The 57,671-nt window shown below is 42.1% G+C and carries 56 protein-coding genes and 1 pseudogene (1 of these 57 running past the window's edge); 30 read left to right on the plus strand and 27 right to left on the minus strand.

All coding sequences use genetic code 11. The features are described from left to right. Nucleotides 1–27: 27 nt before the first annotated feature. A complete protein-coding gene (rpsJ, locus tag FTT92_RS13940; protein ID WP_000070912.1) occupies nt 28–339 on the minus strand; it encodes a 30S ribosomal protein S10 in 312 nt (103 codons plus the stop codon). 268 nt (nt 340–607) lie between these two features. Continuing rightward, nucleotides 608–1,345, minus strand: coding sequence for a type 1 glutamine amidotransferase (locus FTT92_RS13945; RefSeq protein WP_180172390.1), 738 nt, complete (start codon nt 1,343–1,345; stop codon nt 608–610). A 157-nt stretch (nt 1,346–1,502) separates the two neighbouring features. Between FTT92_RS13945 and FTT92_RS13950 the strand changes: the two genes are divergently transcribed. The 7 genes from FTT92_RS13950 to FTT92_RS13980 all read left to right on the plus strand — a co-directional run bounded on the left by FTT92_RS13950 (nt 1,503) and on the right by FTT92_RS13980 (nt 8,887). Beyond that, nucleotides 1,503–2,705, plus strand: coding sequence for a PLP-dependent transferase (locus FTT92_RS13950; RefSeq protein WP_180172391.1), 1,203 nt, complete (start codon nt 1,503–1,505; stop codon nt 2,703–2,705). Between the two features lie 14 nt (nt 2,706–2,719). After that, nucleotides 2,720–4,303, plus strand: coding sequence for a helicase HerA-like domain-containing protein (locus tag FTT92_RS13955; protein WP_180172392.1), 1,584 nt, complete (start codon nt 2,720–2,722; stop codon nt 4,301–4,303). Nucleotides 4,304–4,453: 150 nt separating this feature from the next. Next, nucleotides 4,454–5,662, plus strand: coding sequence for an NO-inducible flavohemoprotein (gene hmpA / locus FTT92_RS13960; protein ID WP_078192460.1), 1,209 nt, complete (start codon nt 4,454–4,456; stop codon nt 5,660–5,662). 86 nt (nt 5,663–5,748) lie between these two features. Beyond that, nucleotides 5,749–6,192 carry an Rrf2 family transcriptional regulator gene (locus FTT92_RS13965; RefSeq protein WP_078192461.1) on the plus strand — a complete coding sequence of 148 codons (444 nt, stop codon included), beginning with the start codon at nt 5,749–5,751 and terminating at the stop codon, nt 6,190–6,192. Between the two features lie 85 nt (nt 6,193–6,277). Next, nucleotides 6,278–7,138 carry a ribosome biogenesis GTP-binding protein YihA/YsxC gene (yihA, locus tag FTT92_RS13970; protein WP_180103010.1) on the plus strand — a complete coding sequence of 287 codons (861 nt, stop codon included), beginning with the start codon at nt 6,278–6,280 and terminating at the stop codon, nt 7,136–7,138. A 157-nt stretch (nt 7,139–7,295) separates the two neighbouring features. Beyond that, entirely contained in the window at nt 7,296–8,240 is a 945-nt protein-coding gene (locus tag FTT92_RS13975; RefSeq protein WP_180021608.1) for a metal-dependent hydrolase, read from the plus strand. Between the two features lie 221 nt (nt 8,241–8,461). After that, a complete protein-coding gene (locus FTT92_RS13980) occupies nt 8,462–8,887 on the plus strand; it encodes a VOC family protein (protein ID WP_180172393.1) in 426 nt (141 codons plus the stop codon). Here FTT92_RS13980 and FTT92_RS13985 read toward each other — a convergent pair. After that, nucleotides 8,884–10,143 (minus strand): dicarboxylate/amino acid:cation symporter, encoded by a 1,260-nt coding sequence (locus FTT92_RS13985; RefSeq protein ID WP_171525930.1) that lies wholly within the window; start codon nt 10,141–10,143, stop codon nt 8,884–8,886. The two genes, FTT92_RS13980 and FTT92_RS13985, sit on opposite strands and share 4 nt — an antisense overlap. Nucleotides 10,144–10,392: 249 nt before the next feature. Next, nucleotides 10,393–11,265, minus strand: a complete 873-nt coding sequence (locus FTT92_RS13990; protein ID WP_180026061.1) for an acyl-CoA thioesterase II — start codon at nt 11,263–11,265, stop codon at nt 10,393–10,395. A gap of 287 nt (nt 11,266–11,552) precedes the next feature. On the opposite strand from FTT92_RS13990, the gene plsB reads away from it, so the two are divergent. Continuing rightward, nucleotides 11,553–14,126: a glycerol-3-phosphate 1-O-acyltransferase PlsB gene (gene plsB, locus FTT92_RS13995; RefSeq protein WP_180172394.1), complete on the plus strand. Its 2,574-nt coding sequence runs from the start codon at nt 11,553–11,555 to the stop codon at nt 14,124–14,126. Nucleotides 14,127–14,213: 87 nt separating this feature from the next. Here the strand turns inward: plsB and FTT92_RS14000 are convergent. Both FTT92_RS14000 and FTT92_RS14005 read right to left on the minus strand, forming a co-directional pair. Next, a pseudogene (locus FTT92_RS14000) lies at nt 14,214–14,808 on the minus strand (methyltransferase domain-containing protein). A 151-nt stretch (nt 14,809–14,959) separates the two neighbouring features. Continuing rightward, nucleotides 14,960–15,739, minus strand: coding sequence for an NAD-dependent epimerase/dehydratase family protein (locus FTT92_RS14005; protein ID WP_180106906.1), 780 nt, complete (start codon nt 15,737–15,739; stop codon nt 14,960–14,962). A gap of 59 nt (nt 15,740–15,798) precedes the next feature. Between FTT92_RS14005 and recG the strand changes: the two genes are divergently transcribed. Together recG and FTT92_RS14015 are read left to right on the plus strand one after the other, a co-directional pair. Then, nucleotides 15,799–17,844 (plus strand): ATP-dependent DNA helicase RecG, encoded by a 2,046-nt coding sequence (gene recG, locus FTT92_RS14010; protein ID WP_180106904.1) that lies wholly within the window; start codon nt 15,799–15,801, stop codon nt 17,842–17,844. Between the two features lie 139 nt (nt 17,845–17,983). Next, nucleotides 17,984–18,616 carry a ComF family protein gene (locus tag FTT92_RS14015; protein WP_180172395.1) on the plus strand — a complete coding sequence of 211 codons (633 nt, stop codon included), beginning with the start codon at nt 17,984–17,986 and terminating at the stop codon, nt 18,614–18,616. A gap of 43 nt (nt 18,617–18,659) precedes the next feature. Here FTT92_RS14015 and FTT92_RS14020 read toward each other — a convergent pair whose 3' ends face one another. Together FTT92_RS14020 and FTT92_RS14025 are read right to left on the minus strand one after the other, a co-directional pair. After that, complete coding sequence (locus FTT92_RS14020; RefSeq protein WP_180172396.1) at nt 18,660–19,067, minus strand: NUDIX domain-containing protein; 408 nt, start codon at nt 19,065–19,067, stop codon at nt 18,660–18,662. Next, a complete protein-coding gene (locus FTT92_RS14025; protein ID WP_180172397.1) occupies nt 19,064–19,672 on the minus strand; it encodes a TIGR00730 family Rossman fold protein in 609 nt (202 codons plus the stop codon). The genes FTT92_RS14020 and FTT92_RS14025 overlap by 4 nt, the downstream gene beginning before the upstream one ends. Before the next feature lie 155 nt (nt 19,673–19,827). On the opposite strand from FTT92_RS14025, the gene FTT92_RS14030 reads away from it, so the two are divergent. Beyond that, a complete protein-coding gene (locus FTT92_RS14030) occupies nt 19,828–20,841 on the plus strand; it encodes a CorA family divalent cation transporter (RefSeq protein WP_078189297.1) in 1,014 nt (337 codons plus the stop codon). 75 nt (nt 20,842–20,916) lie between these two features. Here FTT92_RS14030 and FTT92_RS14035 read toward each other — a convergent pair whose 3' ends face one another. The 8 genes from FTT92_RS14035 to dxs form a co-directional block, all read right to left on the minus strand. Continuing rightward, entirely contained in the window at nt 20,917–21,177 is a 261-nt protein-coding gene (locus FTT92_RS14035; RefSeq protein WP_218951593.1) for a lipid asymmetry maintenance protein MlaB, read from the minus strand. A gap of 39 nt (nt 21,178–21,216) precedes the next feature. After that, the gene (locus FTT92_RS14040; RefSeq protein WP_180089554.1) at nt 21,217–21,852 is read right to left on the minus strand and encodes an ABC transporter substrate-binding protein; all 636 of its coding nucleotides are present in this window, start codon (nt 21,850–21,852) and stop codon (nt 21,217–21,219) included. A gap of 17 nt (nt 21,853–21,869) precedes the next feature. Continuing rightward, nucleotides 21,870–22,550 carry an outer membrane lipid asymmetry maintenance protein MlaD gene (locus FTT92_RS14045; RefSeq protein WP_180024337.1) on the minus strand — a complete coding sequence of 227 codons (681 nt, stop codon included), beginning with the start codon at nt 22,548–22,550 and terminating at the stop codon, nt 21,870–21,872. After that, on the minus strand, nt 22,550–23,329 hold the full coding sequence (mlaE, locus tag FTT92_RS14050) for a lipid asymmetry maintenance ABC transporter permease subunit MlaE (RefSeq protein WP_078189301.1): 780 nt from the start codon (nt 23,327–23,329) through the stop codon (nt 22,550–22,552). The genes FTT92_RS14045 and mlaE overlap by 1 nt, the downstream gene beginning before the upstream one ends. Continuing rightward, nucleotides 23,326–24,144, minus strand: coding sequence for an ABC transporter ATP-binding protein (locus FTT92_RS14055; protein WP_078192847.1), 819 nt, complete (start codon nt 24,142–24,144; stop codon nt 23,326–23,328). The genes mlaE and FTT92_RS14055 overlap by 4 nt, the downstream gene beginning before the upstream one ends. 407 nt (nt 24,145–24,551) lie before the next feature. Next, on the minus strand, nt 24,552–26,363 hold the full coding sequence (locus FTT92_RS14060; protein ID WP_078189302.1) for a DEAD/DEAH box helicase: 1,812 nt from the start codon (nt 26,361–26,363) through the stop codon (nt 24,552–24,554). Between the two features lie 456 nt (nt 26,364–26,819). Continuing rightward, nucleotides 26,820–27,650 carry an inositol monophosphatase family protein gene (locus FTT92_RS14065; protein WP_078189303.1) on the minus strand — a complete coding sequence of 277 codons (831 nt, stop codon included), beginning with the start codon at nt 27,648–27,650 and terminating at the stop codon, nt 26,820–26,822. Between the two features lie 112 nt (nt 27,651–27,762). Then, a complete protein-coding gene (gene dxs / locus FTT92_RS14070; protein WP_180172399.1) occupies nt 27,763–29,673 on the minus strand; it encodes a 1-deoxy-D-xylulose-5-phosphate synthase in 1,911 nt (636 codons plus the stop codon). A 311-nt stretch (nt 29,674–29,984) separates the two neighbouring features. Here dxs and ribA point away from each other — a divergent pair, with 311 nt between their 5' ends. Beyond that, a complete protein-coding gene (gene ribA, locus FTT92_RS14075) occupies nt 29,985–30,587 on the plus strand; it encodes a GTP cyclohydrolase II (RefSeq protein WP_168379100.1) in 603 nt (200 codons plus the stop codon). Between the two features lie 94 nt (nt 30,588–30,681). Here ribA and hemN read toward each other — a convergent pair whose 3' ends face one another. Then, entirely contained in the window at nt 30,682–32,055 is a 1,374-nt protein-coding gene (hemN, locus tag FTT92_RS14080; protein WP_180172400.1) for an oxygen-independent coproporphyrinogen III oxidase, read from the minus strand. Nucleotides 32,056–32,332: 277 nt separating this feature from the next. Here hemN and hemF point away from each other — a divergent pair, with 277 nt between their 5' ends. The 3 genes from hemF to aroE all read left to right on the plus strand — a co-directional run bounded on the left by hemF (nt 32,333) and on the right by aroE (nt 34,618). Continuing rightward, nucleotides 32,333–33,274, plus strand: a complete 942-nt coding sequence (gene hemF / locus FTT92_RS14085) for an oxygen-dependent coproporphyrinogen oxidase (RefSeq protein ID WP_180003423.1) — start codon at nt 32,333–32,335, stop codon at nt 33,272–33,274. A 231-nt stretch (nt 33,275–33,505) separates the two neighbouring features. Further along, on the plus strand, nt 33,506–33,727 hold the full coding sequence (locus FTT92_RS14090; protein WP_078189308.1) for a hypothetical protein: 222 nt from the start codon (nt 33,506–33,508) through the stop codon (nt 33,725–33,727). Between the two features lie 102 nt (nt 33,728–33,829). After that, nucleotides 33,830–34,618 (plus strand): shikimate dehydrogenase, encoded by a 789-nt coding sequence (gene aroE / locus FTT92_RS14095; protein WP_180172401.1) that lies wholly within the window; start codon nt 33,830–33,832, stop codon nt 34,616–34,618. Nucleotides 34,619–34,704: 86 nt separating this feature from the next. On the opposite strand, the gene FTT92_RS14100 is transcribed toward aroE, so the two are convergent. Continuing rightward, complete coding sequence (locus FTT92_RS14100; RefSeq protein ID WP_180172402.1) at nt 34,705–37,215, minus strand: hypothetical protein; 2,511 nt, start codon at nt 37,213–37,215, stop codon at nt 34,705–34,707. Between the two features lie 230 nt (nt 37,216–37,445). On the opposite strand from FTT92_RS14100, the gene FTT92_RS14105 reads away from it, so the two are divergent. Both FTT92_RS14105 and FTT92_RS14110 read left to right on the plus strand, forming a co-directional pair. Further along, nucleotides 37,446–39,269, plus strand: a complete 1,824-nt coding sequence (locus FTT92_RS14105) for an acyl-CoA dehydrogenase C-terminal domain-containing protein (protein WP_180106889.1) — start codon at nt 37,446–37,448, stop codon at nt 39,267–39,269. A 342-nt stretch (nt 39,270–39,611) separates the two neighbouring features. Then, nucleotides 39,612–39,914 (plus strand): hypothetical protein, encoded by a 303-nt coding sequence (locus FTT92_RS14110; protein ID WP_180172403.1) that lies wholly within the window; start codon nt 39,612–39,614, stop codon nt 39,912–39,914. A gap of 43 nt (nt 39,915–39,957) precedes the next feature. Here the strand turns inward: FTT92_RS14110 and FTT92_RS14115 are convergent, their stop codons facing one another. Together FTT92_RS14115 and hemW are read right to left on the minus strand one after the other, a co-directional pair. Further along, complete coding sequence (locus FTT92_RS14115) at nt 39,958–40,365, minus strand: hypothetical protein (protein WP_111884191.1); 408 nt, start codon at nt 40,363–40,365, stop codon at nt 39,958–39,960. Nucleotides 40,366–40,498: 133 nt separating this feature from the next. Continuing rightward, nucleotides 40,499–41,653 carry a radical SAM family heme chaperone HemW gene (gene hemW / locus FTT92_RS14120; RefSeq protein WP_180172404.1) on the minus strand — a complete coding sequence of 385 codons (1,155 nt, stop codon included), beginning with the start codon at nt 41,651–41,653 and terminating at the stop codon, nt 40,499–40,501. A gap of 124 nt (nt 41,654–41,777) precedes the next feature. Here hemW and FTT92_RS14125 point away from each other — a divergent pair, with 124 nt between their 5' ends. The 3 genes from FTT92_RS14125 (at nt 41,778) to FTT92_RS14135 (ending at nt 44,186) form a co-directional block, all read left to right on the plus strand. Then, nucleotides 41,778–42,236: a DMT family transporter gene (locus FTT92_RS14125; RefSeq protein WP_180084595.1), complete on the plus strand. Its 459-nt coding sequence runs from the start codon at nt 41,778–41,780 to the stop codon at nt 42,234–42,236. A 41-nt stretch (nt 42,237–42,277) separates the two neighbouring features. Continuing rightward, nucleotides 42,278–43,636, plus strand: a complete 1,359-nt coding sequence (locus FTT92_RS14130; RefSeq protein ID WP_373684122.1) for an MATE family efflux transporter — start codon at nt 42,278–42,280, stop codon at nt 43,634–43,636. A 124-nt stretch (nt 43,637–43,760) separates the two neighbouring features. Continuing rightward, nucleotides 43,761–44,186, plus strand: a complete 426-nt coding sequence (locus FTT92_RS14135) for a hypothetical protein (protein ID WP_180172405.1) — start codon at nt 43,761–43,763, stop codon at nt 44,184–44,186. Nucleotides 44,187–44,548: 362 nt separating this feature from the next. On the opposite strand, the gene FTT92_RS14140 is transcribed toward FTT92_RS14135, so the two are convergent. Beyond that, nucleotides 44,549–44,761, minus strand: a complete 213-nt coding sequence (locus FTT92_RS14140; RefSeq protein ID WP_180172406.1) for a DUF1737 domain-containing protein — start codon at nt 44,759–44,761, stop codon at nt 44,549–44,551. A 201-nt stretch (nt 44,762–44,962) separates the two neighbouring features. Here FTT92_RS14140 and FTT92_RS14145 point away from each other — a divergent pair, with 201 nt between their 5' ends. Next, nucleotides 44,963–46,261, plus strand: coding sequence for an AarF/ABC1/UbiB kinase family protein (locus tag FTT92_RS14145; RefSeq protein ID WP_180172407.1), 1,299 nt, complete (start codon nt 44,963–44,965; stop codon nt 46,259–46,261). A 107-nt stretch (nt 46,262–46,368) separates the two neighbouring features. Then, nucleotides 46,369–46,623 carry a type B 50S ribosomal protein L31 gene (locus FTT92_RS14150; RefSeq protein WP_078189321.1) on the plus strand — a complete coding sequence of 85 codons (255 nt, stop codon included), beginning with the start codon at nt 46,369–46,371 and terminating at the stop codon, nt 46,621–46,623. 120 nt (nt 46,624–46,743) lie between these two features. On the opposite strand, the gene crcB is transcribed toward FTT92_RS14150, so the two are convergent. Next, complete coding sequence (gene crcB / locus FTT92_RS14155) at nt 46,744–47,127, minus strand: fluoride efflux transporter CrcB (protein ID WP_180126876.1); 384 nt, start codon at nt 47,125–47,127, stop codon at nt 46,744–46,746. Between the two features lie 169 nt (nt 47,128–47,296). Here crcB and FTT92_RS14160 point away from each other — a divergent pair, with 169 nt between their 5' ends. Further along, nucleotides 47,297–47,629: a HopJ type III effector protein gene (locus FTT92_RS14160; RefSeq protein WP_078189323.1), complete on the plus strand. Its 333-nt coding sequence runs from the start codon at nt 47,297–47,299 to the stop codon at nt 47,627–47,629. 89 nt (nt 47,630–47,718) lie between these two features. Here FTT92_RS14160 and FTT92_RS14165 read toward each other — a convergent pair whose 3' ends face one another. Beyond that, nucleotides 47,719–48,153 carry a protease inhibitor I42 family protein gene (locus FTT92_RS14165; RefSeq protein ID WP_257231737.1) on the minus strand — a complete coding sequence of 145 codons (435 nt, stop codon included), beginning with the start codon at nt 48,151–48,153 and terminating at the stop codon, nt 47,719–47,721. Nucleotides 48,154–48,217: 64 nt separating this feature from the next. Further along, entirely contained in the window at nt 48,218–48,778 is a 561-nt protein-coding gene (locus tag FTT92_RS14170) for a hypothetical protein (protein WP_078189325.1), read from the minus strand. A 303-nt stretch (nt 48,779–49,081) separates the two neighbouring features. Between FTT92_RS14170 and FTT92_RS14175 the strand changes: the two genes are divergently transcribed. Further along, nucleotides 49,082–49,708 carry a class I SAM-dependent methyltransferase gene (locus FTT92_RS14175; RefSeq protein WP_180172408.1) on the plus strand — a complete coding sequence of 209 codons (627 nt, stop codon included), beginning with the start codon at nt 49,082–49,084 and terminating at the stop codon, nt 49,706–49,708. Nucleotides 49,709–49,755: 47 nt separating this feature from the next. Here FTT92_RS14175 and FTT92_RS14180 read toward each other — a convergent pair whose 3' ends face one another. Further along, nucleotides 49,756–50,349 carry a hypothetical protein gene (locus FTT92_RS14180; RefSeq protein ID WP_180133453.1) on the minus strand — a complete coding sequence of 198 codons (594 nt, stop codon included), beginning with the start codon at nt 50,347–50,349 and terminating at the stop codon, nt 49,756–49,758. A 55-nt stretch (nt 50,350–50,404) separates the two neighbouring features. Further along, a complete protein-coding gene (locus FTT92_RS14185; RefSeq protein WP_078192492.1) occupies nt 50,405–50,875 on the minus strand; it encodes a Holliday junction resolvase-like protein in 471 nt (156 codons plus the stop codon). Between the two features lie 132 nt (nt 50,876–51,007). Here FTT92_RS14185 and FTT92_RS14190 point away from each other — a divergent pair, with 132 nt between their 5' ends. The 6 genes from FTT92_RS14190 (at nt 51,008) to FTT92_RS14215 (ending at nt 56,891) form a co-directional block, all read left to right on the plus strand. Further along, on the plus strand, nt 51,008–51,652 hold the full coding sequence (locus tag FTT92_RS14190; protein ID WP_078192493.1) for a ParA family protein: 645 nt from the start codon (nt 51,008–51,010) through the stop codon (nt 51,650–51,652). Between the two features lie 150 nt (nt 51,653–51,802). Then, on the plus strand, nt 51,803–52,924 hold the full coding sequence (locus FTT92_RS14195; protein ID WP_162689724.1) for an AI-2E family transporter: 1,122 nt from the start codon (nt 51,803–51,805) through the stop codon (nt 52,922–52,924). A gap of 116 nt (nt 52,925–53,040) precedes the next feature. Next, nucleotides 53,041–53,589 (plus strand): superoxide dismutase family protein, encoded by a 549-nt coding sequence (gene sodC, locus FTT92_RS14200; RefSeq protein WP_111884180.1) that lies wholly within the window; start codon nt 53,041–53,043, stop codon nt 53,587–53,589. A 124-nt stretch (nt 53,590–53,713) separates the two neighbouring features. Beyond that, nucleotides 53,714–55,864, plus strand: a complete 2,151-nt coding sequence (gene yccS, locus FTT92_RS14205; RefSeq protein ID WP_373684123.1) for a YccS family putative transporter — start codon at nt 53,714–53,716, stop codon at nt 55,862–55,864. Nucleotides 55,865–55,879: 15 nt separating this feature from the next. Then, entirely contained in the window at nt 55,880–56,449 is a 570-nt protein-coding gene (locus tag FTT92_RS14210; RefSeq protein WP_180172409.1) for a hypothetical protein, read from the plus strand. Nucleotides 56,450–56,591: 142 nt separating this feature from the next. Continuing rightward, nucleotides 56,592–56,891 (plus strand): DUF3817 domain-containing protein, encoded by a 300-nt coding sequence (locus FTT92_RS14215; protein ID WP_078189335.1) that lies wholly within the window; start codon nt 56,592–56,594, stop codon nt 56,889–56,891. A 79-nt stretch (nt 56,892–56,970) separates the two neighbouring features. Here FTT92_RS14215 and FTT92_RS14220 read toward each other — a convergent pair whose 3' ends face one another. Beyond that, nucleotides 56,971–57,671: the 3' portion of an MFS transporter gene (locus tag FTT92_RS14220; protein WP_180172410.1), read on the minus strand. 529 nt of this gene lie beyond the right edge of the window; only the last 701 of its 1,230 coding nucleotides appear in the window; the start codon falls outside the window, past its right edge; its stop codon occupies nt 56,971–56,973.

A 57,671-nucleotide genomic window follows, 5' to 3' on the forward strand; every position in this document is an offset into this window, starting at 1 on the left:
ACTTAGAGCGTTAATTAACCGAAAGCCTTAACCCAAAGCGATCTGAACATCAACACCAGCTGCAAGATCTAACTTCATCAATGCATCAACAGTTTTATCTGTAGGTTGAACGATGTCGATCAAACGTTTGTAAGTGCGGATCTCGTATTGGTCACGCGCATCTTTGTTAACGTGTGGTGATGTTAAAACGTTAAAACGTTCGATACGTGTAGGCATCGGGATTGGACCACAAACTTGTGCACCAGTACGTTTTGCTGTTTCTACGATTTCTTGAGCTGATTGATCAATTAGACGGTGATCAAAAGACTTAAGACGGATACGAATTCTCTGGTTAGACATACCAGTTAACTCCAAGCCAAATATATAAAGAATCACCCTTGACGCATCTCACCCCACTTTAAAAGAGGCAAGTGTCAAGAGCAGTGAAATATCACTAAGGTCACGATCGATGCCGTGACTGTCACGATGTTAACTACTTTATTCGTAGCTAACCCCCTTCATCAAAGGGTCGCCCATTATAGCTATTGTTTAATGCATAAGCAAATCCCTTTTGCTGTTTTTCTTATATTTTTCATTTTTTATGCAAGATCAATTGCTTAACTTTTAATCAATAGGCATTTTTTCTTAATACATACTCTATTGCTTGGTTTAGTATTTGATTTCCCTCAATAAATTTGTTTTTTCCGCTTTTCCGTAGATCATGTACTGGCTGTACATGTGTTCCTGAAAAAAATGCTACCTCTTCATCATTTTCCAAAAATAAATCGAGTACTTCAGGGGTAATTTCAGGATGAAATTGAAAGCCCAAAACATTTTGTCCAATTTGATACATTTGATTACGACATGCATCATTTTCCGCCAGTAATACCGCTCCTTTGGGAATTTCAAATGTTTCACTGTGCCACTGCATGACTTTAAACTCTTCAGGTAGTTTAAAACAGTCATGCGGTACGTTAGCGACCTTACGAATGGTCGTCCAACCCAATTCTTGTTGTGCATTTCGACTCACCGCACCACCCAAAGCATTAGCAATCAATTGTCCACCTAAACAAAGCCCGATTGCGGGTTTACCGAGGGCTAAATAGCGTCGTAGCCAACGCTTTTCTATTTTTAACCATGGGAAATTTGCCTCATCATTTACGCTCATGGTCCCACCCATGATGATGAGTAAATCGACATCTTCAACATGCGGCAAAGCCTCGAGATCTAAGGTTTGATCGACAGGTAATGCAAAGAATTCTGTGGCCGTAATTTTGGCCTGATGCTGTTTTAAAAATTCATAACAACTGCCGAACCCTTCGCCAGCAATATGCTGAAAATAATGTACTTTTAAATGCGACTTCATGCGCTAAACCTATTGTTGTTGCTCTGATATCGGTTTTGCAAGAATGAAGCCAACTTTGCTTTTCACTTAATTTTCTATACAAAGCATCGTAAATCCATGCGTTTTAGTCGTATTCTTTTGAACATTCATTATTATTTTGATCATTTCAGAGCGCCACGTGAAAAAGAATCCTCAAACCGAACTCATTCATGCACCAAGAAAGGCACCGCAATACATCAATAGTGTTCAACCTCCCCTGTTTCGTGCATCCACTATAATTTTCGAAAATACAGATGCGCTATTTAATCGCCATTGGACTGATGATTATGACTATAGCTATGGAACACATGGCACACCCACTACATTTACCCTAGGCGATCAGATTGCTCAGATTGAAGGTGGCTTGTATCACTTACTGGCACCTAGCGGTTTGTCTGCAATTAATTTGGTCAATTCATGTTTTTTAAGTCAAGGGGATGAAGTTTGGGTCGCAGATAATATCTATGGCCCAAATATGGAACATCTACGCAACCTAGAAACCCGCTATGGCATCGTGGTCAAGGTTTATAACCCTATTGATGTCGATTCATTTAGCCCTTCAGCGCAAGCCAAGCTTATCTGGTTAGAAGCGGCGGGTTCTGTCACTTTAGAGTTTCCAGATTTAGTCGGCTTGGTCAAAAAGGCCCAAGCACATAACATTCTCACTGCGCTGGACAATACGTGGGGCGCAGGACTTGCCTTTAATGCTTTTGATTTTAGTGCTGAGCACCTGGGTGTCGATATCAGTGTGCATGCCTTGACCAAATACCCAAGTGGCGGCGGGGATATTTTGATGGGTTCGGTAATTACACGAGATAAAAAGCTTCATCACAAACTGTTTCGTGCGCACGCCATTCAAGGCATTAGCATCTCTGGTGATGATGCCGCGCAAATACAACGCAGTCTGGCTTCTATGCGCCTGCGCTATGAACACCAGTCACAAAGTGCTTTAACTTTATTAAATTGGCTAAAACAGCAGCCAGCCTTTGTACAGGTTTTACATCCTGCTGATGAAGCTTCCGCAGGACATCAGTATTGGAAAGAAATTTGTACAGAACAAAACAGTGCCGGCTTGGTCAGCGTGATATTTAATGAAAAATATAGTTTGCAGGATGTACGCCGCTTTTGCGATGCGCTGAAACTATTTAAGCTCGGTTTTAGCTGGGGTGGTCCAGTCAGTTTAGCCATGCTATATAACTTAAAAGATATGCGTATACTCGAACATTCACACATTCAAGCTGGCTTACTTGTTCGCTTTTGTATAGGACTAGAACATCCTGCAGATTTAATACAAGATATAGAAAACGCACTACAACATTTAAATAAACAGCAACTCGAATAAATACAGGAACATCTATGGGTACACCAATAATTATTGGCAAAAAAACACAAGACACCACACAGGATGTGGTGCTTCATTCACAATTTGCAAACCGCCATGGTTTGATTGCTGGGGCCACAGGTACTGGTAAGACGGTGACGTTGAAGGTGTTGGCAGAAAGTTTTTCTCGGCTGGGTGTACCTGTATTTTTAGCTGATGCCAAAGGGGATGTTTCTAGCCTTGCCAAAGCAGGTGAAAGCAATCCTAAGTTTGACGAACGAATTAAAAGCTTAAATATCGAGAGCATTCCTTTTGCTGCCTCCCCTGTGGTGTTTTGGGATTTGTTTGGTGAACAAGGACATCCCATTCGCACCACCATTTCTGAAATTGGTCCACTGCTCCTTGCCCGAATTCTAAATTTAAACGACACGCAAGAAGGTGTGCTATCTGCGGTCTTTCGTATTGCCGATGATCAGGGCTTATTGCTCATCGACTTTAAAGACTTAAAAGCCATGATCAGCTACGTCAGTGAACATGCATCCGAATTTAAAAATGAATATGGCAATTTATCACCTGCAAGCTTAGGTGCAATTCAACGTAATTTGCTTGCATTGGCAGATCAAGGCGGTGACAAGTTCTTTGGTGAGCCTGCGCTCAATATCATGGATTTCATTCAAACGGATGCGCAAGGTCGTGGCAACATCAACCTGCTCGCAGCCGACAAGTTAATGAATACCCCTAAGCTCTATGCGACTTTCTTACTTTGGATGCTGTCAGAACTGTTTGAACAATTGCCCGAAGTTGGAGATATGGATAAACCCAAACTAGTGTTCTTCTTCGATGAAGCGCATTTATTGTTTGATAATGCCAGCCCTGCTTTACAAGAAAAAATTGAGCAAGTGGTTCGTCTGATTCGCTCTAAAGGCGTTGGGATTTACTTTGTAACGCAAAACCCACTTGACCTACCTGAGAGTGTTTTAGGACAACTGGGTAACCGCGTTCAGCATGCGCTACGTGCATTTACCCCAAAAGATCAGAAAGCAGTTAAAACGGCAGCAGATACTTTCCGAGCTAATCCTGCGTTTAAAGTCGATCAAGTAATTACGGAACTGGCTGTAGGTGAAGCATTAATTAGCTGTTTAGATGAACAAGGCACACCACAAATCGTTGAACGTGCTTGGGTGATGCCACCCTACTCATCATTTAGCCCAATTGCTGTAGAAGAACGCAAAGCACTCATGACAAATAGCGTTGTTGCAGGCGTGTATGACACCGAAGCAGACCGTGAAAGTGCCTATGAACTTTTACAAAATAAAGTGGCGGAGCGCCAACAACAAGCCGTCCAAGCGGAACAAGATAAAATACAAGCCAAAGAACAAGAAGCGTTAGCCAAACAACAAGCCAAAGAAGCAGATGTGCTCGCCAAACAGCAAGCGCGTGAACAAGAACTACTTGCACGCGAACAACAAAAAGAAGCTGAGCGTTCAGCCAAACAACGTGAAAAACTGATTCAAGACACGGTAGGAACTTTTGCAAAAAGTGCTGCACGCAGCTTGGGTGGGTCGACAGGTCAGAAAATCGTACGCGGTTTGCTAGGTTCCCTGTTTGGTAAAAAATAATTCGCCATTACGATTATCTATGCTGAATTTATGGGATATTTTAATATCCCATATTTTTTTTATGGTTTTTACTAAAACATGTATTGCGCGGATGTATTTAAAAATGTATTTTAAATACATCTTATAAATAACAGCCATGAGAGATCAGCTATGACTCCGCAGCAAATTGACCTAGTAAAAGCTACTGTTCCTGTTCTACGTGAAAATGGTGTCGCGCTGACTGGTTACTTCTATAATCGTATGTTGGGCAATAACCCTGACCTCAAAGAAACCTTTAACATGGGACATCAGCGCAGCGGTGCTCAGGCACAAGCTTTGGCGGGTGCTGTATTGGCTTATGCTGAAAATATTGAGGACCCATCTGTACTTTTACCAGTTGTAGAATTAATTGCGCATAAACATGTGAGTCTTAACATTCAAGCTCCAGACTATAATATTGTCGGCGAAAATTTGCTGCACTCGATCAGTGAAGTATTAAGCATTTCAATGGAAGATCCACTGATTGCAGCTTGGGCAGCAGCATATGGACAATTGGCAGACTTGTTTATCAGCACTGAAAAAGCGATTTATGAGCAACATCAGCAAACTAAAGGCAGTTGGTTAGGTTGGCGTAATTTCAAAATCGCGAAAAAAGTGGCTGAAAGTGATGAAATCACCTCATTCTACCTTGAGCCTTCTGATGGTGGTGATTTACCAAAATATGAAGCAGGTCAGTACATCTCTGTACGTGTATTGGTCGATGAGCTGGGTCTAAAACAACCACGTCAATATACACTGTCTACCAGCCCACAAGACAACTACTTACGTATCTCTGTAAAACGTGAAGATCAGAAAGGTGACTTGGTTCCAGGTTGGGTATCAAATACACTGCATGGCTTGGAGATCGGTTCAGAAATCGAAGTGTCTGCACCAACAGGTAATTTCTTCCTGATTGATTCACAAAAACGCAATGTCTTTATCAGTGGTGGTGTAGGTCTAACACCAATGATTGCGATGCTGAATCAGTTGGTGACTTTAGACATGCCACAACCTGTAACCTTTATCCATGCCTGCCGTAGCAAACAAGTGCATGCAATGCATAAACACATTCAGGATTTGGAAGCAAAATACCCACGTCTTAGCACTTTTACAGCGTATGAGTTCCCTCATGCTAATGATAAATTAGGTGAAGATTATGATGCTGCTGGTCGTCTAGACTTAGGCAGCATGGATACTGCACTGTTACCGATCAATGCGGATTATTACCTTTGCGGTCCAATGCCATTTATGGCTGAACAACAGAAAGCTTTAATTGCTCGTGGTATTCCTGCTAGCAATATTCACAGCGAAGCTTTCGGCACTGGTGGTGTAAAACACTAACTAAGCTATTCACCTGAAATACAAAGGGTTAGTTTAGTTATGCTAGACTAGCCCTTATTTATTTCTCTCAGACTCACAGTATTATCATGCAACTCAATAAATTCACCGATTATGCATTACGCATTTTGCTCTATATCGCACGCCCTCGTGATGTGCCTTATAACATTGCTGAAATTGCAGAAGACCTGCACGTTTCGCGTAATCACTTGGTGAAAATTGTGCATTTTATGGCAAAGCAAAACTGGTTAATCACCAGCCGCGGCAAAGGTGGCGGTATTCGTCTAAACCCTGAAGCACTTGAGGCTCAGCTCGGTCAAATTGTGCGAATTTTGCAAGGTAATCACCAGATTGTTGAATGCAATGACCCACCCTGCGTACTGCGCAGTCAGTGTGGTTTAAAAAGCATCTTAGACCAAGCTTTAGAACAGTTTTATCAAAGTCTCGATCAGTACAAACTTGCTGACGTCTTACAACCAAGCAGCGCATCTAAATTTACAACACAATCTCCAATTCAAATGATCAATCTCTAATTTCACTTTGCCTGCGACAAAATTCGCTTGCCTGCCCGACTTCCTTTATAATGCGTGTTGTTAAATCAGTTATTGAAGTTGGGTTATGCATCAGCACAGAGGAAAATCACGAAACAGTAAAGCGGCCAATGCGCCGAAGCAAAAGATTACTTATGAGAAAAAAGTAGACTCTGCGATTACTGAATATGCTGTGCGCTCGCTCAACTGGCTACGCAAAGCTGAGTTCTTAATGAGTGCGCCTAAACTCAACCTCTGCGTTGAAGATACCGGCTATGAAATTGCCTTTGCAGGTCGTTCTAATGCAGGTAAGTCGAGTGCCATTAATGCGCTCACTAACCAAAAACAATTGGCTCGTGCGTCGAAAAAACCGGGTCGTACCCAAATGATCAACTTTTTCAGTCTAGGAAATCCTGATCAGCGTTTGGTCGACTTACCGGGTTATGGCTATGCCGCTGTACCTGAAGCGATGAAAATCGTGTGGCAAAAAGAATTAGAAAACTATCTGATACACCGTGAAAGTTTACAAGGTCTTGTGCTGTTGATGGATATCCGTCATCCACTACAACACTTTGACGTCATGATGTTGGAATGGGCACATTCACGTAAATTGTTCGTGCATGTACTGCTCACCAAATCAGATAAACTAAACCGTGGCCCAGCCTCTAAAGCACTACAAGAAGTGAAAGCAGCATTGAAAAAAATGAAGCTGAACTTCTCTATCCAATTGTTCTCATCATTGAATAAACAAGGTTTAGAAGAGTTAGCGAGTGTCATGGCGGGTCGTCTTAACTTCACTTTAGAACAATCAACAGAGTTTGATCTCGATAGCATTCCTGAAGCATCCGAAGATGATATTGAAATCGATGCAGATGCGGAAACATTCGATGACGTCGATACAACATCTGAAGATTTACCCCAAGCTGAAGGCAAAAATTCAGACCACTAATCCAGTAATTTTAAAGTCAGCGCAAGGATGATTGTCTGACAAAAAGTATCATCTGAAGATAATGAAATGTCCTGTATTGCTAATCACAATGCAGGATTTTTTTTGGATACTGAATACATCAGATGTGCACTCGATCACATAAAAACAAGGATAGGTCATGAAATTACTCTCCCGCTTGAAAAACACAAAACTTGGATCATCAATCGAATATAAAATTAAACCACGTAAAGTGAAATTTGAGTGGCAAGATACCCAAGTTGACTGGGTGCCCAACCAACCTTTTGTCAGCTATTTTATTAATGAAATTAACATGATCTTACCGGCTGGTGAGTTTTGGTTTTGCCGTCTGTATAACAAAGTATTGCCACAAATTAGAGATGAAAAACTAGCAGAGGACGTTAAAGCATTCATCCGCCAAGAAGCCATGCATGCTCAAGCACATAACTCTGCTAATAAAGAATACTTATCTCAGCGCAATATCAGTATTCAACGCAACCTTGAGATCATGGACTTTCTCTTTGGCAAACTGCTTGCGGACCAACCTCTAGGGCTCAACGTACCCAAAGCCTTGGATCATCAATGGGATCTCTTTCGTTTAGGGGTGATTGCAACTGTTGAACACATGACCTGTGTACTAGGCAAATATGCTTTATACAACAAAGAGTGGGAACGACTAGGCGCTGATCCGAATATGCTCGATCTAGTAAAATGGCATGGTGCAGAGGAAATAGAACATCGTACCGTGGCTTTTGATTTGTATCGTCATCTCGGTGGGGGCTATATTTCTCGCTATTATCAAAGTGTGATCGTGATTGCAGCCGTACTTGGTCTATGGGTCGATGGTGCAGCACATATCATGCAGCAAGACTCGCGCTATGCATCGATTAAACCTGCCGTATATAAACCGTGGATTTGGCGTGAATGGGCGCGTATCGCGCAAAAAGACAATCGCTTATTGCCACATCCACTTTGGTTAGTGTCACAGCAATTGGGGTATTTAATGCCTTGGTACGATCCTGTACATGAAGCAAAAACTGAAGATGCGATTGCATACCTCGACAACTCTCCTGCTGCAAAACGTGCCGCACTGAAAGTTGCATAAACACCATTTAAAATCTGTATTAAGCAGGGTTCGCCCTGCTTTTTAGTGCTCACATCCATTTCGCTCTATTTTTTATTGAGCAATCAACAAACTTAAGATGAATAGGGTCGTCATAAGTTCGAGGTTTAAAGTACAGTTCTTCCGAACTCCCTATTCTCTTTAAAATGCATTTATATTCAGCCTCATCCTAAAATAAAAATACATCGTTCAGGAGCATCTCCATGCACGCTCACATCTCCGTCATTACACTGGCCGTGAATGATTTACATTCTGCATTTGCGTTTTATCAGGAGGGTTTAGGTCTAAATAGCGCAGGGATTATTGGGACTGAATTTGAACATGGCGCTGTGGCATTTTTTGATTTACAACACGGTTTAAAGCTCGCACTCTGGCCGCAAGATAGCCTTAGTCATGACACAGACGTCAATACATCAGTATTTTGTCCAACTCAAATGTCTCTTGGACATAACTTTAAAAGTCCCGCAGCCGTCGATCAAATCATGCACCAAGCCCAACGCGCAGGTGCAAAAACAATTAACCCCGCACAGCCCACGTTTTACGGTGGTTATACAGGCTATTTTCAAGACTTAGATGGGCATCTGTGGGAGATCGTCTACAACCCACATTTTAGTTCTTTATCTGCTTAATTCGACAACGCAGGTTCATCTACATCTCGCGTATGACGATCAACCACCACGCTAATCATCATATCACCCTGTACATTCACCACAGTCCGTACCGTATCTAAGAGTCGATCTATCGGCAGCAATATCGCAATCGCTTCTGCAGGGAGTCCGACTGATTGTAAAACCATAATCATCGTCACCATTCCAGCGCTTGGAATACCCGGCGCGCCGAGTGACGCAATCATGGCGGTTGCACAGACAATTAACTGCTGACCCAAGGTTAAATCTAAGCCCATCAAGTTGGCAATAAACAAGGCAGCAGCAGCTTCATACAGCGCTGTACCATCCATATTCAACTGTGTGCCCAATGGAATCACAAAACCTGCTGTTTGAGGACGTACGCCTAAATTTTCCTGCGCACATTTCATCGACAGTGGCATCGTTGCTGAACTTGAACTAGTTGCAAAAGCAGTGATTAAGGCAGCTCGTGTTCCTCTAAAAAATGTCAGTGGGCTCATTTTCCCAAAAATCCATAGCAGCAGAGGTAACACCACTGCCCCATGGAAAATCGTCGTGCCAGTGACCACCGCAGCAAACTCCGCGAGGCGACTCAACACCGAAATATCTTCGGTAGCAATCAATTTAGCCAATAATGCAAAAATACCAATCGGTGCAAGCTTCATCACCCAGCCGATGATCATCATCATGATGTCGAAAAATTGCTGACTGAGCTTTCTCACACTTCGGAACTTTTCACCGCCTTTGACCAAGGCCACACCGAGAAATAGTGAAAACACCACGACTGCGAGTACGTTGCCATCACTAAAGGCTTTAAACGGATTAATCAGTGTATTTTGAATAAAATTGGTAAAGAATGAACCTGCTGTGAGGGTGTCAGGACTTTGATGCTGTTGCATTGCATCTTGGAACATGACGATGTCCACGCCCTGCCCGACTTTAAAAATATGCGCGCATGCTAGACCCAAGATCAGTGCCAAAGTTGTGGTAGTGACACAGCACGCTAAGGTAATTTTCCACGTTCGACTCAGCTGACCACCCGCTTGTAAATTCGATACCCCCACCACGATCGAACTAAAGATCAGCGGAACCAAGATCATTTTCAGCAAACCAATAAAAATACTACTGGCAATCCCCAAGCCATACAGGCTGGCGGATAAAAACTGCGTCTCTGGAAACTGAATTAATAAAAACCCAAATGCCACACCCAATATTGCGGCAATTAAAATCTGCGTATTTAAGCTCATTGTGCCTTGCATTTATCATCCTTTATTCAGGCACTATGCCATGCGACCCACCGGGAATCGAGGAATTTTTTGTCACATGTACTGCTGCAATTCTGCAAAGCACGAATTCAGCCCCATTCAACGTATACTGTAACCTAACTAGATAACTCCATTCTGCAATTAAGTTCATACAAATAAATGATGGACATAAAAAAACCGAATCAGAAGATTCGGTTTTTTCCAGTATTCAGCTTTTACGACTTAACACATAGTGCTCAAAGCTTATTGCGTTTCAATTTCGCGTAAACGGATCAAGCCTTCTTGTGTCGTACTACAGACCAGCTCACCGTTTTGCCACATGCGACCAAAATTTAGACCACGTGAACTAGCGCTGACGGTGGCATCCATGTCATAAAGCATCCATTCATCTACACGGAATGGCTTATGGAAATACATGGCATGGTCAATACTCGCACACTGTAAACTTGGTGATAAATAACTTAAACCATGTGGACGTAGTGCAGTCGTCATCAATGTAAAGTCTGAATAGAATGCTGCAATGGCCTGATGTAAAGAGATGTCATCAACATCGGCAGCAATCGTGTCATGGGTACGAATATAGTGTGCATACGATGGCGCAGCAGGCTGCGGTTGGTACGGGTTTTGCGGATCAATCGGGCGAATTTCCACATGGCGGTCGCGCATAAAAGATGCACGGACGTTTTCAGGGACAAATTCCACCATCATTCTTTTCAGCTCAGCTTCAGATTTTAAATCTTCCACGGCTGGATATTCTGGCTCTGCAACTTGGTAGTTCAACCCTTCTTCTTGCTCTGCAAATGACACCATACACATAAAAATGGTTTTACCATGTTGAATCGCACGAACCTGACGACTCACAAAACTGCGTCCATCGCGAATACGATCCACTTCATAAATGATCGGTGCATTGATATCACCGCCGAATAAGAAATAGGCATGTAAGGAATGGGCAGGTCGATCTGTTGTATAAGATGCCGCACGTAGCGCCTGACCTAAAACCTGTCCACCAAAGACACGTTTCCCGACCAAATTTCGGCTTTGCCCACGAAAAATATTTTCTTCTAATTTTTCAAGACTGAGTAAATCAACCAACTCTTGTGTTAAGGCATTCATAACAAACCTATCTATCATTCGGGATTAAGCTAATGCAGGCAACATCAACAGATGTTTAAATATATTTTCCATTTTGCCATAAATCCAGACTAAAACCCTAAAGATTCGCTGACTGATCTGTCACCTTGCTGATGCAATATAACTGCTAAAAATACGTTTTTTAACGATAAAATCTTACAATATCTATGCAATTTGTCAGAAAATGACATACAGTTTTTAAGTACAATTACGCAGAATAGATTCCCCTCAGAATCTCTGTGGTTTGGTCATGAAAAGTAGGAGTTTGTATGTCCAAGAGCGGCTTTGGTCAGATGTATCGAAAGCTTTCGAGTAAACTGCTTGACCTTGTGGTAACACCGCATGTTTTAGGTGAAGTCCCTGTAGAACCTGTAGTGACTGAAACCGATACAGATACCGGCGTACAGACAACGAAAATTACCTGCTACGTTCTGCAAAATCATTCACGGAGTAATGCTTTAATTGTCGATGGTGAAACCCGTCGTTTAAAGCTACACCCTGCACTCGACCCAATGACTGTGGGTACGCAAACAGAAAAAGCCTCTGTGGTGTTTTTACAACATCATGATGAAGACAACTTACTCAATCCACCGCCACATGCCTTTCCACCTCGTTTATTACGTTTAATTGAGGTTTTGGAAAAAAATCCTAATGCGGATGTTGAGCTCGTTCCTGTAACCGTGCTGTGGGGCCGTGAACCCGATAAAGAAGATTCTTGGTTTAAATTATTATTTACCGATACATGGTCTACACCAAGCAAAGTGAAGCAGCTGGTCAATATTGGTTTGCACGGTCGTCAATCGTACCTTGAATTCCATGAGCCACAGTCTTTGCGTCGTTTGGTTGAATATGCCAAAACTACACATCCAAACTTGTCACCTGCGACTTATATTGTTAGCACACTGAATGATTATTTAGATGCGCAGCGTGAAGTGGTTTTGGGTCCGGATTTATCTGACCGTCGTAATGTGATGCATGGCCTGATCAAATCTACGGATGTGCAAGATGCGATTCGTCGTGAAAGCATTCGCAGTAAAATCAGCATGGTTGAAGCTGAACGTCGTGCGATTGGTTATTTAAATGAAATCGTTTCTGACTATTCTGCATCAACAGTACGTTTTGCTGACTTAGCCCTGACTCGTCTGTGGACACAGCTTTATGATGGCGTCGAAGTGCATAACTTCAGTACCGTTCGTGAACTGGCCAAAGACTACGAGATCATTTACACCCCATGCCATCGTAGTCATATCGACTATTTATTATTGTCATATGTGATCTATAAGCGTGGTTTGATGGTGCCGTACATTGCTGCGGGCGATAACTTGAACATGCCATTTGTCGGGCAAATTTTACGTGGCGGCGGTGCGTTCTTTATTCGTCGTTCATTCCGTGGCAATGGTCTCTATACCACCGTATTTAAAGAATACCTCTATAGTATTTTGGCGCGCAATACACCACTTGAATACTTCATCGAAGGGGGTCGTTCACGTACTGGTCGCTTATTACCACCGAAGACTGGCATGCTCGCGATGACTGTCCATGGTCATTTACGTAATCCAGCCAAACCGATCGTGTTCTTACCGACCTATATTGGTTATGAGCGTTTAATGGAAGGTGCGACCTACGTTGGCGAAATGAATGGTAAGCCAAAAGAAGGCGAATCAATCATCGGGATTATGAAAACACTGCGTAAGATCGAACGTATTTTCGGTAAAGTTCATTTGAACTTTGGTGAGCCGGTTTTCCTTGATGATATGTTGAAACAGCATAATGCAAGCAACATCAAAATCGAGAAAAATGACGACCCAATTCCGCCAGAAGTTTCGGATGCCATTAACAGTTCTGCACACGTGATTTTAGAAAATATTAACCGTGCAGCAGTGGTGAACCCAGTTTCATTGCTTTCACTGATTTTATTGGCAACATCTAAACATACTTTAGATGAAGAGATTTGCATTAAGCAGTTAGACACCTATCGCGATCTTTTAAATGCCTTACCTTACGATGAGCGCATGCAAGTAACACCGCTGTCAGGTAAAGAAATCATTGCTTATGGTTTAAAACTCAAGCTGATCAAACGTGTTAATCATGTCCTTGGCGATATTATTGCCATTGCTGATAATCAAGCGGTGCTGTTAACCTACTTCCGTAACAACATCCTGCACGCATTTATTTTGCCATCACTCATTGCCGCTTTGGTTGAACATAATGGTTCAATTCGCCGTGGTGATTTGATTAATGTCATTCGTACACTGTATCCGTTCTTAAAAGCTGAGTTATTCCTCAAATGGAATAATGAAGAGCTTAAAGATCAGATCTGTGCGTATGCTGAAGTGCTGATCAAAGCCAAGCTGATTTCTGAAGATGCAGAAGGCAACCTGATCTCCCCTGCGCCTAACTCAGAGCAGCACAATCAGTTAGTGGTCTTAGCTGCACCTGTGATGCAAAGTCTTGAGCGTTACTACATGACTTTGGCTTTAATCACACAACGTGGTTCAGGCAATATCTCGACGCGTCAGGTTGAAGAACTCAGTCACTTGGTTGGTCAACGTCTATCTGTGTTGTATGAATTTAACTCGCCTGAGTTCTTTGATAAGGCCTTATTCCAAAGCTTTATTAAAGTCTTAACACAACAAGGTTATATCAGCACCAATGAAAACAACGCCATTGTGTTTGATGAAAATTTCCAAAATGTTGCGCAATATGCCAACCTCGTTTTGGATGATGTGACCCTGCAAATGTTGCAGCACATTACGACCTTTAGTGATGAAGAGTTAAAAGAAGCACTTGATAAAGTTGCTGCGGAACAAGCTAAAAAGCGCTTGAAACGTAAGAAAAAATAAACGGTTCTGATTTTTTTCACTATAAAAGCAAAAGAATTTGAGCAAAATTAGGGACAAGTTGTAAAAAGCTTGTCTCTATTTTTTGGACTATACAAAAGTATTTAATATTTTCTTTTTTAAAATTAAGGTATGTACATTCCAAAATTTTGGATTTCCATTGGCTAGCGGTTTATTGCCTTTAAATTCATCGATATAAATAATATCAAAGTCCGCATCAAACAATTGTTTAAGCTCTTCCTGTTAAAACCTATAAATTTTTCAGAAAAATTATTTACCCAATCATCATCTTTCCCTAACAGTTGTATGAGTAAGATGCCTTGCTCACTTAAGGATTCCTGCATTTTCTTTAAAACACTTTCAAGCGAATCCGTTGAACAAAAAATAAACTGAATAAAGCAATAATTAAACTAGCTTCAGGAAAGCTATAGTCTTCAAAGGCCTGATTAGAAAATAAAAAATTCTTATTGTCTTTAAATTTAATTAGACAGATATTTTTAGCGTCAACAGACGGATCAAATGCATATACTTTAAAATGATGACGGAGTAGAAATGATGATTCATTTCCTGCACCACAACCACAATCAATCGCGATCTTTGGTAAATTCTCAAAATAACTCAAAGCTTTTTCCAAAATCGGTCTATGGGGTAGATTCTGAGTAAGTTCAGCAAATGATTTTGTCATTATTTAATTTTTAGCCTTTGAGATCCATTCGAAAATTTGAACAATCCATGTTGTAAAAGACCTATCTTATTCATTTATAGAATTTTTTTTAATACTCACCAAGCTGCACTGAAATTTATACGTCACACCAATTTTACACTACACATCACAATCAATCGTGCGCCAACTTAAAACCACTCTCCATCATCCGCGTTGCATAAAGCTTTTTCCCTGTTTCTGCTTCGCACTCTAAAACCAATTCGGGTAAATGCATAGCTCTTTGCAATTCCAAGATTCGCTCATGCAAGGGTTGAGGTTGATTATTAGTACAAATATATGATTTTTCATGATGTTCCACGTGAAGTAGATGACACAGAAATTTTGCCAAATCATCGATATGTATTCGATTTGACCAATGGATATTGGGATAGTGATGAGTCGTTTCTGCCAGTTTCTGCATTCGTGTTGTCGATGTGCCATAAATCCCAGATGGACGTACGATCACGCATTCGGTAGGAAATGCTTGTGAGTAGTGATGCTCCATTTCAAGTAACAACATCCCCTGCTCATCGATCGGTTGTGGCACAGTGTCATCATCAATGCGCTCCCCCGCATGTTCACCATAGACACGAGTGGACGACACCACGATTAAACGTTGTATTGGATGACTTGCTAATGCTTGAACAATCGGCTGTACAGAATCGACATAAGTGTATCGATAAGCATCCACAGCATTGAATTGAGCATGACGTGCAGGAGCCAAAAGAACATAGACAGCATCAATCGGTTGAACCTGCGATAAATCCAGTTGGTGAACATCTTGGATTAAATGTTCTGCAAAATCATCCTCTTTCGCACTACGACTCACTGTGGTAATTTGGTGACCTTGCTGAAATAATTGTTTAGCAACACGTTGCGATGTTTTACCATAACCGATAAATAGAATATGCATCAAACGACCTATTCTCAGAACTGATCCATTTAGATCATATAAACCGAAGTTGAGGGGACATGGCTTACGTCCATCAATTGCAAGGGGTTGGCAATGCCGCCGCTGCTTTACTTGAAAAACTAAATATTTTCACGACAGATGATCTTTTGTTTCATCTGCCACGCGACTATGAAGATCGTAGCACGATCATCCCCATGAACCAATTGACCGTGGGTCGAAGTTATTTACTAGAAGGCACGGTCAAAAGTATCGACTTCCCACCCGGTAAGCGTAAATCGATGGCCGCCCTACTGGATGACGACTGTGGCAAAGTTACTTTACGTTTTTACCATATCTACAAAGGCATTACTGATCGGGTAAAACCGGGCAATCGTTTACGGATTTTTGGTGAAGTCCGTGTTGGTGCTCGTGGCTTAGAAATGTATCATCCTGAACTACAGGTAATTACTGAACACACGCCTTTACCACAAACCCAACTCACTGCGATTTACCCTGCAACCGAAGGCTTAACACAGCCCAAACTACGTGAATACGTCAAACAAGCACTACAGTTATATAGTGATGACTTACCTGAATTACTGCCAGAAAAATTCACCAATGGCTATGCACTAAAACAGGCTTTGGACTATATTCATCATCCCCCTGTCGATGCCAATATGTTGCAACTGAGCCAAGGTTCTCATCCTGCACAGCAACGTTTAATTTTCGAAGAATTGGTTGCCCATCAGGTCAGTTTACTCAGCCGCCGTGCCTATATTCAACAAATCGAAGCACCGTCTTTCTCTGCAAGCAAGAACTTCACCAAACAACTTTTAAGTACGCTGCCATTTGAAATGACCGGCGCACAAAAACGCGTGTCCAAAGAAATTGCGGTCGATCTGAAAAAGAACAAACCTATGCTTCGACTCGTACAAGGCGATGTAGGTGCAGGTAAAACTTTGGTTGCAGGCGTTGCAGCCTGTCATGCTCTTGAGGAAGGTTGGCAAGTGGCCATGATGGCGCCGACAGAAATTTTGGCCGAACAACATTATCTAAATTTCAAAAAATGGTTTGAGCCTATGGGACTGACCGTGTCTTGGCTTTCCGGTAAACAAAAAGGTAAGGCTCGAGCTGCGGCAGAACAATGTATTCAAGATGGTTCAGCCAATTTAGTGGTCGGCACACATGCTTTATTTCAAGACAATGTACAATTTGCCAAATTGGGTTTAGTGATTATTGATGAACAACACCGTTTTGGCGTCGATCAGCGTTTGGCGCTACGAAACAAAGGTCTCAATGGCATGACACCGCATCAACTTGTGATGACGGCAACCCCTATTCCTCGTACCTTGGCCATGTCGGCTTATGGCGACTTAGATACCTCCGTCATTGATGAACTGCCGCCCGGTCGTACACCGATTCAAACAGTCACTATTCCACTTGACCGTCGTGAAGAAGTGCTACAGCGGATTGCCAGCAATTGTGCTGAAGGTAAACAAGCCTATTGGGTCTGTACCTTAGTTGAACAATCAGAAACTTTAGATGCTCAGGCCGCTGAAGCGACTTTTAATGAAATTAAAGAACGCTTTCCAGACCTCAATATTGGTCTTGTTCACGGCAAAATGAAGGCCGATGAAAAACAAGCAGTGATGCAGCAATTTAAAAATAATGAATTGCAATTACTGATTGCAACCACAGTGATTGAAGTCGGTGTTGACGTCCCAAATGCCTCAATCATGGTAATTGAAAATGCAGAACGCTTAGGGCTTTCACAATTACATCAGCTACGTGGTCGTGTAGGGCGTGGTGCCAAAGCCAGTTTCTGTGCTTTGCTGTATAAAAATCCTTTATCGCAAAATGGGCAAGAGCGTTTACGCATCATGCGTGAAACCAATGACGGCTTTATTATTGCTGAAAAAGATTTGGAAATTCGCGGCCCCGGTGAACTTCTCGGCACCAAACAAACGGGAGATATGGGCTTTCGTGTAGCCAAATTGGAGCGAGATGACCATTTACTCAATCAGGCACACTATGTGGCTCAACAAGTCCTAAATGATTATCCTGCACAGGCTCAAGCCCTTTTAAAACGATGGCTGCCTGAAGCACCTCGTTATGCCTATGTATAATTAGGATGACAGATCGATCATCCTAAAATACAGATTGGCTTTAACGAATAAGCTTGTCGAACAGGTTTCTGTGGTGTCGTGATTGCACTTCACAGCAATCTGTGCAAAATACTCAAAAAAGAATGATTAGAATAAAAATATGCTCCAATCCATCCAACATTTCATCCGAAAAGGAATGCAGAGCGTTTCCCCTTGCCTGCTCTGTGGTATCGATCGACAACAACATCATTCGCTTTGTACTGACTGCTGGGAACAACTGCCTTGGTTTAAACAAATGGTTAATCGCCATGAACACAGCATCTCTTGTGCCTTTCACTATGATTTTCCAATAGATCGCATCATCCAAAGCTATAAGTATGAGCAACAATTGCACTATCAAAATTTACTGGCACAGAGCCTTTTAAGCATGCGCTTAGCTCGAGTTCAGGCCATTGTTCCCATGCCTATTTCAGTTGAACGCCTCAAAGACCGTGGATACAACCAAATGCTGCTCGTTGCACACATGATGGCAAAGCAATTGCGCATCCCTGTTTGGCAACCCGTGATTCGTCAAGCACAGCACGCTCAAAAAGGTTTAAGTCGGCTAGAACGCCTAGAAAATATCGAACAGCAATTTATTATAAACCCAACTGAAAAACGCCGTTTCCGTAAAGTCCTCATCATTGATGATGTGGTGACCACGGGAAGTTCAATCCATGCTCTAAGTACGCTGTTACATCAGCTACATTGCACGCAGGTATATGCCGCATGCATTGCTGCGGCACAGCCTTAGTTTCAAACACCAACCTCTAAAGAAAATGAACAAGCGAAGCGGTTTAGCTTTCAACAAGAGATCGAGTCTGCTGCTTCACCCAAGGAATCACCACCTCACGTGTTAAAGGGGCGAGTTTTGTTTGTGTATCATCCAAGCTGACCCATTGCATCGCTGCAATTTCCGCATCAATTTTCGGTTCACCTTGCAACTGGACCAGATAGACATAACTCACCAGTAGATGATCGACTTCGTTCGCAGTACCCGTTTCAAAACGACCAATGAATTGCTCAATCTGCGCAGCGCAGCCAATTTCTTCCTGAATTTCACGTAGCATGGTGATTTCAGGAGCTTCATTGGGTTCTAATTTTCCACCTACTTGCATAAAGAATGCCGTGTGTTTTTTACGAACCACTAAAAGTTCATGCTGTTCATTTAAAATAATGGCTGCGGCAACAGTGATAATTTTCATCTATCTTGTTCCAAATCGGCGATAAAGGCTGTACGTTCAACCATGCCCCATTTCGGCTCTGGCGCAGTGAAATGTTGAAACTGCTCAACAATCGTTTCAATATTATCTTCTGCAATTAAGCCTTCGATAAAACGCGGATGGGTAAAGCCTTTTTCTGCAGTTGTTTTTAGAAAATTCAATAAATCGTCATAAAAACCATCTACATTGAGAAAGGCACATGGCTTTAAATGAATGCCCAATTGAGCCCACGTCCACTGCTCAAAAATTTCCTCTAAAGTCCCTGCTCCACCGGGAATCGCTACAAATCCATCCGAGAGTTCAGACATTTTGGTTTTCCGTTGTTGCATATTTTCTACCACATGCAATTCGGTTAAATCTGGATGTGCCAATTCTTTATCGACCAAGACTTTTGGAATCACCCCAATGACTTGCCCACCTGCACGCAAAGCACTATCTGCCACGACACCCATCAAACCTGAACGGCCACCACCATAGACTAATGTAATACCTTGGGTCGCTAAATGACGACCGACTTTTTCAGCAACCTGTAAATAGATAGGATTGTTACCAAGGGCGGAACCACAGAAAATTGCGATAGATTTCATTTATAATCACCATCAGATCAGGAGTACTATGCTGGAAAAATCAACTTTAAACAGATTTTTTCATAAAATAATCATTAGAACAGTGTTTTTAAGCAAATCCTTGTCTAAAATACACCCATTCATTTTTAACTTACTGCGTAAGGGGAAAAGACAACATGCTTGAAGCCTTTTACGCGACAGAGCGCGGTAGCTTAGAAGATGTCACCATCAATGGTGACTTCGATTTACATCAGGATTTAGTCTGGCTCGATCTCATTGCCCCATCCCAGGAAGAACAGCAATGGATTATGGATGCCTATGATCAAAATTTACCTACATTAAAATCATTAGAAGATATTTCGTCGAGTGCACGATTCTACCGTGATGACGACGGTATTTTGCACATCAGCACCTATTTTTTAACGAAAAATAAAAATTTTCAGGTCGATGGCGAACCCGAAGAAAATGCCAGCACCTTAGCTACCGTACAAACAGTTGCCTTTATTTTACATAAAGAACGCTTATTCACTTTACGGGGTGAAAAGCTGGTGGCTTTCCGTGCCTTTCGTGCCCGCGCGCGTCGCAATGATTATGAAATTGACTATAAAGATCCAACTTGGATTTTATTGGGTCTTTTAGAAGCCAAACTCGATGAGCTTGCGGATATCTTGGAAGATATCCACAAGGACTTAGAAAAGTATTCCACAGAAGTGCTGAATAACCGTCATCGTGAGATGATTTTAGACTTAGATGACATGATTACCCGACTTGCGCATTTAGAAGATATGCTCGGGAAAGCTCAGCTGTGTCTGATCGATTTACGTCGTGTTCTCACCTTCCTGTCACGTCCTCGGGCCTTGGGCAGTCATATTTATGATGCCGACATCCGAGAACTCAGTGAAGACGTGCGCTCTCTTGTTGAGCATGATGCCTTCTTGTTCCAAAAGGTTCGATTCTTACTGGATACCACTTCTGGGTTCATTAACACCGAACAGAACGATACGATTCGTCGATTCTCGATTTTACCAAGTATGCTTGCGCCACCGATGTTAGTGGCTAGCGTCTATGGGATGAACACCGATGTACTGCCATTCGCGCATGGTACAACCAGTTTTATCGTGGTCAGCTTAATAATCGTGGCATTCTTTATTGGCCCATTGATGTACTTCCGCTGGAAGAAATGGATTTAATCCGTTCCTATTGCGTAGACTTGCGAGAGTTTCTTGTCCCGCTGAAATAAAAAAAAGCACCTTACGGTGCTTTTTTTAGATCAATTGCAAGTCATGCTCAAGATGACAGGCTTGAATAATCTTCATCATTTTTTCAGGGACTGCTTTAAACTGCAAACCTTGCGCTTTTGGCGTTTGACGTAACCAACGGACCAAAACAGCTAAAGCCAAAGTACTGCCATGCTCAAGCTCAGCAAGATTGACCACTAAGGGAAAAGCTTGCTGTTGTTGAATCAATTTCAAGCCGTCTTGAAAGTACAATTCGGCATTGTTGTAATCGATTTTGCCTGAAACCATCAATTCTTGTTGATGAAGTTTAATCACACATCACCTATCTTATTTTTTCTTGTCCAATGCTGCATCAGCATCAGGTTTGAAGTTCGCAATTGCTTTATCAATGTTACCGCCATTACGTTTTACAGTTGCCGCAAACTGATTACGGAATTGTAAGCCTAGATCGATACCCGAAACGTTGATATTACGGATTTTCCATTGTGAACCTTTATCCGCCAACTGGAAAGAGACTGGAATTTTTTCACCGTTGTTATGGAAATCAATCGTTACAACAGGGTTCTTACTGTTCGATGCTTTATAAGGACGCATGCTATATGTTTGGTTACTAAACTTAGCAAAAGCTGAACCATAGTTTTCGATCAGTGTTGCACGGAAGTTACGTTCAAACTGCGCACGTTGAGCCGCTGAGCTGTATTGATTCGTTGCATAAGTACCCATCACGATACGTGTGAACGCTTGTGAATCGATATACGGGTCTAAGTTTTGACGAACAATCGTTTTCACAACCGCAGGGTTATTTTGTAGTTTTGCGTGGTCTGCTTTTAAACGTGTAATGAGGCCATCAGCCACTTTTTTTACAAATGCAGGTGGTGCTTCGCTTGGAGCAGCAAAAGCTGTACCTGCCATCATAGTTGATAAGATACTTGCTGTAAGCGTCTGTTTTAACAATGTGTTCACTTAATTTCTCCTAAAAATTATTCAACAAATGCAGGCTCTTCTGCCGTTGTTGTGTCAGCAGCTTCTGTTTTTTGTTCAGCATCTGCTGTGTTGTCAGATTTGTTCCCTGCACCACCGGTCACAAATTTAGACACCAAATCTTCGATTTCCATCGTACCTTGGGTATTACCAATTTGGTCACCACGTTTTAAGAAGTTGACACCACCACCCGGTACAATTTTCAAATATTTCTCGCCCAATAAACCATTGGTTGCGACCATAATGTAAGCATCTTCATCGATATTGGTGATGGATTTCATGTTAGCAATCAGTTGCTGTTCCATTTCTTTTTGTTTCGCAGGTGTTGCTGCTTCATAATCTGATGTGTAACGCAGTTCTTCGAGTGCATTCTTTTGCACTTCTTTTAATTGTTCTGCATTGTAAGAAGTTAATGAGCCATCCATAATGAGATGTGCTGTCACTAAACGCGTCACAGGATCGAGTTTCAACGATTCCACTTGACCAACTTTAACACCGCTTAAGGTAACTTTGGCACGGGGTTTAATCCCGTTTACATTTTCAAATGTCGCGGTCAATTCATAACTGTCTTCGATGTTATTGCCGACCAAACCACTCACACGCATCGCCAAGAAGAAAATAGCGATAGCAAACAGAATGACAAAAAAACCGACGGCCAGTTCACTCGTACGTGATTTCATTAAATACCTCCGAACATGACCGCAGTCAACACGAAATCTGAACCTAAAACACACAACGAAGAATACACGACAGTACGTGTGGTCGACGTTGCAATACCTTCTGAAGTTGGGACACAGGCATAACCCTGATAGACCGCAATCCAAGTACAAATTAATGCAAAAACAAAACTTTTGATGATGGTGCCATTAAAGACGTCTTTAAAGAATTGCACACTGTTCTCGATGCCACTCCAATAAGAGCCTTCATCTGCACCCAGAAAATCAACACCCACCAATTTACCGCCCATGATGCCGACCGCAGCGAAAATCACCGACAACATTGGTAAGCTAAAAATACCGGCCCAAAGTCGAGGCGAGATCACTCGTTTTAATGGATCGACCCCGATCATTTCCATACTCGACAACTGCTCAGTGGCTTTCATCAAACCAATTTCAGCCGTCAAAGCAGAGCCTGCACGACCTGCAAAGAGTAAAGCCGCAACCACAGGTGCAAGTTCACGCAGTAACGTCAGTGCAACGGCGGTGCCGAGCATCGCTTCACTACCGAAAGTCGACAGAATGCTATACATCTGCAAACCCAGTACCGAGCCAATAAATAAGCCAGATACCACAATAATCAGTAATGAAAGCACACCAACACGGTACATCTGATAAATAAACAATTTCACGCCAAGTAAAGTCGGCATGGAAAAAAGAATCTGCAGCAACATAATGGTTGCTACGCCGATTCCTCGAACACGTTCAATGACGCGTCTACCTAATGCGGCAATAGCATTCATGAACGAACCTCATGATTTAAATAGGGCTGATGACTGAATTGATAATCGACCGGACCTTCTACCGAACCCGTCAAGAACTGCTTCACAAACGGCGAGGCATGTGCTTTTAACTGCTCAGGTGTTCCCTCGCCCTGCACTTTCCCTTCAGCCACCACATAGATGTAATCTGCAATTGATAATGTTTCAGCCACGTCATGCGAGACAATAATCGTGGTTAAATCTAAAGCTTCACGTAGCGAACGAATCAAGCGAGTTAAAACCCCCATCACAATCGGGTCTTGCCCTGCAAAGGGTTCGTCATACATGATTAACTCAGGATCCAGTGCAATTGCACGAGCCAAAGCCACACGACGATTCATACCACCTGAAAGTTCAGAGGGCATCATTTGTTCTGCACCACGTAAACCAACAGACTCTAATTTCAACGCCACAATTTCAGCAATCAAATGCTCTGGCAACTTGGTATGCGCACGAATTGGAAAGGCTACGTTTTCGTATACCGACATATCCGTAAATAATGCGCCGCTCTGAAACAACATCCCCATACGTGCACGCGCAGTGAAGAGCTCCTGACGTGACATTTGTGCAATGTTTTGCCCATCAAGCAACACCTCGCCATTATCGGGAGTCAATTGACCACCAATTAAACGGAGTAAAGTCGTTTTACCTGTACCAGATGGACCCATAATTGCAGTGATCTGACCACGACGAATTTTTAAACTGACATTGTCATAAATGACGCGCTCTCCTCGCTTAAAACTCAGGTTTTTCACTTCGATCAGTGCCTGAGTCTGAGAAGACGTTTGATTATTCATAGCTGAGGATTTTCCTGCATTTTTTTCAGCATGCATACTATAAAGGATTGAAGTTTAAAATGTTACCATTGCATGAGCGCATATCCCTGCATTCCATCAGGTAAATTGTTTTTTATTATTAATGCGATTTTATAGAGGGTGTTTTCAACCCAATAGAAGAATTTAGTTAAAATAATTGTATATATAGTAAACGATATTACACAATAAGAGTGTCAAACCGATATACGGCATAAGTACCTCGATCATCACTGTACGCATATTTGCCAACGCGTTTCCGTTCATATTAATTATCATTAAACACATAAAGTTTGATCAAGTATACATTTTTCTGATTAAAAAGCTAATTTAAATCCATAAAAAAAACCGGTGTTTCCACCGGTTTTTTCGATATTTCTTTCGAAATTCAATTAGTCATTGAATTTACGACGTGGACGGTCTTCACCGAAAGTGCGTTCGCCACGTGGTTTATCATCACCGAAACGTTTTGGACGGTCATCGCCGAAACGTTTTGGACGATCTTCACCAAATGAACGTTGAGGACGGTCACCGTTGAATTCACGACGTGGACGATCTTCACCAAATGAACGTTTTGGACGATCGCCATAACCTTCACGAGCTGGTTTGTAGTCTACACGGTTACCACGGTTGTCATCGTTAGAACGACGGTCAAAACCACCTTCACGACGTGGACGATCGCTGTTAAATTCGCGACGTGGACGATCTTCAAAACCGCCTTCACGACGTGGACGATCGTTGTTAAATTCGCGACGTGGACGATCTTCGAAACCGCCTTCACGACGTGGACGATCATTGTTAAATTCGCGACGTGGACGATCTTCGAAACCACCTTCACGACGTGGACGATCGTTGTTATATTCGCGACGTGGACGATCTTCGCCACCGAATGAACGACGTTCGCCATCACGGTTGCCTTCACGACGTTTGAAGTTTGATTCACCTTCAAAACGACGACCGCCACCGAAACCACCACGACCACCGCGACCGCCATCACGACGACCACGACCGCCATCACGGCTACCACGTGCAGGAGGTGGAGATGGCTCAAGACCTTCAATTTCAGATACATTTAAACGTGCATCTAAGAAGTCTTCTAAAGCACGAATTTTACCGCGTTCACGGTAAGTCGCTAAAGTAATCGCGTTACCAGTACGGCCCGCACGACCTGTACGACCAATACGGTGTACATAGTCTTCGTTCTTCATTGGAAGACCGAAGTTAATTACGTGAGAAATAGTTGGTACGTCTAGACCACGTGCAGCAACGTCAGTCGCAACTAAGATTTTTGCACGACCTTCACGAATGCTACGTAAACGACGGTTACGTACAGTTTGTGGCATTGCACCGTGAAGAGCGACAACTGAGTGACCTGCTTCTGCAAGTTCTTCAGCCAACATATCTGTATCTTCTTGGGTAGATGCGAATACAACTGCTTGATCTACAGACTCATCAGATAACCAGTGAGTCAAAAGTTTTTTCTTGTGTTCGAAACCGTCAGTCCAGTGAAGAGTCTGAGTAATGTCAGTATTTGTAGAGTGACCAGTTTCAATCGCAATACGCTGTGGATCATTCATCATGCGTTCTGCAAGTGTAATGATACGCGGCGCAAATGTTGCAGAGAACATTAATGTTTGTTTACGGTTAGCAGCCAAGTCGCTGATCGCTTCTAGGTCTTCAGAGAAACCTAAGTCAAGCATACGGTCAGCTTCGTCAACGATTAACGCATCAACGTTGTCTAGTTTAATTTGACGACGGTTAACCAAGTCAAGTAAACGACCTGGAGTCGCTACGACAACTTGTGCACCTTTAAGCTGTTGAATTTGTTTACCGAAAGGCATACCACCCATAATTGCAGCAATACGAACACCTTTCATATGACGTACTAAAGCAATTGCGTCTTGGCTCACCTGTTGAGCCAATTCACGTGTAGGGCAAAGTACAAGAATAGACGGTGCAGTTACCGCTTTCATGCGCTCTTTGAAAGACATCAAAGTGTCTTGACCAGCCAAAGCATTCACAGTTGGGAGTAAGAATGCAGCAGTTTTACCAGAACCAGTTTGGCTTGATACAAGAAGGTCTTTACCTTCTAATGCAGCTGGAATTGATTGTTCTTGCACTGGAGTCGGAGTAGTAAAACCTAGACCTTGTAATGCTAGTTGTAACGACTCATGTAAAGGAAAATCAGCAAAAGTTTTGCTCATAGAGTATTTCACCCCAAAAATGGGTGCTCCATTAAAAATATAAATTCAGATGGACATCGGCAAAAAGCGGCACAGCAAAAGACGCTGAAAATATAGAATCAGCGGCGATCCGAGAACGACGATGTGTATAACGCACACATGATTACAGCCGCAACCTGAAGGAATCGCTTAGCGATTGGGTGGGGCGCGAAATATCGTCCTCTCTTTGGACCGGAACGCGCATACACAATGATAGAAGAGAATGTTCAGGTAATGAACGAAATTTAGTGCGTGCGGCGATTATAGCAGAAAGTTTTTAAATGTCACCTGTTTTAGTCAACTTCAGAATGTTTTTTGTAAGTAGCTTTAACTTGTAGGTGTTTAAGCCTTTATTTTTGACCAATTAGACAAAATAAAGCCCTCATAAAGAGGGCTTTATTTCATTATTCTGTCAATAAACTCGAACTAAGCGTTCTATTATTTAGCAGCTTCACCCCAAGCTGGAACAACAGCTTGCATAAGTGGTTTAAGCATTTTCATAGAACATGCAAGTACTTGACCATTGTCCATTGAGTCGTTACCACCACGAGCATCAACCACAGTACCACCCGCTTCTTTTACAATAAGTTCACCCGCAGCGATGTCCCATGGTTTCAAACCAAGTTCGAAATAACCATCGAAACGACCTGCAGCAACATATGCTAGATCAAGAGCAGCAGAACCTGAACGACGGTATTGAGCACCGGCTTCAGTCACATTTAACAATGAGTTGAAATGGTTTTTCGCATAAGAAACCACTTCGCCATTACGAATTTTACGATACGCATGACCCACTGAAAGGAAAGTGTTTTCTAAGCTGTCTTTTACATTTACACGAATACGGCGTTGGTTCATCATCGCACCGCGACCACGGCTTGCAGAGAACAACTCATCTTTCACAGGGTCATAAATAACACCGTGCTGAGTTACACCTTTATGTTGAACTGCGATAGAGATGCAGAAATGTGGAACACCATTGACAAAGTTTAATGTGCCATCAAGTGGGTCGATGATCCAACACCAATCAGCGTCATGACCTTTACCTTCTTGAAGACCAAACTCTTCGCCTAGGAAACTGTGATTTTTATAGCTTTTACGTAGGGTATCGATAGTCAATTGTTCCAAATAACGGTCTACACGCGTTACTGGACCATCAATTCCTTTTTCTTCGACTTGTAGATCGAGTTTATGACGATTTTGATGCGCTTTTAAAAGCTCTTGACCAACTAATTGAGCCGCACGCGCAGCCATAACCACCATAGGTTCCATTGAACACCCACTACAAATTTGAAGATACTGATAAAGAATAATGCATAAAAGCCCTTGTATCTTATCAAATATAAGGGCTTTTAGGGAAAAAATGTTTCTAAAAATTAGAAATTCAGCAAACTACAGTTGACTTATGTTTTATCCAGCTTTGTGTCACAGAAGTGATAATGCCTTCAGCATCTAGTCCAGCTTGTTGTAGCATTTGAGCATGTGTCGCCTGATGCATAAATTCATCTGACAAACCTAAATTCAGCATCGGTTTAACAATACTAGCCTGCGCTAAATATTCATTTACCGCACTACCCGCACCCGCCATCACTGCATGCTCTTCAACTGTCACAAATAGTTGCGTGCTTGCCGCGATTTGATCGATCAACTGTGTATCTAATGGTTTTACAAAACGCATATTTAGCACACGAACTGCAACATCCAGTTTTTCAGCCAATACTTCAGCCGCCTCAACCGCTGCCTGAACACGGCTACCAAATGCTAAAATCGAAATTGTTGCATCTTGCTGATCATTGAAGTTTGCAAGAACTTCACCACGGCCAATTTCAAGCTCGATCATCTCTTGCTTAATCTCGACACCTAGTCCATTACCTCGTGGGTAACGTACTGCCGCTGGGCCTTTATACAAATAAGCCGTATGTAACATTTGACGACATTCATTTTCGTCTTTCGGTGCCATGATCACCATGTTCGGCACGGTACGTATAAAGGCATAATCATAAGCACCGGCATGCGTTGGGCCATCTTCACCAACCAAACCTGCACGGTCGATACCAAATGTCACATCGAGATTTTGCAAAGCGACGTCATGAATCAGTTGATCATAACCACGTTGTAAGAAGGTTGAATAGATTGCAACAACGGGTTTTACCCCTTCACAGGCCATACCCGCAGCCAAAGTCACCGCATGTTGTTCTGCAATAGCAACATCAAAAAAACGCTCAGGGAACTGCTTTGCAAATTGCACCATGCCTGAGCCTTCACACATCGCAGGAGTAATCGCTAATAAACGATCATCCTGTGCAGCTTCATCACATAACCACTGACCAAAAACATCTGAATATTTCGGTGCAGTTGCCACAGCAGCAGGTGCATTCAGTTTACTGATGGCATGGTATTTAATTTGATCTGCTTCGGCAGGTGCAAAGCCTTTACCTTTTTTGGTATAGACATGCACTAAACGTGGGCCTTTGCGTTTTTTTAAGGCTTCAAACACATGTGTCAATTGTTCAACATCGTGCCCATCAAAAGGACCAAAGTAGTCAAAGCCAATGGCTTTAAATAGGTTGTCTGCAGCATCGGTCGCAGCACAATGTAGGCGTGAGTTATACGCCCATTCAGGATGCGGTTGAATATAGGCTTCGCCATTTTCAGAAATATTAACCGATTGACCACTTTCCCAAATCGCAGCCAAATGCTTGGCAAAACCACCAGTACTGCATGAAATCGACATATCGTTGTCGTTCAATACCACCATGAGGTCAGCATTGTGTGCCACTGCATCATTCATGGCTTCAAAAGCCATACCTGCTGTCATCGCGCCATCACCCACGATTGCAACCACATGACAGGGATCTTGCTTGAAGCGACGTGCCAATGACATCCCAAGACCAGCAGAAATCGCCGTTGATGAATGGCCTACGCCAAAGGTGTCAAATTCAGATTCTTCACGGGCAGGAAACGCAGCCAAACCATCTTTAGCACGAATCGTCACTAATTGTTCACGACGACCAGTTAAGGCTTTATGCGGATAGGCTTGATGACCCACATCCCAAATCAGACGATCACGTGGCGTATCAAAACAGTAATGCAATGCCACGGTTAATTCGATCACCCCAAGATTGGCACCAAAATGCCCACCACTTTGTCCGGCCGCATACAAAATAAATTGACGTAACTCATCCGCCACTTGCTCTAATTGGCTGCGCTCGAGTAAACGAAGTTGTTGAGGATGGTTAATCGTATCCAGCAACGGTGTTACAGGGCGTTGAAATGGTATTTCTTTATACAGCATAATGTGGCAAAGCCTTCTAAAGCCTGGCAAATTCCTAAGCTCGGTCTAAATGGGTAACTCGATCATATCGTCGAATTGTATCACCTTACAATCAGCCAAACTTGTAGCGATGTAATTTTTAGCAATGATCTCGTTGGGGAGATTTTGAATGAGTCAGATTATCCTGAATAATCTTCCTATTTATCAACTATTATCGTTCGCTTTATACAAAAAAGAAAATGTTCTGCATAAATTCGTCGTTGCAATTCTACCAATGTCCAAGCATTACGCTATACTTTAGCCAATTTATAATCGAATAAACGGGTTAAGCAGTGCCTATAGAATTTGTCGCAACGTCAAGATTACCGACCGCTTTTGGTGAATTCAATATTACGGTTTTTCAGGATCCTGAAACCGGTGAAGAACATGTCGCACTCTCTAAAGGACTAGAACAAGCTCCCACTGAACCTGTTTTAGTACGTATCCACTCCGAATGCCTGACCGGTGATGCCTTCGCTTCACTCAAATGTGACTGCGGCCCACAACTTCAAGCCACCCAAAAATTAATTAATGAAGCGGGTCAAGGGGTGATTTTATATTTACGTCAAGAAGGTCGCGGTATTGGTTTAACCAATAAAATTCGTGCTTACGCCCTACAAGACCAAGGCCATGACACAGTGGATGCCAATTTATTATTGGATCTTCCTGCCGATGCACGTCGTTATGATATGTGCCCTATCATGTTGAATCATCTCAACATTACGGCTGTGCGTCTCATTACCAATAACCCATTAAAAATTGAAGCGCTCCAAGAGCAAGGCGTGAATGTCGTTGATCGTGTTCCGCTGACTGTGGGTTTAAATCCCTTTAACGAACAATATTTAAAAACCAAACATGATCGTATGTCGCATATGTATCAAAAGGACGATTTTTAAAAATCCTTTAAATTCTCCATAAATTAATCCCTCCAAACCTCCCTTTACAAAAGGGAGGCTTCCCCCTCTTTATTAAAGAGGGGTTAAGGGAGATTCAAATCGTCATCGAAAAAATACGATTTTCAGGGACACGTCGTTTTAATCGTAAATCAAAAGCCATGCAGATATTACGGACAAAAGGCTTGCCTGCATCACTCACCTGAATGTGCTGATCAAAAATCTCGAGCAAGCCATCTTCTTGCATTTCAGCCAATTGCGCTAATACGTCATCAAGCTCAGGAAATTGCATTTCTGGACCTGCCCAAGAGGTTTGGAAGGTACACATCAAATTGAGAATATGTTTACGAATGATTAAGTCCTCATCTGTCAGCACATGCCCCCGATAGACTGGAATTTCATTTGCTTCTAAACGTGCATAATAGTCTTCAATTTTCTTTTCATTTTGTGCAAAGCTGTACCAACTATCACTGATCGAGGATAAGCCGAGTCCAATCATTACTTGGGTTTTCGATGCGGTATAGCCCATAAAATTTCGGTGCAAACTGCCCTGCTGAAAAGCTTGATACATTGGATCTTGGGTTAATGCAAAATGATCCATTCCAATTTCATGATAGCCTTGCGCCAGTAGCTGTTTTTTACCTTCTTCATAGTATTGACGCTTTAAATCATCTTTCGGGACATCGGCATCTTTAAACCCACGCTGACCATTTCCCTTAATCCACGGCACATGTGCATAGCTATAAAAGGCTAGGCGATCTGGCATCAAACGATTGGTCTGTTCAATGGTATGCAACACGTCGTTTAAATCCTGAAATGGCAAACCAAAAACCAAGTCATGCGAAATAGAGGTATAGCCAATATCACGTGCCCACTGTGTCACTTGTTCAACATGCGCAAAGGGCTGAATACGGTGGATGGCTTTTTGCACCTTCTCATTATAATCCTGCACTCCATAACTTACGCGTCGAAAACCAACATCATACAAAGCTTGTAAATGCTCACGTGTGGTATTGTTCGGATGCCCTTCAAAGCTAAATTCATGTGTATCGGCAATATCAGCATGCACTAGAATGCCTTGAATCAACTGGGTGAGATGCTCAGGAGAAAAGAAAGTAGGCGTTCCCCCGCCCAAATGAATTTCTTTAATCATCGGTCGATCGACCAAGAGCTGACAATATAAGTCCCATTCTTTCAGCACCGACTGAATATAAGGCAGCTCCATCTCATGTTTTTTTGTGACTTTTTTATGGCAACCACAAAACGTACATAAGCTTTCACAAAATGGTAGATGGATGTACAGACTGATGCCTTCGCTGTGATTAGTCTCATCAAATGAACGCTTCAATCCCTGTTTCCACTGTTGCAATGAAAATTCAGCTTCCTCCCAATACGGCACGGTTGGATAACTGGTATAGCGTGGACCCGGTACATTGTATTTTTGAATTAAAGAACTCGCCTGCTGAGACATCGATGCACCATTTCAATCAATGAGATTCAATTTAAATCTACCTGATGATTATTGTGCTGAGCTTCAGATGTGAATTCAACCTAGCAAATTTGTCGGAATAGTCCCAATTTCAGTCTGAGCAATTGCTGCTAACTTTGCATGATCTTTTGGTTTAATCACTAGATATCTAGATTTAAAGCAAAGATCCGATGCTGAGTATCGGGAAAAATGCCTTAAGTTTTCACCTAATTTATGCTTTGATGACACTTATCTTTAAATTATTTTAATAAAGGTCACCATGCAGAATCCAACTTCAGCCGATATACAACGTGTAGATGAATTCCTTCGCGATTTACAGGCACAGATTTGTGCCGCATTGGAACAGCAAGAACGTGCTGGTGGCGGAAGTGCCGAATTTGCGATCGATGACTGGGAACGCCCTGAAGGTGGTGGTGGTCGCTCACGTGTTCTTCAAAATGGAACGGTGATTGAAAAAGGCGGCGTGATGTTCTCGCACATTAACATTTCAAAATTACCGGCCTCTGCGACTGAACGCCATCCCGCTATTGCGGGTGCAAAAGCGCAAGCCATGGGCGTGTCATTGGTAATTCACCCGAAAAACCCCAACGTCCCAACCTCACATGCCAATGTGCGTTTATTTGTCGCGGAAAAAGAAGGCCAAGATCCGATTTGGTGGTTTGGCGGTGGTTTTGACCTCACTCCATTTTATCCAAATGATGAAGATGTCTTGTCTTGGCATCAAACTGCCCATGATCTTTGTGCCCCATTTAGCGATACACTCTATGATGAACATAAAAAATGGTGTGATGACTATTTCTATCTAAAACACCGTGATGAACAACGTGGTGTGGGCGGTTTATTCTTTGATGATCTCAACCAATGGGACTTTGAAACCTGTTTCAAATATATGCAGGCCGTGGGTAATGGTTATTTAGAGGCGATTTTACCAATCTTCCAAAGAAACCAAGACAAAGCCTATACCGAAGCACAACGAGACTTCCAACTTTACCGTCGTGGTCGTTACGTTGAATATAACCTAGTGTATGACCGTGGCACCTTATTTGGTTTACAAACTGGTGGGCGTATTGAATCCATTTTAGTAAGTATGCCACCTTTGGCGGGCTGGTCATATCGTCCTGAATGGGAAGAAAATTCTCCAGAGAAAAAGCTCACCGACTTTTATTTAAAACCGCATGATTGGCTTAATATATTGAAATAAAATAGATAGACATGTATTTGCCTCTGTCCATCAGGGGCTTTTCATTGCCTTTTAATTAAAGTATTTATATTTCTAGGTAATATCTTGATGCATAAATAAATTTTTTAAGCATTTACTTTGTAATCATATTGCTCAACAATGACACATCTTTTAAACAGCTTTACGCTATGTCATTGCACAATGTGTCAATAAACTCATGGCTGTAACTTTCTTGTACGGAGTACAACGCATATGACACATCAAACACTCAATAAAAAAGCAGTCAGTCTTACTGCCTTGGTGTTTTGGAGCTTTGCTGTTGTGCTGATCAGCGCTATCAGTACTAATATTTTTTCCGAAACGTCTTTGAATGACAATTTGGCTATTGGCTTCATGGTGGTTGCCTTGATTGGTTTAGTCATCAGTGCTGCCAGCATCTTGATTCAAAGCGTCTTAGATATTTGTAATCCTTAATTTTCCTCCTTTATTTCACGATTTTAAGACTGCCCGAACTTTAGCCATCTTCGGTTTTGGCGTATATTGTCTGCTCTTTCACATCTACATGGACGCTGTGCAATGAGCAAACAATTTGCCGTGATTGGCAACCCGATTGAACAATCACGCTCACCTGAACTTCATCATGCCTTCGCTGAAAAAACAGGCCTCGACATTCAGTACAGCAAACGACTTGCGCCACTCGATGGTTTTCAGCACAGTGTCGAATCCTTCTTTGCCGAAGGTGGCATCGGTATGAATGTCACTGTTCCATTTAAAGAACAAGCCTATGCACAATGTGCCGTCCTTACTGAACGTGCCAAAATTGCAGGTGCGGTCAATACATTATGGATGCAAGATGGCACACTCCATGGCGATAATACCGATGGACAAGGCCTGGTCGATGCCATCCGTGCCTTAGATTGGAATTTAGAACAGAGCGATATTTTAATTATTGGTGCAGGTGGTGCGACACGTGGCGTGATTTATCCACTGGTACAAGCTGGGGCCAAAAAAATCGTGATTGCCAACCGTACTTTAGCGCGTGCTGAACAATTGGTCGCTGACTTAAAAACTGCCGTACCGAATGCCGAACTTGCAGCCATTGCCCTCACCGAATTAGCAGGTCAATTTGATCTGGTGATTAATGCCACATCGGCCAGCTTAACGGGTGATCCGCTAATTTTACCTGAAGCTTTACAATTCACCCACGCCTATGAAATGGCCTATGGCAAACCATCGATATTTTTGGATCAAGCCAAAGCACGCCATGTTCCAACCTCAGAAGGTTTTGGCATGTTGGTTGGTCAAGCAATCGAATCTTTTTCCATTTGGAATGGCATTAAACCTGATCTAAAAGACTTTCTATAATTCAAAATGATTTGCTCAATTCACTTTCTGAGCAGGCTAAACACCTAAAAAAAGAACCTCAATTGAGGTTCTTTTTTTGATCCAACTTAGTTCTTGTGTTTTTGTATCGCCTTATAAGTCTCATAATAAGCCGATTGGCTGAACAACTCTTCGTGTTCTGCTGCTAGGCCTTGCAATGACGCTTCTGATAATTTTCCTTTGATATCATCAGCAAAGGCTTGTGCATAGATTTTTGATGCTTTCACCAAATGCGCTTTTTCAGTTCCTTCCAGTTCATAGCTAGCTAAAAAGTTTTGTTGATATAAATGTGCAAAAATCGCCTGATCAGTCTTATAGGTTTTTTGCAACTGCTTCCATTCAACCTGAGCTTTGTACTCACCAATCCCCGACTGCACATAATGATTGACTGAAGAACCTAAGTCATCAAAGTCTTGATAGCGATGCAAAGCATGCTTATCACGTAATTGATTTAAACGTTTCAGCGCATTGCCTGTTGGCTCTTTTAAGCCATCAACAAATCGATACGCATAGACTTCCGCAATTTCATTCAAATCATTGGCCGAGTAATAACGCACATACTGAGCACGATAGTTAGCAAATGCCACGACAAATGCCGCTTGATAGGCTTTCACTTCAGATTGATGGCGCTTATAACTTTGCAAAGCCACAGTACTGAGATATTCAGGAAGTTCGATTTCTTCATTTGCAGCACGGACATCATCGACCGATGCAGTTTCTGCTTCAACAAGCAGAGGATCATTTCCCGTGATTGGTGCAAGCAGACCTTTCAACATATTTTCAAAGAGTGAATCTTTACTGACTTCCTCAATGGATTTTGCCTGTTTCATAGCTTGACGATCAATTTTAGTCGCATTGCCATAATTCAAGATTTGGTTGCTACTTTTCAGCTTTAATTGACCTAAACGTGGCTCATTAAAGGCCAATTGATAGTCCATTACTTGGACGCGGCCTTTGTGATCTAAGCCTACATCCATCACAACATTCGAAGATGATTTATCCTGTGCATTCAGCACCTGCGCAATTTCAGCTTGATGCTTTTGCCATAATTGCTGAAATTGTTTTACATCGATAAGTTGTTCACTTTGATATTGCTGGAATACCGGCTTTAACTGCTCAACAGCGTCCGCAATCTCAGAATCTGTATTGGATGCGTCCGCAGCAGAGGCCGATGGTACAGAATCTTCTTGCAGCGGTATCACCCGAACATCTTGATAATCCTGACACAGTGTGACTTTACCAATCGGCACCTGTTTGGTGTTCATCAAGGCCTGACAGACTTCCTCAGATAAGTTCGCTGTTTCATCATCTTCTTCGGAAGCCGCATAAACTTCGGTTACTTCAGTATCCGAACTATAGGCTTCTTCGTCATCACCCGCGGTTGCCTCCGCATATGCACTTGCAGTATCAATCGCCTCTTCAGCAGATTCAGCGGCAGAAGACGTTTGTTCGTCTTCCGTTTCGTGTTGGTGATACATCAGGCCATGCATTTTCGCATTGAGCAGCTCATTCACACGTTCTACAGATGCATAAGCCGCATCAAAGTCTTCATCCTCAACTGCTGCCGCTACTGCAGTCCCTCCCGCCGCTTCAGCCGCAGCCATCGCCTCTTCGGAAGCACTGTGAGGCACAGCAGCGTCCACAGATTCATCTTGCTCGGCGTCACTATTACGCTGACCTTTGATTTGCGTGGTGTAATAGTTGGCATTCACAAAATCGAAAAGTTCAAGCTGGGTGTATAGCGCATCGAGATCACCCACATAGCGGATTTTTTTAGTCAGCCCTGCATTTTTTTCATCACGTGTTAAAGCAATATTTTGCACTTGATTCGGCTCTGCCAAGACATAAGGCAAAGCATTCATTTGTTTTAAATAGTCAGCAAATTTTTTCAAATCGTACTGAGCAATCGTATCTTTATGTTTTGAAAAATCCACATAAGCCAAGCTGCTTTGGCTTTCACGATTTACCATAAACGGCATGAACGCAAAGTAGTTTGTATAAAATTTATGTTGATTAAAATCAATGATCATCGGCAACTGTGCATTGACCTGCAAGGTCGGTTTTTGATAACTCAATTGCAAGGTTAAGGCAGCAAGTTTTTCTCTAAAATGTACTGAACCGCTATAGCTAAACTGTAAATCATTCAACACATTCAGCAGTGATTGAGCAATTTTAGATTGCGGAGAAACGCCATCCTCTTCTTCGCTATAGCGCGCTGATGGTGGGATTGATTCATTGGCAATGGCTTGATAGAGCTGTTTCTTTTCTTTTTGGCTAAATGGAATATTTTGGGTTTTAATCAACTGATCCAGTTGTTTTTTAAGTTTAGGATCCAGCTCTGGCTGTGTGCTTATCGCAGGTTTTGACTTGGTTTCAGGCTTTTTTTCATCGAACTGAATATCTGTCTGAATTGAAAATTGCCCTTTCATGTCATAACTGGCATTTTCAAACATTGCGTTTAAGCCTTGAGTGGCTTGTTGCCCGAGAGACTGATCCGTTGAATTGGTTTTTATGACATGTTGAGCACACCCAGTAATACTCAAACCCAGTAAACAAAGTGTTATATATTTTAATCGCATAATTGTACGAAAGACCTAAGTTCTTTATGATTTATTAAAAGAAAAAAATGATCAAAAGATCAACATCCAGTCTATCAGAAGTTTACTTTTCACATGTTGGTTAAATATTACAATTCGCCTTTCTGACATTTTTTAAGGGCGTATTCATCAATGTTTTTTTGATGAAATTATGAATAATCAAAGCATCAATACAGATAATCCAAAAAAATTTAGATATTAGGATTAAGACTATGCCTGCATATAAAGCGCCTTTACACGATATTCGTTTCTTAATGAATGAAGTGCTCGATTACCCAGCACACTACAAAACTTTGTCTAATGGTGAAGCTGCTGATGCAGATACTGTCGACATGATTTTAGAAGGTGCAGCGGATTTTTGTGAAAACATCCTTTCACCTTTAAACCAAACGGGTGATGAAGAAGGCTGTCATTTTGAAAATGGTGATGTGAAAACACCAAAAGGGTTTAAAGAAGCCTATGACCAATTTGTACAGGGTGGCTGGCAAGGTCTGTCTTTCCCTGAAGAATTTGGCGGTCAAAACTTGCCACAGTCGTTGAATCTCATCAAATCTGAAATGATGGGTACAGCGAACTGGTCATTCCAAATGTATCCAGGTCTCAGCGTAGGTTGTATCAACACCATTCTTCAATTTGGTTCAGAAGAACAAAAAAACCAATATTTACCGAACCTTGTTGCTGGAACTTGGTCAGGCACCATGTGCTTAACTGAACCTCAATGCGGTACCGACTTAGGTCAGGTTAAAACCAAAGCGGAACCTCAAGCTGACGGTAGCTATTCAATTTCTGGTACAAAAATCTTCATCTCTGCGGGTGAGCATGATTTAACAGATAACATCGTGCATATCGTACTTGCTCGTCTTCCAGATGCTCCTGCAGGCACCAAAGGCATTTCATTGTTCATCGTTCCAAAATTCCTTGTGAAAGCAGACGGTTCAGTGGGCGAACGCAATCCTGTAACGTGTGGTTCGATTGAACACAAAATGGGGATCCGTGCTTCAGCAACAGCCGTACTGAATTTTGACAATGCCATTGGTTACTTGATCGGTGAAAAACACAAAGGCCTACATGCAATGTTCACCTTCATGAACACTGCACGTATTGGTACAGCAATTCAAGGTATTGCACATGCTGAATTGGCATTCCAAGGCGCACTTCCATACGCGAAAGAACGTATGTCTATGCGTGCACTTTCAGGTAAAAAAGATCCTGAAAAAGTAGCCGATGCGATTATTCACCATGCAGACGTACGTCGTATGCTTTTAACTCAAAAAGCGATCGCTGAAGGCGGCCGTTCAATGATTTACTATGCAGCTCAAATTGCGGACAAAATGACTGATGCTTTAACCCGCGGTGATACAGCAGCGTTTGAAGCACATGATGACCACTTAGGCTTCTACACACCGATTCTCAAAGGTTTCTTAACCGAAATGGGTTATGAAGCTGCAAACCATGGTATGCAAGTATACGGTGGTCATGGTTATATTAAAGAATGGGGCATGGAACAAATCGTTCGTGACTCACGTATCTCTACTCTCTACGAAGGCACAACCGGTGTTCAAGCACTAGACTTGATTGGTCGTAAAGTTCTGTTGACCTCTAAAGGTAAAGTGATTCGTGACTACACAGCAGAAATCTTGAAGTTCTGTGGTCAACATGCACGTAACAAATACATGCGTCGTTTTGCGTGGGACTTAACGAAGCTTTGCGCACAGTGGAATGCATTAACTGTTCGTATCATGCTTGCTGCACGTAAAGACCGTGACATCGTATCTTCTGCATCTGTAGATTTCTTGATGTTCTCTGGCTACGTGATGATGGCTTATTTCTGGGCACAACAAGCTGCCGTAGCTTCTGAAAAATTAGCAGAAGGCAATGGTGCAGAAGTTCCTGAGTTCTATAAAGCAAAAATCAAAGTGGCAGACTTCTACTTTGAACGTCTATTACCACGCTCACAAGGTCACGCTGAAGCAATGGTCAACCCATCGAAGACCATGACTTCTTTGGCACCTGAACACTTTAGCTTTGACTACTAAGCTTTAAACCGAGTTAAATGACTCTATAAAAAGACCGCTTCGGCGGTCTTTTTTGTCTTCTCTTTTAATTTTGATCTATAAGAATTACGAGTAGTATTCTTAATTTCTTCATGAGGTAATAACAATGTATAACGATGAACTTTATATGGAGAAATATTGTTGTATTTCTCAACAAAAATAGAGTACTTTATCGCCAAAAAATAATTTTATTTAATAAATATTAAATACTTAAAGTGAAGTTCACTCGATGATTTTAGCTTTATATTTGTATCTCATACAACTTCATATCTTCTCCATAGCCTCCCCCTATGATGACTTCATTGATTCATAAAGAGCGTAACCATGAAAAAATTGATGTCTTCATTAATGATTGGTCTAATTGCAACAACTGCGACACTATCTGCAATGGCAGCGCCTGCATTCGATCATAAAAATCCACCACCTGCTCCACACTTTGATAAAAAACCTGTACCGCCTAAAGCAATACATCACAAATCTGCTGGGCCCCACATGGTGAAAAAAGAGCATCAACAAGCTCATGCAAAATTTGCCAAACAAAATCATAAAGCAGTAGCTTTTAAAGCTAGTCAACCTAAGCCTGTTCCGCATCATAAGTTACCGCCTATGCCACCGAAACATCGTTAAGCTAAATTAAAAAAAGACCGCTCATGCGGTCTTTTTTTAATATTTACTTTGCTTTATCAGCAATAAATTCTTTAATCTCTATGGGTTTATCTTTTACCAACTCAACTGTGCCTTCATTCACACCATTAAAGTTCTTAAAGTGAATTGAAACACCTTGGTCGTTGGCAAGTCGTACACCACTTCCTGAAACTCCTCGTTTCAATTCATACACACGATCAGAATTATCAGTCAATTGTGCGGTTTCAAAATTATCTTTGGTTTTTAACTCAAGGCTTAGATCTTGTGGCCCTGTAAAGTGAATCACTTGCTCATCTTGAGCTACTGCAACATCGTTTGTTTGTGCAGTTGTGGCCGTTGCCTCTGTTGCAACATTTTGTTCTGATGGTGCTTTTTTATCGGTGCAACCCACCAAAGCTATAGTTAATAACGTCGCAGTTAAAATATATTTCATTTTCTGAAGTTCCTTTATGCCATGTAAATTCAATTATCAACTGAATAATTTCATACACATTCTGCAAATTACATTCGAAATATGAAAAATTACTTGTCGCTCAAATTTTAAAACAAGTTTGACATAGCTTTCATTACAGGAATTCTTCCAATACTGAGTTTAAAAAGATATGCCCCTGCTCGGTACAAGACAAACGTGTTGGATCATTGACCATCAATTTACGTTTTTGCAAGGAAACCAATAACTCAGCAATCGGCTCTAAACTTTCCCCTGTACGCTCGCTATATAGCTTGGCTTCCACCCCATGATTTAACCGCAGCGCATTCATCATAAATTCAAAAGGCATGTCGGCTGCTTCGATGCGCTTAAACTGAAGATGTTCAGCAGGTACTTTGGCTAAATAGTCTTTCGGCAATCGGGTTTTTTGGAAACGATACACCCCGTCTGGCATGGTCACTTTGCCATGTGCGCCTGCGCCAATCGCCAAATAATCGCCAAACTGCCAATAATTTAAATTATGTGCCGACGGCTTTTCTTTACGCCATGCCGATACTTCATAATTGATAAAGCCTTGCGCTGTTAAATAGGCTTCGCCCTGTTCTTGAATATCTTCAAGCACATCATCGACAGGTAAAATCGGTTTTGTGCGGAAAAAAACTGTATTGGGTTCAATGGTCAACTGATACCACGACACATGCGTTGCGCCATTTTCAACAGCAAGTTTTAAATCCAACAGTGCTTGTTCTAGACTTTGCTCAGGAAGGCCATGCATTAAATCAACATTCACTCGTTCAAAGCCTGCTTCTCGCGCATGCTGAATGGCAGAAATCGCATCATCATTCGAATGAATCCGCCCCAGCTTTTTCAGCTGGTCGGTATTAAAACTTTGCACACCGATAGATAGACGATTAATCCCTGCATCTAAATAACCGGCAAAAGGATCGTGCTCAACCGTGCCCGGATTGGCTTCCAAGGTAATTTCACAGTCCGCTTCAAATGGCACTAACGCTTTGAGTTGAGCAAATAACCATTGATAGCCTTTGGATGAAATGAGCGATGGTGTACCCCCACCAATAAATACACTATGAATCAGGCGACCCTGAGCAAAATCGACTTGCGTTTTAAAGTCTTCAACCAACGCCTGTAAATATTCTTGTTCTAAGTCTAAAGACAATTCACCATTCGGCACTGCATGCGAATTAAAGTCACAGTATGGACATTTGCGCACACACCACGGCATGTGAATGTATAAAGATAACGGAACAACTGCAGGATTTAATTCAACCAAGGAAAATGCTCAAAAGGAACAAAAGAAGTAAGCGCATTTTAACATGACTGCATCAGAGCGCTTATGAAATCTCATCCACAATACAGTAGACTAATAAATTTAAGAAGAATTAGATGATTAGAAGATGAAAATAAGCAGCCATTTATTGTACTTACTGCCGCTCGCGATGGGTGTTGGTATCGCTATGACCATTCAAACAGCGATCAACAGCCAATTGCGTGAATATTTATATTCACCGCTGCAAGCTGCCCTTTTTTCTTTTTTGATTGGTACAATAGTCCTCGCCTTTATGGTGTTTTTTCAGTCGGCCGAAAAACCGGACTTTGCAAGTTTTGCTCAAATCCCTTGGTATTTATGGCTGGGGGGATGTTTGGGTGTTTATGCCATCAGTATCAGTATTTATACCGCACCGAAACTGGGTTTTTTATCCCTCTCCGGTCTGATTATTTTTGGACAGATCTTAATGTCGATGGTATTTGACCATTTTGGCTTGCTCGGCACTGAAAAAACCCCGATTAACTGGCAACGCTTATTGGGTGGCGTGGTGATTTTTATTGGTGTGCTTCTCACTTTCCAACGCTAAGACCTCATTCCTAAGCACCTCACAAGAAATGAGTACATTCTGTGTCTACTGTCACGGCTGTAACAAGCAGCAAGTATGAATTAAAACAACTGTTTCATTTAATGATCCCGATATTGATTACGCAGTTTGCGCAAGCGGGATTTGGTCTCATTGATACCATCATGGCTGGACACATGTCCGCCAATGACCTTGCAGCCATTGCGGTCGGGGTCGGTTTATGGATACCGGTCATGCTGCTGTTCAGCGGCATTATGATTGCCACCACCCCATTAGTGGCAGAAGCCAATGGTGCTCGCACGCCTGAAAAAATTGCCACCATCGCCCGTCAGTCGTTATGGGTCGCATTATTTTTAGGGATCATTGCCGCATTAGTCTTACAAGCCATGCCGCTGCTTTTACCGTTATTGGGTGTCCCTGAAGCATTGCTGCCGAAGGCGAGTTTATTCTTACACGCCATTAGTTTAGGTATGCCTGCTGTCACCATGTACGCAGCTTTACGTGGCTACTCAGAAGCCTTGGGCCATCCTCGTCCTGTTACGGTGCTGAGTCTGCTGGCCTTATTGGTGTTAATTCCACTGAACTTTATTTTTATGTATGGTTTAGGCCCAGTCCCTGAACTGGGTTCTGCTGGATGTGGATTTGCCACCGCGATTTTGCAATGGTTAATGTTCTTTGCTTTGGCGATGTACGTTTTCAAAGGATCGGCCTATCAAAAAACCCAACCTTTCGCTGCCTTTGAAAAAATGAACAGTGAATGGATCAAACGTATTTTAAAACTTGGCTTTCCGATTGGCTTAGCTATTTTCTTTGAAGTCAGTATTTTTAGTACAGCCGCTATTGTGTTGAGTCCCTTGGGCGAAGTCACCATTGCAGCGCATCAAGTCGCCATTTCGATTACCTCGCAATTGTTTATGATTCCCATGTCACTGGCGATTGCGCTGACTATTCGGGTTGGTACCTATTATGGGGAAAAAAACTGGCTAGCGATGCGAAAAGTCCAGAAAGTCGGTATGTTGACAGGGACGATATTTGCCCTGATTACCATGCTACTGCTTTGGCTTTTACGTAATGAAATTGTGTCACTCTATACCAATGACTATGATGTGACTCAGCTTGCCGTGTATTTGGTCTTGTTCGCGATTGCCTATCAGTTGATGGACGCATGGCAAGTCAGTGCCGCAGGGTGTTTACGCGGCATGCAAGACACTAAAGGGCCGATGTGGATCACCATGATCGCGTATTGGATCATTGCCTTCCCTGTCGGGATCTATCTTGCACGCTTCACCACGACTGGTGCTGCAGGCGTTTGGATTGGCCTAATTGTGGGTCTGACTGTCGCCTGTATACTGCTACTTACACGTTTATTTATGATGAATAAACGTTTAGCTCAAGCGGGATAAGCCCTTAAAAATCATCTAAAAAGTTACTTAAAAAAGACAGCTAGGCTATGCAGAAGATTAATGCAAATTAACACTCTGCATAGCGTATGCCATAAATAAAAATACGAAGAAGAGGAAGATAAACATGTCCCATGTATTTCGCTCGATGAGTCTCTGTCTGAGCTTGGGCTTCTCCATGTCACTACAGGCTGAACAAACAATCAACCGACATGAATTTCCTTTGTATTACACACCCATCAAAGTCCAATCACAACCTGAATTTGATTACATCAATCAAGCACTTTGGACAGCCTTTCGCTTTTATCATGAACAACAAGCAGACTCATATACCGCACGTTTAAAGTTAAGTTGTCAGCAGTCTGGTATGGCATATACCTATCAGGACTTCATCAAGGCCAATCAAAAGTTTGCCTCTGCGGGTGATCAGGATTTTATCGTGACGCAAAACCTCATCACCTTGAATGAAAATTTACACCATAATCAATGCAGCAAATATCTCAGTCCACATTTAGAACTCGAAAAAACTGAAGCAACTGATGTTACGGAGTAACATCAGTTGCTCAATTTGATTCAAAAAAAGAACGATACACGAAAATGTCATCTGCAATTGTTTGAGACAGGACTAGTTCTAATCAAAAATGTTTTTGCGATACTTTAAATAATTAGACGCTAGCGAACGAGTTTTGTCGGTGAGGTGCATTGCACCGCAAGATGGTTTCCTTGCGAAGCACGCTTCTCATTTTGCCGAATGAGAAACAACGTTTCGTAAGAGTACCTCCAGCTGAAGGCTAATCCCTTTATTCAATCCCTGGATGAAAGACTCTACCGAATAGAATTGAAAACCTTTTTTTTAAATGCGTAAATACTTTTACAGACATAACATCAGTGAAGCAAGCAAAGTACCAAAACCAACTAATTAAGCGCCTCGATGGCATTTTTTAAACCTTGTGGCACTTGGCTGTCGTCTTCTACGTCTTTCACGATCGCCTGCCCGACGATCACATCTGTCCCATTAAAACTCATGGTTGGTGAGCCAAACAATTCATAGCCTTCATTTAAAGCTTTGGTCACACGGGCACAGAAATTGACATCATCTTTACCGGTTAAATAGCGATACACTTTCATCGTTCAGTTCTCTTCTAGCGACGCGATATTTTAAACCATTCAGCACGTGGCTTAAATTTGCCTGAATTATTTTCAGTATTTACATTTTTGCCCATAATTTTATCAATGGAAATAAAGTCTTAACAATTTAAAGTAGGCAGTTTGTGTTTTGTCGCCTATGATCGGTATTAGATAATAAATGATGATCTTGAGGAACATCACATGGCAAAAACGGCTAGCACACCGGGTCGTCGCTTTATGAAACTTGCCAGTATGACGGCAAGCATTGCTACTAAAACCGTTTCCAATTCCATCCGCAATATCACTGCCGATGAAGAACAGAAAAATGCATCTCGCAGTAAACTTTTTCAGGACATCGGTCTGCAAATTGCAGACACTTTGGGTGAAATGAAAGGTGCGGTGATGAAAGTCGGACAAATTGCCTCGCAGTACAAAGACATTTTTCCACCTGAAGTCGCAAAGGCCATCAGTAAATTACAACGCCAAGCGCCAGCCATGCCCTTTGCTGAAATTAAGGCCCAAGTAGAACAAGAACTCGGCAAGCCCCTCGCGCAGATTTTTAAAAGTTTTGAAGAACAACCTTTTGCCGCTGCATCCATTGGGCAGGTGCATAAAGCCGTGTTACCTAATGGTCAGCAAGTGGTGGTGAAAGTGCAATATCCGGGTGTGGAAGAAGCCTGCGAAAGTGACTTAAAACAAGTTCGGCTTGCACTTCGTCTGATGGGCGTATTGAAAATTGATCGGAAGTTACAAGACAAGCTATTTCGTGAAATTCAGGACAGTTTGGACAACGAATTGAACTATGAAATTGAAGCGCAAAACTTAGATGTGGCCCGTGCGTTTCATAGTGAGCTGGATGACAAAATCATCATTCCACAGGTCTATAAAGATTATTCTTCACGTCATATTTTGACTTTAAGTCTAGAGCTTGGCGACAGTATAGAAACTGCCAGCACATGGTCACAAGAAACACGAAATGCCTTGGGAAGGCGCTTATTCCGTGCCATTGGCCGTGAAATTTTCTTCCTTAAACGTTTCCACTGTGACCCGCATCCGGGTAACTTCGCCTTTCGTGAAGATGGTTCAGTCATCGTATATGACTACGGTGGTGTGAAAACCCTGTCTCCTGAAATCGTGTCGCACTTTAAGCAATTGATTAATGCTGCACGCAAGCACGATATTCCACTGATGGAACAGCAACTCGATGCCCTACATTCCCTCAATGAACTCGGTAAATTCCCTGTGGAGTTGTATGAACAATGGCTGGAAGTGCTGATGCGTCCGCTAACCACACAATACGACTTTGCTGAAAACTCAGCACACCATGACGGGGTAGAATTAATTAAGCCTTCACTTAAATACTGGGATGTGTTTAAACCGTCGCCAGACACCCTGATGGTGAACCGGACTGTTTCAGGGCATTATTGGAATTTGATTCATTTGAAAGTGAATGACAATCTCAATGATCTTTTTGATGAGTTGGTCCCACCTAGCGCTTAAGGGAGCGTAAAGCGCTGATGATTGCCCGATGAATTTCGGGCAATATTTGCATTTTTAATTGTTATGTTATAACATTTCTTTAATCAATAAATTTAAGGAACAGAAGAATGCGTGCCAACATCCATCCCGAATACCGTGAAGTGCTCTTTCATGACACCAATGCCAATGCCTTTTTTGTCATTGGCAGTACCTTAAGCACCAATCAAACCAAAGAGTTTGAAGGCAAGACCTATCCATATGTGACGCTCGATATCTCAAGTGCATCACACCCTTTTTATACAGGTGAACAACGTCAAGTGAATAACGAAGGACGTATTGCGAACTTTAATAAACGCTTTGCGCGTTTCAAACGCTCACAATAAGTTCAGTTTCGATTAAGTTTTTGCTTTTAAAATTAAAGCATTGAAGAAGTTCAGGGTTCCCCTCCTCCAGCCTGAGCTTCTTTTTTTATGTCTGAAATTTTGTGGTTTTCAAGCGTTGTTTTAAACATCTATTTTTAAAATCGAATGAAATAAGTAATATCCCAGCCCCAATACGATGACACCAATCACCACACTGGAAATGGCATAACTAAATGCCAGCCCACTTTGCCCTTGTCTAAGCAGTTGAAATGTTTCTAAGCCGAAACTGGAAAATGTGGTAAAGCCACCTAAGATCCCGACCATAAGTAATAAGCGTGCTTCATTTTGTAGAACGGGATATTTTTGGCTAAATGCAAAGAACACACCTGCACAAAAGCAACCTAAAATATTCACCCACCATGTAGCCCACGGAAAGAGCACGGTTGGCTTGGCCAATAACAGTCCTGCTGCATAGCGAAGTGTTGCCCCAATTGCGCCGCCACATGCGACCAAAAGCCAGTTCATAGTTGTCCTACTTCAACATCATTGGTATCTACAATTTAGGCAACAGTCTGCCTAAGGTCGCCCTTCAATATACACGCATTTAATTTACGCAAATAGTGTTAAATGTTTGGGCCAAAGCTTGCTATAGTCTGCAACACTTTGCGGTATTTTTTTATTGAAAGAGGACATTATGGCTCAGGAATTATTAGATCAACTTCAAGCAGGGACTGCGAAATTTTCAGATGTGATTGCATTTATTGAAGCGCGTTATAACCACACAGCAACCGCTTTTACCAATGGCAAACAAGCCAATGCAGCAACTGAAAACCAAGGCAGTGCCAAAGTATTTTCTTTTGCCCAATTGAATGGTCTAAACCAAGCTGAAACATTAAGTCTTTTTGCTGAACATTATGCTGCTGTATTGGCAACACCAGACGCAACTGACCACCAAAACATTCGCCAATTTATGCAAAATGGTTGGGAAGGTATTCAATTTGACGGTCAAGCGCTCAGCGCGAAATAATGCTTAAGCAGACGTTCTAAATCAGTTCGTCTGCAATAAAAAAGCCAGTACAAATACTGGCTTTTTTTATCGTTCATCATCGGTTCAAATCAAGACACTCGAACTCTACAAGTCCATTCAGCCATCGCGTTTTTTTCCCAAGCCCGTGCATGCTTCAAATGTAGAAATTCCTCACCTGCAATTGTTGCAGTAAAACGATAGGTCTTTTGACCACCGGCACCAAGCACTGGTGTCGCATCTGCAGCAGTTTGTTGTTGAGCTGACTGAAACACTTCTTCAACTTTAAAAAGTTTCGGTTGCTCAGCCAAAGCCCATACATAACCAGTACTTGGATTTTCGTTTAACAGTACTTCCAAAGTCTGTCCACGATCCATCTCAAGCAAGGTCGGACAACTTTGCTGTTCAGTAAATACATGGGTTTTCCCATCTACAGTTGAACTCATACTGTTACATCCACCAAGCGCCAAACCACTCGCCATCATTAGACTCAAAATAAGCTTTTTCTTGATCGTCATTTTCATCATCAAAATATTTTACCTTGCATCTAATGCACACCGATTTCAAATACGATCTCGATGCAATCGAAATTTAGCCTTTGACTTTTTCAATCCACTGAATGGAACTGACACGAAAAACCTCACAAGCCCCATCACCCGTATCTGTTGGGGTCAAAGATGAAGTCCAAACCAAATCTTTGTCTTTCACCTCAACCAAATCCCCTTTTAAACGCACAAGATCACCACGTTTTACTTGAGTAATTTGTTTCGCAATTTGCGGGTTTGCAGGAATGATGTGCATATTCGACACCATCATCATGGCTTGTTTTTGCGGTACAGGAACACGATCCATTTTCCAATTTAAGAAACGGTCATATTGATTGACTGAAATCGTACGAGCTATTTCTGGCTCTGCAAATAAGCCCCAACTGACCGCATAATCGATCGGAGAAAATTTTGCTTGTTCATCTGTTTGATAGGTTTTTGAACCTAAAATTCGGAAATCACCTTTAAATTCTTTCAAGGTAGAAATCGACTGGCCTTTGGCAGCAGGTGCTAAGCCTTTGGCAATATTATAATCTGAAGACGCTTGGACACCGACATTCAATAAAAAGCCTGCAAGCACAGTACTTAATGCAATTCGCTTGATCATCGCGTTATCCTCTTACCCTGTAATACTTCACATTACTCAATTTTAATTCTGCAATTGAGCCGACTTCATCTATACATAATGCCCCAACCTGAACATGAGCTTAAAATCGCGTAGGTTGAGCCTGATGAATGTCGTTTTCACTAGTTGTAACTCTATATTACGCACACAGTCTGCATAAACCTTATGAACTTGGTAACAAAATGCTGTTATTCAGTCAATTGGCCCATATTCACGCCCTACCACATGATTTAAAATTAAAAAGACATGATTTACACTTTAAAAAAACCAACAACAATGCCCGCTATGATTTATAAATTTTATCAACAACACATTTTTCCGCATCTTTTAAATCAAGTCATGCAAGTACCAAGCTTGATGGATAAACGACGCGAACTCCTGTTAGCCGTATCTGGTGAGGTGCTCGAAATTGGCTTTGGTACAGGTTTGAATTTAGCGTTTTATCAAAATGTCGATACGGTTTTTGCCCTTGAGCCCAATCCCGATATTTTTCATTTAGCTGCTGAACGTGTACATGCAGCACCTTTTGAGGTACAGCATATTTTAGCTGGTGCTGAAAAATTACCCTTTGCAGATAAAAGTCTAGATCATGTCGTGAGTACATGGACCTTATGCAGCATTGCCGATATTGAAACTGCGCTTGAAGAAATCTACCGTGTCCTTAAACCAACAGGGACATTTCATTTGGTTGAGCATGTACAACACAATGAAAATCGAAAAATTAAGCAGTTACAGCATTTACTCACGCCCATTCAAAAGAAAGTCACGGATGGCTGTCATCTGGATCGTCATATGCAAAAGTTGCTTGAAGATGCCCAGTTTGAATGTTTTGAAACGCAGTATTTTGATGCTGAAGGCATTCCAAAAATTGGTCAGCGCATGTTACTCGCCCGCGCACGGAAGTTGAGTTAAAGCGTCCAAGGCCATGTTTAAGCACAATCAAATCTAGTTAAAAGTACCTAGTCTTTGATTAATCGAATGGCATTAATTTTTAGGATATGACAGGGCTTTTTATTCAACACATTATAGGTGTTATACGACTTCCCTGTTTTGATGGAATGTACATCCACCCATGCACCCAAAATCTCCACACGATCCCCTGATTTTAAACGACGAATACGATTTGCAACGTCTTCGGATTGAGCAATCACACTGACATTTTGCAATTCAGACTTGAGCTGTTCAACTTGTGTCGAGGGTACATTTTTCGCTTGTACGTTAAAACAGCGGTTCTGCTGCGACCACTCAAGATGATATTTTAAAGACTGGAAATCATTTGCGCCTGAACTCAGTAGCAGATCAATATTGCTGACATAGGCCAAGTCTTGAAAGCCACCCACCACGGTCGGTGCTGCCGGATGTAATGTACGACTACTCGCACTGTAGTAGCGTTTATCCAACAGCAAATATTCACCGGAAAATGCCTGAGTTGGTGTGACCTGAAAATTTTTCAGCACACCAGTCTGCTCTAAATGTGGAATGGCACGAAAATATTCTGACCATATCCACAGCATGAGCGCAAAAACGGCTGCAGTCGCTAAGAGTTTTTCCATGTGGATATTCTGTCCTTATTACTTTTCAACGGTTCTGAGGCTGAGTCACGCGAGCTTAAATGTGCTCAAAGTCAATTCGGATGGTTTCAAAACGCACTCGCCCTTCGGCAATGGCTTGAGCAATCGCTTGTTGCCCTTTGGTCAAGCGTGCCCCACCACTTTTAATATCAATCAGCACCACTTCGATGTCTTCAGCGAGTCCATCACCATCACGAAAGTCGGTATAGCCATCAAAAACCACATAATCGATCGGGTCACCGAGAAACTTTGCATCGCTAGGTAAATACTGAAATTCAGGCATGATCGGCGCCATTTGTTCGGCCATTTTGCCTTTTAAAACAGCACGACTGGTATTTACACTGCGTTTTTGTGCATGGGCCAAGGCCTGCTGATGTTCTAATTCTAGTTCTGCAATATATTGCTCGTATTCTGCCTTAATCCTTCCATTGCGACTGCCACTTAAAATTAAGGTGGTCAGTACAATCCCAATACACGCGCCAATGAGCATGGCCATCCAGACAGACATTTAAAATTCCTAATCTTTTTAAGATATTACAGCGAAACGTATAGAAAAAACTTAGACTTTGGTTCTTTGTCATATTCCCCGCATTAAACAATGATATGCTAGGGATGAGCAGAATAAAATCTATTTAGGTCGATGAAAACGATATTAATTGCCAATCAAAAAGGTGGTTGTGGCAAAACCATCACAGCAATCAGTTTAGCCTCTGCACTTGCGCAAAAAGGTTATAAAGTGGCCTTGGCAGATGCTGACAATCAAAAGTCTGCACGTCAATGGCTCAAACAGCGCCCAGAGACTGCCGCCCCGATTCAGAGCCTAGATTGGCGTCATGAAAAGTCGATTGGTGATGTACCAAAAGGGATTGAATATCTAATTATCGATGCACCGGGTGCGTTATCGGGTGAACATGCAGATCAGTTGGTCAGTGAAGCCCATGCCATCATTACCCCGCTACAACCATCTTTCTTTGACATCGACTCGACCCGTCGTTTTTTAAAGCATTTGCAAGAAATTAAACGGATTCGTAAAGGTAAAGTCCAAATCTTATTACTGGCCAATCGTGTTAAACCCAATTCTGCTCATTCCAAAGAAATTCAAGATTTTTTCAATAAAGTTGAACAACAGCCCGTTGCTTGGATTTCTGAACGTACCGCTTATGGTCAACTTGCCATGCAAGGTCTTTCAGTTTTTGACAAAACGCAAAAATTGTACCTCGGTATGCAACAACAATGGCAACCTGTGCTCAATGCCATTATTGAAGACGAAGCCGAGTGGTTTTAACCCATCATTCCACATTTCGCTGATATAAAGGCCAATCTTGCAAGGATCTAGCCTGAAAGATATTCACCATAAGTTAACAAGCTCTCGTTTTCGGGAGCTTTTTTTTCGGTTAAGATTGAACACAACATGATGAAAAAATCAGAGCACGCATTGCCAACGTTCGCACCTACATTACAAAAAGTCTTATTGTTCGGATTATTTTTTATCCTGATTTTTTTGAGCTTTAGCGTACTCAAATACTTTATTGTGCCCGTCGTTTGGGCTGCGATTATTGCTTATATGACATGGCCGCTGTATCAATCAGTACATCGTTTTTGTGGCAATCGTGCAAATCTAAGTGCGGCGCTGATGATCTTATTGGTGGTACTCGTGGTGGGTCTGCCGGTGATTTTTGCAATCTTCTTGTTACAACATGAAGGCCGTAACTTGTATTTTGAATTACAAAAGCAAGTTTTCTCTGGTCATGTCAATGTGCCTGATTTTATTCGCCAACTGCCGTTTATTGGTAAAGAAGTCAGTCGTACCCTGCATGAACTGAACAATGATCCAAACAGTATTATTCAATCGGTACAAATTTGGATTCAGGGGCATTTGAATTACGGTAAAGTTCTGGTCGGCGAAGTCAGTAAAAATATCTTTAAGCTGTGTTTTGCCGTGATGTCTTTATTTTTCTTCTATCGTGATGGTCAAACTATTTTAAGTCAGGTCAGTAAAGCCCTCGAAATGGTGATCGGGCCACGTATTCATCATTATCTTGCCACCATCTCGGATACTACACGTGCCGTAGTGTATGGCATCGGTCTCACCGCCATTGCCCAAGCTTTACTTGCCGGTCTCAGCTATTTTGTTGCCGATGTGCCTAACCCAATGTTATTAACCATCATTACCTTCATGTTGGCACTGATTCCTTTTGGTCCACCGATTTCATATACCGCTGTGTCGTTGTGGTTATTTTCACAAGGTCAAACCATTGAAGCCATTGGCGTCATGGCTTGGGGTGTATGTATCGTGAGTACAGCCGATAACGTGATTCGTCCTTTAGTGATTTCAGGGGCAACGCAGATTCCATTCTTATTAATCATGTTCGGTGTTTTAGGTGGTATCGCCAGTTTCGGTCTTGTTGGTTTATTTATCGGGCCAGTAATCTTGGCAGTATTGTTAGCTATTTGGCGTGAATGGTTGCATGAAACCCAAATTGAAGCCGTCATGATGCCCAAAGCAACATTGGCACATGACTTAGACAATATGGATGATAAGCCTGAACAACCTTAATTCAGGCTTGAATTCATTAAACAAATATTACAATCAAATACTTAAATTATCTGTCATCCTGTATTCGCATCTGTTTCAATGGTTGAAACTCCATAAAAACAGACAGGATGCCAAACATGTCTTCACTATTTAAATTCGGTGCGCTTGCTGCGGTCAGTGCCCTGATGTTTACAGGCTGTGCGAGTACCTCGACTTCAACAGGTCTGAATGCAAAAACCGTGACGGTCAATGCCGTGACTGCTCAAGGTATTGGTCAAAGCATCGGTCAAATTAACTTGGTTGATAGCCCTGCTGGCTTGGTTATTCATACCAATTTAACCCAGCTTCCTCCGGGTCCACACGGTTTCCATATTCATGAAAAAGGCTCTTGTGCCCCAGCTGAAAAAGATGGAAAAGCGGGTGCTGCTCTTGCTGCAGGTGGTCACTTTAACCCTAAATCTGCACCTCACCACGGTACGCCGCTAACAGGTCACTTGGGTGACTTACCGATCCTTCAAGTTCAAACCGATGGCACAGCAAAAGTGAATTTAATTGCACCGCGTTTGAAATTGGCGGATGTACAAGGCTTAGCCATCATGATCCATGCTGGTGGTGATAATTACTCTGACGACCCTAAACCTCTAGGCGGTGGCGGTGACCGTATTGCCTGTGGTGTGATTCAATAATCAACCTTGCATATAGATTTGAACAAGCGGACTTTAAGTCCGCTTTTCTATTGAATAAAAATTGACAGTTCACAGAAAAAAGCTCAGTCTAATTTACAAAATCATTCGAATACTTCATAACTCTGTGAACACGCGACTCTCTTGGTTTCAACAGTTTCAATCCAGTGCAATCATTATGTATTGCCTGCAAATTTGTATTGTTTTGAGTGGCACCACGCTCGGATTATATTTTCTCGGTTTTCATAGTGTTATTGTTCCCGTCACCTTAGGTGCGATTGCCACTGCACTCACCGACTTTGATGACCGACTCAGCATCCGACTGCGTAATTTGCTCTATGTCTGCGTACTCTTCTTTAGTGTCAGTAGTATTTTAGATTTTCTCTATCCCTATAAATTTTTATTTATTCTCTACCTATCGCTATCCAGTGCAGGATTTATTTTATTAGGAGCTTTGGGGCAACGCTATGCCACGATTTCTTTTGGTACGATTTTACTGTCGATTTACACCATGTTCGGCTTGGGCGAATATGACACTTGGTATTTTCAACCTAGCTGCTTTGTTCTAGGGGCCTTATGGTATGGCCTGACCTCAATTCTCTTTTACCTGATTAAACCTACCCTACCTGTACAGGACAATCTTTCGCGTTGTTTTTTACAAATCGCCGAAGTACTCAATGCAAAAGCACGCTTATTTGACCCAGATAATGTCGACAATGTGGAACACTTACTATATGAATTATCACTCAAAAACAGTGATGTCATCCCAAGTTTAAACACGACTAAAGCTTCTTTACTCACCCGTTTAAAAGCCTCAAGAGCCAATAAAAACACCATCTACTGGCTGAATTTATATTTCTTGGCACAAGATATTCACGAACAGGCCAGTGCGAATTATTTACACTATGAACAAATTCATCAAAATTTTAGCCGTACCGATTTAATTTTCCGTTTTCAAAAAAATATTCGATTACAAGCGCAGGCTTGCCAACAGTTGGCCTACTGCATTTTGCATCGACAGCCCTATCAGCCTGATCCGATTACTGCGCAAGCACTGGCACATTTGCATGCCTCTTTGCAGGAGTGGATGGCCAATAATCCGCAAAATATAGAAGTGAAAAATCTACAGCTGATCTTGAGTAATTTGGACAGTGTGCAAGAACGCTTTTCGCATGTGCAGGATTTAGATCATTCACAGCAACAGACCTATCAGCAGCATATCGACAACCTCAATTTACTCGACGACGACATTCATGGCTGGCATGATTTATGGTTCAAACTGAAACAGCATTTGAGTCCCGAATCTGCCTTATTTCGCCATGCTGTTCGCATCGCTTTTGTCTTTGCTATGGGCTATGCCATTTCGCTACTGCCCTTTGCCAAAAATGGCTACTGGATATTATTGACCAGTTTATTTGTCTGTCAGATGCGCTATTTTGCGACCAAAAGTCGTTTAAAAATGCGGACTTTGGGAACCATATTAGGGGTCTTACTTGGCATTCCTATTTTGTATTTTGTGCCGAGTGTCGAAGGTCAATTGCTACTGACAATTATTTTTGGCGTATGCTTTTTCTATCTGAGTGCCAAAAAATATGCCATGGCGACCCTCATGGCAACCTTAATGGTCTTGCTGATTTTTAATTTAAAAGGCGCAGGTTATGCGGTTATTTTACCGCGTATCGTTGATACCCTACTCGGCTGTTTTATTGCATGGTTCGCAGTCAATGTCATCTGGCCAGATTGGGACTTTCGCAATATTTCCAAGACCATTCAAAAAAGCTCTGCTGCGACCCTGCATTATTTTGATGCCGTAGTTGAGCAATATCTCCATGGGAAAACCAATAGCATTGCTTATCGGCGTGCCCGTCGTTCAGCCCATAATGCTCAAACTGAACTGTCGAGCATGATTTCTAGTTTAAGTACCGAGCCTGAACCCGACCAAACTTTGATTCAACATGCTTTTCGCTATTTGGTCTATAGCCATAGTCAGCTCAGTTATATTTCGGCATTGGGGAGCCACCGTGAACAGGTACAAGACCAACAAGTCCTTGAACTGCTGCAATGGTGTCAAAGCACCCTAGACGAGGTCTTAATTCAGCAAAAACCGCTCAACCCTGAGAAAATTCAGCAAAAACTTTTCGAAATTCAAACACTCAGCACTGAAGAAATTCGGTCTAATCACCTGCAACTGGTGCTCAAGCAGATCAGTTTATTATTAGAAACATTAGCCGAACTGATTCAGCTTCGAACACAACTAATTCAGGCGGAAATTAAATAAAATCATTCGAGACTCATGATGAAAATGCTTAGTTTAGGTTTTAGACGCCTCATATTACCTACGATTGTGGCGACCTCATGTTTAGCTGCGTCTTCTGTTTTTGCAGCACCGACAGCACAAGATTTGAAGCGTATTTTGGAATGTCAGGCCGATTACGACACCTACCATGACACTTTGCTCGATTATGAAAAGGCTCTGGGGCAATTGGGCTGGAAACGCCATGATGACCCACATCAACCGTTTATTTATATCTATAAAAATAAGCAGCCTGTTGAATTTTTTGGCATGCCGACCCAAGAAATTGGCCTGTCTTCCAATGCCGTATTCGCGATCTATCGCCAAGCCGATGTGAAAAAATTTGCCCAAAAATATGGTATTGAACAGCATCCGATGTTTGCCAATATGCCGTTTTTCCGTGGTGAAAAAATCCTACGTACGGAAGCTGAAACGGATGATCTGCATGCGATCAATCACAAACTAAGCCTGTCTGAAATGACCGGAAAAAGCCCGATGATTTTACTCGGCTGTAACTATGAATTTGATCAGGGTTCAATTGAGGATGCCTTAGCGGATCTAGAAAATTAATCCGAGCAGACGACTCAGAATTAACCTTAAAAACATCAACTTAGATTCAATATGCGGATCAATTATTTCAACGGGAATGCTTCGTTCCTGCAGTGCTTTCAGGTAGACTCAAGGCTGAAATCACTTTGAATTTAAACTTCGCATGAATATCAAGACCTTACGCTTTGTGGGCCTACTCGAAGGCATCTCCTTTTTATTATTGTTGTTCATTGCTATGCCAATGAAGTACCTGATGGATAATCCAATATTGGTCAAATACGTCGGTATGGGACATGGCGTCTTGTTTATTGCCTTCTTGGTGGTGCTGTTTGTGGTCTGTGAAAAGCAAAAATGGTCACTCAGCGTATTTCTAATGGGCCTGATTGCATCAATTTTGCCTTTTGGCCCGTTCATTTTCGATCGCAAATTAAAAAATGCAGAACAACCGGCAACATCAAATTAAGACTGTTTAAAGAAAATAAAAAAGCCCAATGTTGTTCTACACAGCATTGGGCTTTTTCTATGATGGCATGAACTCGAATTTAAAATTCACCCGTCAATTTACGTTGTCGCATAATATCTCGCACCACCAAGCGTGGTAGGCTGAACCACAAGATAATGAGGGTAAAGCCTGCCAAACTATAGGCCCAAAGGCCGAAGTTTTCATACAGCACGCGAACAATTTCGATCACGGCAAAGAACGTCAGCATCATGATTACAGACACTGCCGCAGCCACTGTGCCCTTCGACATTTCAGACGACATTAAGGCAAAACGATAGAGCACAGAAAAGCTAATCCCTTCACCAAAACTGACTAAAGTCATACCAAGAATGAGCAATGTCAGAAAATAACTTTCAGTCATCATCCCAATCACCACGAGGCTCGTTCCGAGTAACATCAGCGGTAGCCCGATCATCACAGACTGACCTAGAGGCAATTTGTCGATGATTTTAATCAGAACAATATTACCGAGGATTAGTCCGCCCAAAACGGGAAACTGTGCCATGCCGTATTGCATGCTACTCAGTCCTAGCTGCTCCACTAATATGACCGGAGATAGCGCAATCCATAGCATCAGTGGCATTGCCACCATCGGTAGACCCAGTGTCAGTGCCAAAAAGCGTTTGTTTTTTAACACCTGTTTAAAGTCATCAATGATATAGCCCACCGGTTGCTTTGGAATGCTGATGTGCTGAGTCGGCATCTTGGCTTTTAAACCAAACCAACTCAGAAAAGATAAAA

Source organism: Acinetobacter sp. YH12023 (assembly GCF_013420135.1).
GTDB lineage: Bacteria > Pseudomonadota > Gammaproteobacteria > Pseudomonadales > Moraxellaceae > Acinetobacter > Acinetobacter amyesii.

Coding starts and splice junctions, on each gene's coding strand:
- FTT92_RS14035 (WP_218951593.1), bottom strand. CDS start 21,177: ATGGTTTCAGGCAAAATCGATTACAACAATGCCGAATTGTACTTTCAA.
- FTT92_RS14025 (WP_180172397.1), bottom strand. CDS start 19,672: ATGAAATCTATCGCAATTTTCTGTGGTTCCGCCCTTGGTAACAATCCT.
- dxs (WP_180172399.1), bottom strand. CDS start 29,673: ATGCTGTATAAAGAAATACCATTTCAACGCCCTGTAACACCGTTGCTG.
- FTT92_RS14045 (WP_180024337.1), bottom strand. CDS start 22,550: ATGAAATCACGTACGAGTGAACTGGCCGTCGGTTTTTTTGTCATTCTG.
- hemN (WP_180172400.1), bottom strand. CDS start 32,055: ATGTCTCAGCAGGCGAGTTCTTTAATTCAAAAATACAATGTACCGGGT.
- FTT92_RS14145 (WP_180172407.1), top strand. CDS start 44,963: ATGGCAAAAACGGCTAGCACACCGGGTCGTCGCTTTATGAAACTTGCC.
- FTT92_RS14090 (WP_078189308.1), top strand. CDS start 33,506: ATGACACATCAAACACTCAATAAAAAAGCAGTCAGTCTTACTGCCTTG.
- FTT92_RS14180 (WP_180133453.1), bottom strand. CDS start 50,349: ATGGAAAAACTCTTAGCGACTGCAGCCGTTTTTGCGCTCATGCTGTGG.
- FTT92_RS13990 (WP_180026061.1), bottom strand. CDS start 11,265: ATGAATGCCTTAACACAAGAGTTGGTTGATTTACTCAGTCTTGAAAAA.
- sodC (WP_111884180.1), top strand. CDS start 53,041: ATGTCTTCACTATTTAAATTCGGTGCGCTTGCTGCGGTCAGTGCCCTG.
- hmpA (WP_078192460.1), top strand. CDS start 4,454: ATGACTCCGCAGCAAATTGACCTAGTAAAAGCTACTGTTCCTGTTCTA.
- yihA (WP_180103010.1), top strand. CDS start 6,278: ATGCATCAGCACAGAGGAAAATCACGAAACAGTAAAGCGGCCAATGCG.
- FTT92_RS14140 (WP_180172406.1), bottom strand. CDS start 44,761: ATGAAAGTGTATCGCTATTTAACCGGTAAAGATGATGTCAATTTCTGT.
- recG (WP_180106904.1), top strand. CDS start 15,799: ATGGCTTACGTCCATCAATTGCAAGGGGTTGGCAATGCCGCCGCTGCT.
- crcB (WP_180126876.1), bottom strand. CDS start 47,127: ATGAACTGGCTTTTGGTCGCATGTGGCGGCGCAATTGGGGCAACACTT.
- FTT92_RS13985 (WP_171525930.1), bottom strand. CDS start 10,143: ATGCAAGGCACAATGAGCTTAAATACGCAGATTTTAATTGCCGCAATA.
- FTT92_RS13955 (WP_180172392.1), top strand. CDS start 2,720: ATGGGTACACCAATAATTATTGGCAAAAAAACACAAGACACCACACAG.
- FTT92_RS14030 (WP_078189297.1), top strand. CDS start 19,828: ATGCTTGAAGCCTTTTACGCGACAGAGCGCGGTAGCTTAGAAGATGTC.
- FTT92_RS14160 (WP_078189323.1), top strand. CDS start 47,297: ATGGCTCAGGAATTATTAGATCAACTTCAAGCAGGGACTGCGAAATTT.
- FTT92_RS14105 (WP_180106889.1), top strand. CDS start 37,446: ATGCCTGCATATAAAGCGCCTTTACACGATATTCGTTTCTTAATGAAT.
- FTT92_RS14125 (WP_180084595.1), top strand. CDS start 41,778: ATGAAAATAAGCAGCCATTTATTGTACTTACTGCCGCTCGCGATGGGT.
- FTT92_RS14100 (WP_180172402.1), bottom strand. CDS start 37,215: ATGCGATTAAAATATATAACACTTTGTTTACTGGGTTTGAGTATTACT.
- FTT92_RS14150 (WP_078189321.1), top strand. CDS start 46,369: ATGCGTGCCAACATCCATCCCGAATACCGTGAAGTGCTCTTTCATGAC.
- mlaE (WP_078189301.1), bottom strand. CDS start 23,329: ATGAATGCTATTGCCGCATTAGGTAGACGCGTCATTGAACGTGTTCGA.
- FTT92_RS14110 (WP_180172403.1), top strand. CDS start 39,612: ATGAAAAAATTGATGTCTTCATTAATGATTGGTCTAATTGCAACAACT.
- FTT92_RS13975 (WP_180021608.1), top strand. CDS start 7,296: ATGAAATTACTCTCCCGCTTGAAAAACACAAAACTTGGATCATCAATC.
- FTT92_RS14060 (WP_078189302.1), bottom strand. CDS start 26,363: ATGAGCAAAACTTTTGCTGATTTTCCTTTACATGAGTCGTTACAACTA.
- FTT92_RS14135 (WP_180172405.1), top strand. CDS start 43,761: ATGTCCCATGTATTTCGCTCGATGAGTCTCTGTCTGAGCTTGGGCTTC.
- FTT92_RS14175 (WP_180172408.1), top strand. CDS start 49,082: ATGATTTATAAATTTTATCAACAACACATTTTTCCGCATCTTTTAAAT.
- FTT92_RS14020 (WP_180172396.1), bottom strand. CDS start 19,067: ATGAAAATTATCACTGTTGCCGCAGCCATTATTTTAAATGAACAGCAT.
- hemF (WP_180003423.1), top strand. CDS start 32,333: ATGCAGAATCCAACTTCAGCCGATATACAACGTGTAGATGAATTCCTT.
- FTT92_RS14055 (WP_078192847.1), bottom strand. CDS start 24,144: ATGAATAATCAAACGTCTTCTCAGACTCAGGCACTGATCGAAGTGAAA.
- FTT92_RS13945 (WP_180172390.1), bottom strand. CDS start 1,345: ATGAAGTCGCATTTAAAAGTACATTATTTTCAGCATATTGCTGGCGAA.
- FTT92_RS14215 (WP_078189335.1), top strand. CDS start 56,592: ATGAATATCAAGACCTTACGCTTTGTGGGCCTACTCGAAGGCATCTCC.
- FTT92_RS14210 (WP_180172409.1), top strand. CDS start 55,880: ATGATGAAAATGCTTAGTTTAGGTTTTAGACGCCTCATATTACCTACG.
- FTT92_RS14115 (WP_111884191.1), bottom strand. CDS start 40,365: ATGAAATATATTTTAACTGCGACGTTATTAACTATAGCTTTGGTGGGT.
- plsB (WP_180172394.1), top strand. CDS start 11,553: ATGTCCAAGAGCGGCTTTGGTCAGATGTATCGAAAGCTTTCGAGTAAA.
- FTT92_RS14190 (WP_078192493.1), top strand. CDS start 51,008: ATGAAAACGATATTAATTGCCAATCAAAAAGGTGGTTGTGGCAAAACC.
- FTT92_RS14165 (WP_257231737.1), bottom strand. CDS start 48,153: ATGATGAAAATGACGATCAAGAAAAAGCTTATTTTGAGTCTAATGATG.
- rpsJ (WP_000070912.1), bottom strand. CDS start 339: ATGTCTAACCAGAGAATTCGTATCCGTCTTAAGTCTTTTGATCACCGT.
- FTT92_RS14170 (WP_078189325.1), bottom strand. CDS start 48,778: ATGATCAAGCGAATTGCATTAAGTACTGTGCTTGCAGGCTTTTTATTG.
- FTT92_RS14015 (WP_180172395.1), top strand. CDS start 17,984: ATGCTCCAATCCATCCAACATTTCATCCGAAAAGGAATGCAGAGCGTT.
- aroE (WP_180172401.1), top strand. CDS start 33,830: ATGAGCAAACAATTTGCCGTGATTGGCAACCCGATTGAACAATCACGC.
- FTT92_RS14185 (WP_078192492.1), bottom strand. CDS start 50,875: ATGTCTGTCTGGATGGCCATGCTCATTGGCGCGTGTATTGGGATTGTA.
- FTT92_RS13965 (WP_078192461.1), top strand. CDS start 5,749: ATGCAACTCAATAAATTCACCGATTATGCATTACGCATTTTGCTCTAT.
- FTT92_RS14005 (WP_180106906.1), bottom strand. CDS start 15,739: ATGCATATTCTATTTATCGGTTATGGTAAAACATCGCAACGTGTTGCT.
- FTT92_RS14065 (WP_078189303.1), bottom strand. CDS start 27,650: ATGGAACCTATGGTGGTTATGGCTGCGCGTGCGGCTCAATTAGTTGGT.
- FTT92_RS13980 (WP_180172393.1), top strand. CDS start 8,462: ATGCACGCTCACATCTCCGTCATTACACTGGCCGTGAATGATTTACAT.